Raw genomic sequence first — 57671 nt, forward strand, 5'->3', positions numbered from 1 at the left:
AATCGGTAATGACTCCCTTGATCCCTCTTTTTTTCAATTCTTGAGGATCTATATTAAAAATGCTTTTAACATGTTCACTCGGCAAAAATAATTTAAGCATATTGACACCTCTATATTTTCATTAAAATTTACCGTTTCCATCATATCGAATTTTTAGCTCACTTTCAAAAAAAATTAGGAAAGAAGGGCTGACGGTAAAGAAACATCATAATGGATGTTTTCAGATATGGAAAGGCATTTTTTATTAAATAATGGGAAATTTGCTGGCAGACCATAACCAAAGAACTAATTATTCATAAAAGATTTCGACAAAAATTTCATTTGTTCAACCTGTGGATAACTTTACTAACATTTTCCATACTGATGTGCACCATTTCGTTCACCTTGTAAACAACTTAACCACAGGTTATCCACTTTCAACTGTGGATAACAGAACGATTGTTCTCCACGTTTATTTCTGATACAGTAGGGGTACATCAAGGAAGACTTATCAATATATGCAAGTAAATACCAAATTATTCCTCGCAATCCCAACTGGAGGTGAGCAGCCGTATATGGCGTTCTGATGCAAAAACTATCTGATGACCTGTTGCTTGAATCCTATTTTAAAGCACAGAATTTAAAGTTGAGTACCGATTTCATCCGCCTCATAGAAACGGAAATTCATCGAAGATCCCTAACGCATAAAATCCGATCAATATTTTAATATGGAATACATAGGCTGACATCAATTGTCAGCCTCTTATTTTCAATTGAAGTTAGACGGCCCTCATGAAACCGATCGTTTCACCTACACGGACATCTTCGGGAATGGATATGTTTCCTTCAAGTTCAAAATTTCCTTTTTCAAAAAGAAGCACCACTGTTGAACCAAAGCTGAAATAAGAAAATTCCTGCCCTTTTTCCAATTCCTGAGATTCATCAGTAATGACGATCGAATTTATGAACATGGCCCCGACTTTCACCATCGCCAAACTTCCCGCTTCATTTTGCAATTCAGTTACTGTCCGATAATTTTTTGATAAAGGCTCTTTTCCATATTTCATCCCCCATTTATTAACGGGGTACGATTTCCTTCCAAGGGTCCAGCGTTTGACTACAGAACCCTTGATTGGCGAATGGATCCTATGGTAATGACTCGGGCTTAAGTATAACACGAGATATTTGCCGCCTAAGTACTTTTCCAACCGAAGTTCATCCCCGAGCATTTCCTCCATTGAATATATCTTTCCCTTAACGACGATCTTTTTATCAGCCCGTATCTCCCCTGAATCCTCAAGAACACCGTCAACAGGACAAGCCACCGCGGAAGGAACTGCCGTAATTGGCCTGGCGTCCGCCTTTAACTGCCTTGTAAATAGTTCGTGCAGATTGGTATAAGCTTTTAACTCCTTACCAAATTCTTGTTGATTAAGGTTAAATGTTTTTACATAAAGTAAAATTAAGGGCCTGCTCCAACGAGATTGGCTAAAATGCTTTAATAATCCTGATGAATACTGACCATTCGTCAGTTCAATAAGAATGCGATATAAAGACTGAAACAAATAAAACCACTCCAAATTGTAAAATTATTCTAAAATTCCCTTGCATAAATTGTGTTAAGTAAAATATTATTATATAATAAATACTTATGTTTAATATATTTTGTTTTAATTTGTTTCATTTGAAAGGAGTGAAAAGATGTTTTTATTACACGCCCTCGATCAAACCATTAAAAAAGTGAAAGCACAAACAGCAAATATACTTACTTTAATGAATTTATCCCTTGGTGGATTTGCAATAATTGCCGTGATGCACGGCCAATTGAATTTAAGCCTGCTTTTAATCTTCCTGGCTGCCCTTGCAGATCGCTTTGACGGTATGGTTGCACGGAAGTTCAACATTGAATCGGAATTGGGTAAGCAGCTTGATTCCATGTGTGACATCATATCTTTTGGCGTCGCACCAGCTCTATTATTATACCAAGGAATATTGATAGAATTCGGAGCACCTGGCACACTCTTCACCGTTTTCTATATTGGCTGTGGCGCATTTCGTCTCGCCCGCTTCAATATAAGTGAAAGCAATGGATATTTTACAGGAGTGCCAATTACGGTTGCGGGCTGCATCGCCACTTTAAGTTATCTCGCCATCCCGTATTTCCATCCGGTCTTTTTCTTATCCCTCATGATTATATTATCATTACTTATGGTCAGTCCATTTAAACTGAAGAAAGTTTAAATAAGAAAGCGGATGTCCTAAACCGGACATCCGCCTTTTTTCGTTCATATTCAGCCTAAAACCCATCTTATGCTTTTCGGACTAATGGGTCGGTCAAACGCATGAATTCTTCAACATCCTCCATACAGGCATTGACCGCTTCTTCCCAAAAATCCCGGGTCTCCAAATCGACGCCTAAATGTTTCTCCGCCAGATCCTCGACCTTCATGGAACCTGTATCCTTTAATAGAGCGATATATTTTTCTTCGAATCCTGCAGGTTCTTTCAGGGCATTCGCGTATATGCCTAATGAGAATAAGTAACCGAATGTGTACGGAAAATTATAAAATGGTACACCTGTAATATAGAAATGGAGCTTTGAAGCCCAGAACGTTGGATTATAATCACTTAAAGCATCGCCATAAGCTTCTTTTTGAGCATCTACCATCAGTTCATTCAACCGTTCGGCACTGACATACCCTTGTTTCCTCTCGTCATAAAACCTTGTCTCGAATAAGTAGCGGGCATGGATATTCATGAGTAATGCCACGGAACGCTGAATTTTATCTTCTAAAAGCACAAGCTTTTCTTCCTCACTGGCCGCTTCCTTCACAGCCGCATCCGCTACGACCATTTCAGCAAAGGTAGAGGCTGTTTCAGCCACATTCATGGCATATGACCGATTCAATGGATGGATATCCCTCATTGCATAAGAATGGAATGCATGTCCCAATTCATGAGCCAATGTCGATACATTGGATGGGGTGCCCGAATACGTCATGAAAATCCTTGACTGCTTATTTAATGGAAAGCCGGTGCAAAAACCTCCTGGTCTCTTACCTGGTCTGTCCTCCGCTTCAATCCAGCTGTCTTCAAAAGCTTTCTGGGTGAAGCTTGCTAATTGAGAACCGAACTTCGAGAATTGCTGTATGATGAAGTCTGCACCTTCTTGATAATCCATTACTTTGGACTGTGCCGTAACAGCAAGCGGTGCATCCAAATCCGCCCAACTTAATTTATCCAGATCCAATAACTCCGCTTTTCTTTTTAAAAACCTCACAAGCGGCTCCTTATGATCGGCAATGACATTCCACATGCTTTCGAGCGTTTCTTTTTTCATCCTCCCTATTTCAAGAGGCTCTTTCAAAATATCATCCCAGCCCCTTTTTTCATTCACACTGAGACGGAATCCAGCCAAGTGGTTCAGCGTCCGGGCAAAAAGGTCACTCTTTTCCTCCCAAGCCTGTTCCCACGCGGTAAATAATTCTTTCCTGGCCCCTTCATCAGGATCAGAAAATTTATTCGCCGCTTGGCCTACAGAAAGCTTTTCACCCTTATATGGGATGGTCATTGAACCGACGATCGTATCATACATTTGGCTCCAACCTTCGAAACCGTCCATGGCCAATTGGGTGATTAATGATTCTTCCTTTACGGAAAGCTTTTCCTTGGCCTTTTCCCGGCGTTCATTCAATACGAATTTCAATTCATTCAATGGTTCTTTTTCGAGGATTTTGTTAAAAACCGCATCATCAAGCTGTATCAACTTTTCATCCAGCCTGCTTAACACCATTTTTAGTGAAGCGACTATCTTCATTTGTTTGATCCGCAGCTGACCAGCCTTTTTATCCTGCGCATTTTGAGCTTCCAGGCATCCAATGAAGGCACTGGCCTGCGTGGATTTCATATTTGTATTTTTATAAAGATCAAATGCCTCGATTAAACTGATTTCATCATTGCCTTTTGGATTGATATTGCTTACAAGTCGGTCTAATTCTTTTACCTCTTCGTTAATTTCATCTAAAAAAATCAGGAACTCCTTAGAAGAGCTTCCTCCTCTAAAAAAAATATCCAAATCCCACGTCAAAGAATATCCCATCCTGCATTGCCCCCTTTTTATCACTAATCCCATTATAGGGGTTAATTCAAAATTTTTCTAATTAAAAGGAATTTTCAGATATTTGTCAGAACATTTTTCTATATCCCAGATTAAAAGCATGTTATGATGAATATATTCTTAGGAAAGGGGTGGTTGATTCATATGAAATTCTTTATTCACATGTCTGCCATCATCCTGCTCCTTTGGACGCTGCCCATACAGTTCCATCATCATGCACAGCAGCTGACCATTGAAGAACATACCGATGTTCACCATTGGGATAAGGCCGACAAGAAACAGCCTTTCGTGCCTTCCTTCAATTCCTGGCAGTCACTTATCATTGTTCTAATTTTCGAATTTTCCATTTTGAGTTTTCTTTATTTTCACTCAAATTTACGCCTGCGGTATCTCAGCCCAGTTTTTTTTCAGGCGAATTACGTAGCCCTACGCTCTGACATTTTATAAAAAAATAAAATGGAGGAGTGATTCATATGTGGTTCCGACTAATTATGATAGGGGTCTTTTCTTTAACCGCTTCACGTCTGTTCCTTTTTCAGGGAATCGAGATTTATCATGCATTTACGGATTTGATCCGAAATAAATATTAAAAAGAAGAGTGCGGGGAAATTTTCCCCGCACTCTCTTTGACTTTATGATTCCTATCCTTTAGCTTTCTTTTCCTTCTCTTTTTCTGCTCTGTAAAATTCGTGGAACATCTTCATCAAGGCACGTTTTTCGATCCTTGATACATAACTGCGGGAAATGCCAAGCTCCTTAGCGATTTCCCTCTGGGTTTTTTCCTTTTTCAAATCCAGTCCGAACCTGCCTACAATGACTTCCTTTTCGCGTTCATCCAAAATATCAATATACTTTTTCACTTTTTCAATTTCCATATTGAGCTGAATCGTATCGATGACATCTTCCGATTCCGATTTCAGTACATCGATTAAACTGATTTCATTTCCTTCTTTATCCTGACCGATCGGATCATGCAGGGAAATATCTTTCTTCGTTTTCTTTGTCGCTCGTAAATGCATCAGGATTTCATTCTCAATGCATCGCGCCGCATATGTGGCCAGCTTCGTACCCTTCCCATCCGAATAACTCTCAATGGCCTTTATCAAACCAATTGTCCCAATCGAAATCAAATCCTCTGTATCTTCGCCCGTATTCTCGAATTTCTTGACGATATGGGCAACAAGCCTGAGATTATGCTCGATCAGGATGTTACGGGCATCACCATCACCCTCACTCATAAGCTTCAGATATTTCTTTTCATCCTGAGATGACAGAGGCTGGGGAAAAGCGTTGTTTTTCACATAGGAAACGAATAAGTAAAATTCTTTGATAATATAACCGACAACTGTAAGTATTCCGGGCATTGGTTTCATCCCCCGTTTCTTTGGTTTCCCTATTCATACCTATGCAGCAGTGGGCTTGTTCGTGTCTGTCCCACTAAAAGAAATCAGGAAAGTGTTAAATGTTCAAACCAGCCTGGAGGAATTCCCAAGCGAACGAAGGCAATTGTTCATATAATGATAGGGAATTTTTTAGGGAAAGGGGGTTTTTACAATGGGATATAACTATGGACCATACGGATGCAGCTATGGTTATCCGGCTCCTGCGCCTTGCTATGCAGGGTCCGGTTACGGCTTTGGTTATGGCCTGTTTATTGTCCTCTTGATTTTATTGCTCATTTTCGGGTTTTGGTGGTTGTCGGGATGTGGATTTGGTTATGGAGGATCAGGTCCGTGCTGCTGATTCAGGCAAAGAAAAAAACTCGGCCCGAGTGCCGAGTCTCCCCTTTTACATATTCATTTCTACGCTTGTAGTTCCGAGTTAGCGTCATAACAACATAACTTCAATTTTATCCCTTGGCTTCTTCCCCTGTACATATATAAACCATGGCGATGCACCGGCAAATCCGTTAGCCGGTATCCTTCTCCTGCCAATAGCAACGCTTCTCTCCTTTTACGTATAACAAGTTCAACATATTAACCTCCACCTTTCTTAATTTTTTATGAACGGAATACCAACCTCGTATATTTATTTTTTAGAAAAAAGGACGGTGCTTCATCGCTTTATCTAGATGTTCTTCCCGAATCTTGTGGATTCTCTCCTGCTGCAAACATTCCTCGGCAGTCATTTTTTTCATTTTAATCGTGATTGTGAAAAAAAGCATATTCAGTGTCATAATATCACCTCCTTTAAAGGGGCGGCCTACAAAAAGGCATAAAAAGACCGCAGAAAGTTACGTCCTCCTGCGGGTTCTTTTTGAAAATATAAAAAGGCCGCAGGATAAAACACTTCTCCCTGCGGCCGCTATGTCTGAATGATTAATAAAGCCAAATTGCTTTAGAAATATTCCGCTTGGCACAGGTCGAATGTTATTTGATTGTCATTTGAAACGGACCGGCTGATTGCGATTGCGACGACTCCATGTAGATACAATGTCATTTTCTTCGACCTCCTTTGGAATATTTTTTATTACTTGGTAAGTATATCCACAAATTCGATATTTGTAAACGGCTTTTGCCTATTTATTTGAAAATTTCGATCTTTTCACCCATTTTCAAGGGCTATTATTACCTAAATGGCACGAAGTATGATAAATCCGCCCTATTGGCAACAACACTAGAAAAAAAACCTGATCCTTTTAAAGGATCAGGTTTTTTTATGAGGGTTTGTAACGTCGATTTCCGCGGGCGGTCCGGGAGCCTCCTCGGAGCGCTTTTCCCGCAGGAGTCTCGCACAACCGCTCCAATCAACTTTGTTTTGAAATTTAGATAAAACCCTTTTGTCTAAACTAAGGTTTGCTTTTATTGTTTTAAAGAGTCCTGGTCATCCATTTCGGCCAAGATCTTTTTATATTTTTTGGATAATGAGAAAAATACTATGGATATGCCCAGGAACGTTATTGTCGCTCCCATATAGACATATGTGTCAATGATCGCTTTGTCGCCAGAGGGAAGGATGGTTCCTAAATAGAAGAACGAACCCACACATAACAAAGTGATCGCAAATTGTTTAAAATCGACCATTTTCGAACGCAGCATTGCCGCCGTTTGTATTTTGCGGTTTCTCATGCCATTCCACCTTCTTTCAAGCTAATAAGATATCGATATCTCATTCTACCATATTTATTCCAAATTCCAGGGTGTAAATAATGGCAGTAAGCTTGGAAGCGTTCCCTCTCAGATTATCCTTGCAGCGCCTGTTCCAAGTCTTCCAACAGGTCTTCAACATCTTCCAGGCCAACTGAAATGCGAATCAACCCATCGGTTATTCCAAGCTCAGCACGGCGCTCAGCCGGAATGGAGGCATGTGTCATCAGGGCTGGAATGGAAATTAAGCTCTCCACTGCTCCCAGACTTTCCGCAAGTGTAAAGAATCTCACTTTATTCAAAACGGATGCGGCTTTTTCGGCACTGCCGACATCAAATGAAACCATACCGCCGAATCCACGCGATTGTTTTTTGGCAATTTCATGATTCGGGTGGCTTTCAAGACCAGGGTAATAGATTTTCGAAACGTCTTTATGCCCGGATAGGAAACGGACGATTTCGGATGTGTTTTTTTCATGCTCTTCCATCCGGATACCCAGCGTTTTAATGCCTCGCATCAGCAGCCATGAATCCTGGGGCCCTAGCACGCCTCCTGTAGAGTTTTGGATGAAATGAAGGTCATTGCCAAGTTTTTCATCATTCACCACCACAAGACCCGCTACAACATCGCTGTGTCCCCCCAGGTACTTCGTGGCGCTATGAAGCACGACATCGGCTCCAAGTGCAAGTGGATTTTGCCAGTACGGCGTACTGAAGGTATTATCCACAATGGTCAGGATGCCGTTTTCTTTAGCTATTTTTGATACTTCCCCCAAATCGGTGATTTTCAATAATGGATTCGTCGGGGTTTCAATGAACAGCGCCTTCGTATTGTCCTTTATCTCTTTTTCGATCGAGTGTATGTCACTCGTATTGATGAACGTAGCCTCCACCCCGAAGCGATTAAGCACTTTAGTGATGACCCGGAAAGACCCTCCATAAACGTCATCGGTCATCAATACATGATCACCTTGATTGAACAGCATCATAACCGCGGTCATCGCTGCCATTCCTGATCCGAAGGCAAAGCCTCTTTTTCCTTCTTCGAGATCCTTGATCAACTCTTCTAGGGCATGGCGGGTTGGGTTTCCTGTGCGGGAATATTCATAGCCCCGGTGATTTCCCGGTCCATCCTGTTTATAGGTGCTCACTTGATAAATCGGCACCGAAACCGCTCCTGTTTTTTCATCACCAACAATGCCGCCATGGATCAATTGTGTTTTTTTTCTCATTTTACATACCTCCCTGATAAATTTTTTTGCTTAAGTATCGTTCACTGGAATCCGGAAATATGACGACGATATTTGACCCACGTGGAGCCTTGGCTGCTTCTTTCATGGCCGCTGCAAATGCCGCGCCCGAAGAACTGCCGACAAGGAGGCCTTCTTTAAGCGCCAATTCCTTTACCATATGGAAAGCGTCATGATCGCTTATCGTATGGATTTGGTCAAAATACGTTGCATCCATATAGGTTGGCAAAAATTCCATCCCGATGCCCTCTGTTTTATGGGGTCCTGCTTTGCCGCCGTTTAAAATCGATCCTTCTGGTTCGACGATGACCGTTTTGACAGCAGCGTTCTTTTCTTTTATATATCGCGATGTTCCCATGAATGTCCCGCCCGTCCCGGCGCCGGCAACAAACACATCTACATCGCCTTCCATCTGTTCCCATATTTCAGGTCCCAGCGTTTTATAATATGCATCAGGATTGGAAGGGTTGGCGAACTGCTGAGGACAATAAGATCCCGGAATTTCAGCCAGCAGCGCCTTAGCCTTGGCAATCGCACCTGTCATTCCTTCCTCTGTCGGGGTCTGGATCACATTCGCTCCAAGAGCACGCATCAATTCCTGTTTCTCTGCACTGAATTTCTCCGGAACGCAAAAAATCACGTCCACGCCACTGTTTATCGCAGCCAACGCCAATCCGATTCCAGTATTTCCGGCAGTCGGTTCGATGATCGTCCCGCCCTTTTTCACCTTCCCTGTCTGTAACGCTTGAGCTAACAATTCCTGACCAAGCCGATCCTTCACACTGCCTCCCGGATTAAAGTATTCCAGTTTGGCAAAGATACGGACTTCATCCGGAAGCGGGAAATGGGTGATTTCCATCATCGGTGTTTCCCCTATCAACTCATGAATGTTTTTAAAGACTTTCATATTCGGACATCCTTTCATAGTTATCCTACCAATTTAATAAGGATTATGCAATAAAGAATGATCAGCGGAAAGGCTTCCGCTGATCACTTACCATTCATTTCATTTTTTCAACCATTTTCAAAATCAGTGCCGCTGAATGAAGAGCCGCAGTTTCCAGGAATTTATCAAAGGAAATATTGGACTCCTTACCTGCGATATCCGAAAGGGAACGAATGATGACAAACGGTGTTTTGAATTGGAAGGCTACCTGTGCAATGGCTGCCGCTTCCATTTCCACCGCGTATAAATCAGAGAATTTCCCTCTGACGAATTCAACCCTGACAGGATCATTCATGAAAGAATCCCCCGTAACGATCAACCCTTTCGCCACTTGAATATCCTCGATTTCTTTTGCTGCTTCTTCTGCGATTGCGAGAAGCTTTTCATCCGGGATGAAAGCTGCCGGAAGCTGAGGGACTTGACCGTACTCATATCCAAAAATCGTCACATCTACATCATGGTGGCGAACTTCCGTGGATATGACCACATCCCCTACATTAAGTGCTGGATGATATCCGCCGGCAGAGCCAGTATTGATGACTGCATCCGGTTTGAATTTTTCTAACAGGATCGTTGTTGACATTGCCGCATTCACTTTACCGATTCCCGATTTAAGCAAAATGACCTCGACACCATTCAGTGTTCCTGTATTGAACTCGGAACCGGCAATGGTCACCCGCTCCAAACCTTCCAATTTATCACGTAAAATCGTAACTTCTTCTTCCATTGCTCCGATTATGGCTACCTTCATTAGTAAAAACCTCTTCCTATAATTTTTCCGCCTCCATAATCCAGACAAATTGATTGCAGCGCTCGAAGTTCACCTTGTATCCATTTGCTTCAAGTGCTTTTTCCAAAAAAGGAATCGTAGTATAATATTCCGTTTGCAAATCGTTCGCCAAATTATGAAAGCCTGCCTGCCTTGCATCTTGAATCGCCCGTTCATGAGCTTCCCTTGATTGATACATCGTATCCGCAAACACTATTTTACCACCAGTATTCAGTAACTTTCCATAGTTGGCTATCGCTTTTTCTTTTTCTTCATCGGTTAAATGATGAAACGCATACGTGCTCACGATCGAATCGACCTGTTCCGGCTTCGGAAAATCGATAAAATCCCCATCTGCAATTTCTGTTTTTCCACGCAGCTTGCTTACCGCTATTTCCCTCATCGCAGGTGAGGGTTCAATTCCCGATACCTTTAGGCCTTTCCTCAAAAGCCTTTCCGTCAAATTCCCGGTACCTACGCCGAACTCCAGCACATGACCATGAGCCCGGTCCGTGACGCTATCCAATATCCTATCATAATGTTTAAAAACCTCTTGATACTCAATATCGTGTCCACTAACCGTATCATCATACGATTTCGACCATTCTTCAAATAAATCGATAAATTCTCTGCCCATTTTTAATCACCTTTTTATGATAAGATAATAAAACCTATAAGCATAATATGAAATAAACACAGAAACAGTTCTTGTTTTTTAGGCAAATCCATCATTCGGTTCAGATTCGGAGAAAATGGTGTTAAACTAACAGTATCTAAATGTTGGAGGGGAACAGTCATGAGTTTTCAACTTGACTTAAACTTATTCGAAGATAAAATAGAATTTTTCGAAGCAGAAAGCATCAAGAATCTTGAAGAAAAAATCCAATCACAAATTGAAATCAATAAAGCGATCATGCTTCAGGTGGAATCCGTATCACACCAAATGTATGTAAGTGAGGAAGGCAGACGTTTTTATAGTGCTGTCGTCCACTTTAAAGCAAAAAAATGATCACGATGAAAAACCCCCGAAAGCGGAATTCCTTTCGGGGGTTTTATGTTTATGATTTGAACATTACCTTTTATCGTTTGTCTTCAGTTCTTCGACTTTTACAGGTTTCCAACCTGATCCGTCCACCCATTCAATATAAACACGGAAGGTTTTAGGATTATCTCCTTCAGAAACGGTTCCGATTGCGGTGTTTGACGAACCGCCGTTTTGCAGCCACCATAGCTTCATGCTGCCTTCATCGATTCCAGCTCCGCTTGCTATGGCTTTACTCATTTCATTCCAATCGACCGAGCCCTTATCGAAGCTTGTAGTGTGCTCCCCGGATTGCTCAGTTCCTACTGGTTTCCAGCCTTCACTCTTATAAGTGGCCGCAACATTGCCATCACCGCTGCCTTCCACTTCCACAAGGTCGGCATCCCCTGCTTTTTCTGGATCTGCACCATCTTCTACGTTCTCTTCTGAATCTTCCTCTGTTGCTTTACTATCTTCTTCTGCATCTTCCTCTGTTGTTGCTTCACTATCTCCTACTGCGTCTTCCTTCTCTGAATCCGTTTCTTCCTTTTTGCCAGCAGGCTTGTCCGCTACCTTCCCTGAATCTGTATCGGCGATTTGCTTTGGTTCAGTCGTGGCTTTTTTTGTTTCGGTGCCATCGTCACTTAAGAAAATCGTGACTGCGACAATGACGATTAAAATGGAAACGATGGTGATAGCAATATTATATATTTTATTTACTTTTCTTTTTTGATCTCTCTGATTAAAACGTGAGCCCAAGGTCCATTCCTCCCTTACCTTTTCTTACTGCCTCATTTTAACATGATTTAGCTAGAGATAGAAGGGAAGGGTTTCCTACACTTTTCGTCAATTCTCGCTATTGTCCTGGTCCTTGGAGTACAGGACTTTTACAATATCTGAAAAAAGAGGCGTCATACTGGAACTGTTTTCCTTTGTTTCAAAACTTACGGTAACAAGAGCATATTTGGGATCTTTATATGGAAAGTAGCCCGCAAACCATTTATTGAGCTCCCCTTTTTCGATATTGGTCTGAGCTGTTCCAGACTTGCCGGCGACCTCAACAGGCAAATCTCTCAAGGCAGCGCCCGTCCCCTTCTCTTCCGTCACGACCTTCCTAAGAAGATGCTGCATCTTCATCGCCGTATATGGAGACAGTGTCTCGCCGCCAATACTTTGATTGGGAAAATCGACTACGGTCGTACTGTTGTTAAATTCGACCTTTGAAACGGCTTTGACCTGTTCTTTCTTGCCGCCGCGAGCAATCGTAGCCATCATATTCGCTATAGCGAGCGGTGTCGTTTGGACATCCTGCTGGCCAATTGCCGTTTTGGCAATCATTTTCGGATCTTTTTTTAAATCGTCATCATGCCAGACCTTACCGGCTTGTTCATGATGCAACTGAGTGACTTCGGTGTGATACACGTCCCCTTGCCAGCCCGTTTCACCAACCAGCCCTAACATTTTAGCGTATTTATCCAAAAAGTCCGGATCCTTCTCAGATATTTCCTGTGACAATTCGGCAAACGTCCTGTTGCAGCTTTGGGCAAAGCTATTTTCAAAATTAAGCATGCCCAGTTCCCTCTGTTTATCCGTTTTCCCGTCTATCGTCAAATTACAATTAAATGTCCGGGTGTGACTAGCGGCTTCATAATCGATGGCAGCTGCTGCCGTGACCGTTTTAAAGACGGAGCCCGGTGTTTTTTGAGTCAGCATCATATTGACGGCGCCTTCGCCATTCGGATCTTTTATATTAAGCGCCGGACGTGATACCATTGCGACGATTTCACTTTTTTCAATATCGATCAGTACAAGACCGCCTTTTTTTATCCCGCGTTCATCGACGAGCTTCTCCGCTTTTTCCTGAATTTCTTTATCGATCGTCGTCACGACCTTCACCGGGTAAAGCGGATTTGCAGGTTCCACATATTTAACATCGACACCGAACATTGGTCCTCCGCTGGCGTCCACGTGAAAAACGAGCTTCGATTCCCCAGCGGAAAGCAAGAACTCATCGAAGGTCCTTTGCAGCCCCGTATTGCCTATTTTCGTTTCAGGAGATAAATTCATGTCCGGATAACGTTTTTTCTTTTCCACATCTGATATATTCGTCGTGCCGATCAATTGCGCTGCAGGAGTTTGATCATGATATAATTTCTCGTTCACGGCAAAGACCCCGGGAATCTTCAGTTCATTGATTGCCTTCGATTGGCTGGATGACAACTCTATCGGTTCATCCCCGCCAAATACGAATGGTTCTTCCGCTTGTTCTATCGCACGTTTTAACTCCGCTTCCGATTTGCCTATTATCGAGGCCACTTCATCTATAGGCCATGTCATTTTTTTCAAAAATGGAAATAGGACGAGCGTCGGGATTTCTTCATGTGCAAGCGGTTCTCCATTTCTGTCATAAAACTTTCCGCGTCCATCATCAATCTTTAATATCTGTGAACGCTGATTCACGCTTGCCTCTAACAGGTTCACATTATGCTTTGAAAAAGATTCTGTCGATACAAGTTGAATGTAGGCAAGCCTGCCTATGAGCATCAGCATGAAAGCGGTCAAAAAAAGAGCCAGCAACCTCATTCGTTTCTTTTTCATAAAATACACCTCGTAACCATTGTTGACGAGGTGCGAATTTTTAAACAATTTCGAACAAATTTACGGGGCATTTTTCCATAAAAAAGAGGATGCCCAATGGACATCCTTTTGCATTTAATTAGTCGATGGAAACAATCTTGACGCTCATTTCGCCGCCAGGTGTCATGATTGATACCTTGTCACCGACCCTTTTCCCTATCAGGCTTTTCGCGATCGGGGAATCATTGGAGATTTTCCCTTCGAATGGATCCGCTTCAACGCTTCCTACGATGGAATATGTTTCTTCGTCACCATTTGGAAGTTCAACGAATGTTACCGACTTTCCAAGTGAAACTGTATCTGTATTCGAATCATTGCCTTCAATGATTTTTGCATTACGGATCATGTTTTCGATAGTTGTAATACGTCCTTCAACGAAAGCCTGCTCTTCTTTTGCGGAATCGTACTCTGAGTTCTCGGAAAGGTCTCCAAAACTGCGGGCGATTTTGATTCTTTCCACCACTTCTTTACGTTTAACCGTTTTTAACTGTTCCAGTTCCTGTTCAAGCTTTAACTTACCTTCAATAGTCATTGGATATTCTTTTTCAATTGCCAAAACCCTTCACTCCTTCAAATTCTTTACAGCAAGCATTCGCTGTGACAAGTTTATGTACTATATAGTGCTTAACCCAGAAATCGAGTCAGAATATATAATTGCGCGACTTAAAAAGTACGCGCTTCGATACTAAGAAACATCCGTTCCTTAGTATATAAACCGACTGCGGTGTGCAGCCGGTTCGTTCTGTATCAAGAATAGAGTATTGCGTTTTCCAACATTTGTCCAGTCTTTCCCAATAAATAGTTGGGATTATTTAAATAAACGGAGGAAAATGGCACCTATCATTATTTATGCTATGTTATTACAAAAAAGACTTTTGTTCAAGGATTGTTTGAATTTTTGTCACCATGAGGTCAATTGCCACATGGTTTTGACCGCCTTCCGGAATGATGATGTCGGCATAACGCTTCGTCGGTTCTATGAATTGATTATGCATCGGCCGAACGACACTGATGTATTGTTCGATGACGGAATCTATGGAACGGCCGCGTTCTTTAATATCACGGGTCATCCGACGAAGGATCCGCAAGTCTGCATCCGTATCAACATATAGCTTCATATCCATCAGGTCCCGGAGGCGCTCGTCCTCCAGCACAAGAATCCCTTCAAGGATGATGACATCCTGGGGCTCAACTGTGATGACTTCTTCCGAACGCGTATGGATCGAATAATCATAAACCGGTTTTTCTATCGTTTCATAGCGCAGCAATGCGTTAATGTGATCGATTAGCAAATCATTATCAAAGGCAAGCGGATGATCATAGTTCGTTTTCAAGCGCTCTTCAAAAGGCAGATGACTTTGATCTTTATAGTAATAATCTTGTTCGATCATCAGGATGGAATGTCCTTGAAAGAATTCAAAAATGGAACGGGTAACACTTGTTTTACCTGATCCAGACCCTCCGGTAACTCCGATGACCACTGGTTTCTTTCTTGTCATGTCAATTCTCCTTCCGCATCATATTGTTCACATAAACTCTATTATCTACTTGAATGCGGACAATTTGAAGCGGATGGCGGGCTGCCTCCAGCTCCTTACCTGACTCATCCCAGATCGTACCGATTTTTTGAGTGAAGTTTTCGATTTCCGGTCCAAAAAACTCCACTTCATCTCCAGGCTTGAAGAAGTTACGTTGCTGCATGGTAACGATTTTAGTTTCCTCGTCGTAATCAAGCACCAACCCTGCGAAGTCGAAGCGAGTCTTTACGGTATGATTCCCGAACATTTGCTGTTTATACCCAGGAATTTCACCTTCCATGAACGATGATGCCGTCTCACGATTCGCACACTTATCAAGCTCTTCCAGCCATTCTTGTTCAATCTTGAAATTGTCCGGATCGGCACAATACGCATCAATCACTTTACGATAGACGCTGACAACTGTTGCTATATAATGAATGGACTTCATTCTTCCTTCGACTTTTAAGCTGTCTATGCCAATTTCAATCATGCCTGGCAGTGATTCAATCAGCTTCAAGTCTTTTGGACTCATTGCGAATGGAGCATCTTCTTTATCGAATAAAGCCTTCTCCCCGTCTTGATCCAACTCATATAAATCATAATCCCAACGGCAAGACTGACAGCAGCCGCCGCGATTCGAATCACGCGCCGTCATATGGTTCGAAAGGGTGCATCGTCCAGAATAGGCAATGCACATGGCTCCATGAACGAAAGCCTCGATTTCGATATCGACCTTCTCCTTCATTTCACGGATTTCATCAGCACTCGTCTCACGTGCCAAAACCACCCGCTCCAAGCCTTCCTCTTTCCAATACTGAACAGCCTTCCAGTTCGATAGCGATTGCTGTGTGCTTAAATGGATCTCGACGTTCGGAGCGACACGTTTACAGGTTTCGATGATTAATGGATCGGCTACGATGATACCATGAACCCCAGCCTCCTGAAGTCCTTCCAGGTAATCATCCAGGCCATCGATATTTTCATTATGGGCGAAGATATTTGTCGTTACATATACTTTAGCGCCATACTTTTTAGCGAATTCGACGCCTTCCTTCATTTCCTCAAACGTGAAGTTGCCGGCATTGGAACGAAGACCATATTCCTGACCACCAATGAACACGGCATCCGCGCCGTAATGGACGGCAATTTTTAATTTTTCAAGGTTGCCGGCCGGAGCCAGCAATTCCGGTTTTTTTACAATGACTCTCTTTCCATCAACGATCTTGGAAATTTTATCAGCAATAGCATTCAAGGCTATTCCTCCTCTTTCTCTTACCCTTTTCTTTAATAAACCGATTCTTTAAAGAAGAACCCGGTATCCAACTCGCGGTTATCCGGCTGCACCGCTTTGACCTTTTCAAAGAGCTCAGATTTCATATCATCATAACGGTCAGGGTCTTCAGCACATACGTCAATCGCTTCCCGATATAGCTTTGTCATTTCAATGATATACTCCGGTGTTTGCAATACCCCTTCGATTTTCAATGAATCGATTTCCGCTTCAATCAATTCCTGAAGTTCATCAATCATGCACATATCATTCGGACTCATGATATGTGTGCCATTTTCATCTTCATAAATCGGATATTTATTTTCACGTTCCTTATCATGCAAGAACATACTTCTATTTTCCTTCCGATTTTCCACTTCCATTGCCTTGCCTTGGTATTCAAAGTAATTACCTAGAAGCGTACGCTTCGATTGGAACATGCATGTCATGCCGTGCACTTGCACTTCAATCTCCACTTCGGCATTTTCCTTCATTTCCACTATCTCGTCCAGACTTATCTCACGGGCAGCCACGGCACGGACTGCACCGCGTTTCCCCCAGTAATTACATGTGTACCAGTTCGTTACCGTCATCTCTGTATTCCAGTGCAGGGGCATATCAGGTGCCACTGCACGGACAGCCATCAAGACTGCGGGATCACCGAATATGATCCGGTCGGCACCAGCTTCTTTAAGGAAAGTGACATACCCTTCAAGCTCGTCCACTTTTTCATTATGAAATATGGCGTTCATGGATACATACACTTTCTTGCCCGCGGCATGTGCAAGCTCAATCGCCTTCTCGACATCTTCACGTTTGAACTCTCCTGCCAGCCTTAGTGCATAGCGTTGTTCGCCAATGACGAAGGCGTCAGCGCCTGCACCGATGAGTTCTGTTATATGATCGACACTTGTCGGAGTTACGAGTAATTCAGGCTTTTTCATTTTTGTCACCTCTATGTTTACTTATGGCCACACCATCACCAATCGGCAAAATTACGGTATCGAAATTGGGATGGTCTTGTAACCAGATGTTAAAGTCTCTGATTTTTTTGATGAGAGCTCGCTTTCTTCTCGTCATTTCCATTTCTTCAATGTTTTCGGCAACCAGGCCTTTGAATAAAACATTATCAGTAATGATTATGCCAGCACCAGCCAGGAACGGTTCAAACAGCTCAAAGAATCGTTTGTACTGCCCTTTAGCTGCATCAACGAAGATGATATCAAACGGACCATGTTCCATGACTTTCGGTCCAGCTTCAAGGGCATCCCCTTCAATGAGGGTGATCCTTTCCGACAGTCCCGCCTTCTTGAAGTTAGCTCTTGCCTGCTCAATACGGGCTTCATTCCGTTCAAGTGTGACGATTCGAGCTTCCGGAAGGGTCTCAGCCATCCTTATTGCCGAATAGCCAATCGCCGAACCAACCTCCAATATCGCCTTAGGCTGATGAAGCCTTAAAATCTGAAGCAGCACCTCAATGCCTTCGGGCTCCATAATCGGCACATTATTTTCCATCGCAAAATCTTCCAACTCCTTAAGCAAACCCGTACGCTCCGGAATTAAGGAATGAAGATATTGTTCTATTTTTCCGTTCAAAACGTTTCCTCCAATTATAAGGAAAACAAAAGCGCTTGGTCAGTATCATGAAGAAATTGATAGGTCAATTTCCTCACAAGGAGCAGCTGAAACAAGTATGCTTGACGATCTACATTTCCTTATCTTTCAAAATAAAACCCGGCATTCGCCGAGTTACGTCACCGATAGGAATCGGATCTAAAATTCACTTGTACTATTCTATCATAAAAACAAGGGGAAAGTAATATCTCTCCCCCCTCAGTCTCATTGCATTTTTTTATTTATTTATTGGAAATATGCTCTGCCTTTTTGACATTGTGGTCATCCAAGGTCTTCGAGTAAAGGACTTCCCCTTCAGGTGTTGCCAAAAAGTATAGGTAATCCGTTTTCTCAGGCTTCAGTACCGCATCGATCGATGTCGTTCCGGCATTTGCAATCGGCCCTGGAGGCAGCCCTTTATTCTTATACGTATTATAAGGCGATTTCACCTCAAGGTCTTTATAATACACCCTGCTCTTATGTGAACCTTTTGCATACAAAACGGTCGGATCCGTTTGAAGCGGCATATCTTCCTCGATACGATTGTAAAAGACGGAAGCTATTTTTCCGCGATCGACCTGTGCCGTCGCCTCTTCTTCAACAAGCGAAGCGAAGGTCAGCATCTCATGTACGGAATAATCGTTTTTGTCCATCTGGGTCTCGTATGCCTGCAACGTCTCTTCGGTTTTCTTCAGCATCTCGATGACGATCGATTCCAGTGTCGGCTTTTCCTCATAAAAGTCATAAGTAGCTGGGAAAAGGTATCCTTCAAGCGGATATAAAACCTTTTCATTTTCAATTTCCGAGGTCAAGAGCTGCGGAAATTTCTCTTGCATGGAATTAACGAATTTCTTATCATTCAATTTCTTAAAGACCTTTTTCGGATCTTCACCCGTCTTCACTGCGATGATATCGGCAATTTGAACAAGCTGCTTTCCTTCAGGAATCGTTATCTTCATTGCAGCTTCCTTCATGAGTTTTCCGGTTTTGATGCTTGTGACGATATCTTCAATTGGCATGGAAGGTGATAATTTATACTCTCCTGCCTGAAAACCGGATTCATTGCGGAATTTAATATAATATTTGAAAACGCGTGCGTCCTTGATTATCCCCTGCTCTTCAAGCAGTGTTGAAATTCCGTTAACGGAAGAACCGATTGGGATTTTCACTTTCTTGATGGTGTCATCATCCGGATCGACTGGTTTCATGGCTGAGTTGATATATAAAAAGCCCACAAGACCAACTATCCCAATTAGTACAATAAGCGAAGCAATCGTAATCATGATGATTTTACGAACCAGCTTGGCTTCTCCTTGCTGTTCTAACAATTTCATTCGGATATGTTCCTTTTTAGATAAATTTTTATCTTTTTCATCCATGTTCATTCCCCCTGCAAACTCACACCAACTACAGAATGGTTTCTAGATGATGCTTTCTCTAATTAATCTTTGCTTCGAACATTATACTAAAATCAACAAATAATTACATGTTTTTTGCAAAACTACATTCATCAATACTCTATTTATGGCAAAAACGCACTAGTTTTGTCAATATACAGGTGTGATTTAATAGGAAAATAGTGATATCTTTGTCTAAAGTTTTTTTGAGGGTATATTGATTTTCGCTCCAGGCACTCGCTTTCCGCGGGCGGTCCGGGAGCCTCCTCGGCTTACGCCTGCGGGGTCTCCCCTAGACGCGCTTTTCCCGCAGGAGTCTCGCACCTACTCTACAATCAACTTTGTTTTAATTATTTACTCAGCTTAAAAATTTGTTTCCTGCATGTGTCAGGCATTTCAGGCAAGGGCAGGAATATTCATATAGGAATGCCATAAAAATTTGAAGAAAAAGAAAGGTGTGAAGGAGTTGGATAATTCTTATTTTGTAGGTTGGGGGACATTGGCACTCATAAACGCCGGACTTGCTCAAGGTAAAAATAGAACGGCGTTGAATTGGTTCTTGCTATCATTATTTTTAGGTCCGTTCGCCACTTTTATGCTTTTATTCGCAGAGAAAAGATAAGGTGTTACTGGTACATAAATGAAAAAAAACGACCTTCATGTCCACAGTTTATTACAGGTTTATTGAACGTTTATTTGTTTTCAGGCACTCGCTCCAATCGATTCAGATAGTAACCCTTTTGCCTAAAAAAGTAGCTCAGAATGGTCACAACCGAACCATGAAATGTTATTTGGTGGTGGACTTAAATTTCCACTCCAGGCACTCGCTTTCCGCGGGCGGTCTCGGGAGCCTCCTCGGCTTCCGCCTGCGGGGTCTCCTTAGACACGCTTTCCCCGCAGGAGTCTCGCACCTTCCGTTCCAATCGACTTTGTATTAAAATTTCAGATTGAAACCCTTTTGCCTAAAAAAGTGGCTCGGAATGGTCACAACCGAACCATGAAATGTTATTTGGTGGCGGACTTAAATTTCCACTCCAGGTACTCGCTTTCCGCGGGCGGTCTCGGGAGCCTCCTCGGCTTCCGCCTGCGGGGTCTCCTTAGACACGCTTTTCCAGCAGGAGTCTCGCATCTTCCGTTCCAATCGACTTTGTATTAAAAATTCAGATTGAAACCCTTTTGCCTAAAAAAGTGGCTCGGAATGTCACAACCGAACCATGAAATGTTATTTGGTGGTGGACTTGAATTTCCACTCCAGGTACACGCTTTTCCCGCAGGAGTCTCGCACCTTTCGTTCCAAATCTTCCTCTTTTCAAAAAAAAAACCGACCTTTAAGGGCCGGTTTTTTCTCTTATTCTTCTTCCGCTTCTTCTTGGTCAAGGAATGTATTTAACATTTCTTCGACAAGATCCCACTCTTCTTCTGTTTCGATCGGTGTAAGTTCACCATCTTTATTATCTTCGCTCGGTACGAATGATGAAGCGTGGATTTCGATTTCTTCCTCATCATCTTCTGCAGACATCGGATAGTAAAGTACATAAGATTTGTTGAATTTATCTGAGTCGAATGTGAAAAGGATTTCGCAAAGCTGCTCGTTTCCGTTTTCATCTACTACTGTAATGTTGTTTTCGCCGTGTTCCATTTGTATTCACCTCATATTGAATTTGTTTGTCTGTCCAAGAATCCTTGCAGAATCATGACAGCCGCCATTTTATCAATGACTTTCTTGCGTTTGCTTCGGCTCACGTCCGCCTCAAGAAGGACACGTTCAGCCGCCATAGTTGTCAACCGTTCATCCCAGAGAAACACCGGCAGCTTGAATTTGTTTTCTAATCGTTTAGCGAAATCTTGGCTGATCTCGCCTCGCGGTCCAACGGTACCATTCATGTTTTTAGGTAAACCGAGGACAATTTTAGAAACATCATGCTCTTTTATGATTTCATTGAGGCGTTTAAAGCCGAAGTCATTTCCAGCTTCGTTAATTTTGATCGTTTCCAATCCTTGTGCAGTCCAACCCATCGCGTCACTCAGGGCAACGCCGATGGTTTTTGAACCTAAATCAAGTCCCATTGTGCGCATTAGTATTCCTCTCGATGGTTCTTAAGATACGACTTAACCAATTCTTCGATGATTTCATCGCGTTCAAGCTTACGAATAATGTTTCGAGCATCCATATGGCGCGGGATGTAGGCCGGGTCACCAGATAATAGATAACCGACAATCTGGTTTATCGGATTATAACCTTTTTCCTGAAGTGCAACATAAACTTGAGACAATACTTCTTGTACATCTCTTTCGAATGGTTCTTCGGGAAAATTAAATTTCATCGTTTTATCAAAGGAACTCATAAACATGCACCTCTCCTCAGCGTCCAGAATCCACTATTACCTACATTGTACAACACTTTCCATTGATTATGAAATCGATAAGACCCATTCTTCAACAAAATTAAGCGCTGCATCCAATTTTTCCGGGTCTTTTCCGCCGGCTTGGGCCATATCTGGACGTCCGCCACCGCCGCCGCCGCAACGGGAAGCAACTTCTTTGACCAATTTACCAGCATGGAAGCCGCGGTCGATGTAATCCTTAGTCACCCCGGCAATCAAATTGACTTTATCACCTTGGGCCGAACCTAATACGATAATGACAGAATCGAGCTTTTGTTTCAAATCATCCGCCATGGCACGCAGATTATTCATGTCGGTAGCTTGAACCTTCGCCACCAATACTTGAACGCCATTTACGTCTTTTACGTTAGAAACAAGGCTGCTTGCTTCAATATTACTTAATTTTGCAGTAAGGCTTTCATTTTCACGATGAAGATCCTTCACTTCAGCTAGTACCGTTTCAATTCTTGAAGGTACATCTTTCAAGTTCGTTTTCAATTTGGCAGCCGCGTCTTTCAAGACACCGATTTGATCAGTCATCAATTTGTATGCCCCTGCACCCGTTACCGCTTCAATACGGCGAGTACCTGCACCGATGCCGCTTTCAGATACGATTTTGAACAAGCCGATTACCGCTGTATTCGGAACGTGGACACCCCCGCAAAGCTCAAGGCTGTAATCGCCGATTTGAACGACACGGACAATCTTGCCGTATTTTTCGCCGAACAACGCCATTGCGCCCATAGCCTTAGCTTCCTCGACGTTTTTATAGTCTGTATTCACTTGTAAGCTTTGCCAAATCTTTTCATTTACAATCGTTTCGATTTGTTCAATCTCTTCAGCCGTTATCTGGCCAAAATGAGAGAAGTCGAAGCGAAGGCGTTCAGCCTGTACGAGTGAACCTGCTTGATTGACATGTGTACCAAGCACATCTTTCAACGCCTGATGAAGAAGATGCGTCGCTGTATGATTTTTCGTGATATGGATCCGATTTTCTTGATTTACCGTAGCAACGATATCGGAATCTGCTGTTAAAGTGCCGGCAGTAACTGTTACACGGTGCAGATTTTGGCCATTAGGAGCCTTTTGGACATCATGGACATCAACCTTCACTGATTCACTGGCCATCGTTCCTATATCGGCTATTTGTCCGCCGCTTTCCGCATAGAAAGGAGTTTTGTTCAGTATCACTTGAACTTCTTCACCTTCTTGTGCCTCCGTTACAAGCTCGCCATTTTTTACTATGGCAGCAACTTTGGCTTCGACAGCGACTTGATCATAGCCGACAAATTCACTTTCAACTTTAATATCTCCCAATACCCCGCCTTGGATTTGCATGGAATCCACATCTTGACGCGCTGAACGGGCACGTTCACGCTGTGCATCCATTTCCTTTTCAAATCCAGCATGATCGACCGTCATGCCTTCTTCTTCTGCATATTCTTCCGTTAACTCAATCGGGAAGCCATATGTGTCATATAAACGGAATGCATCACTGCCAGGAATGGTTGTACCGCCTTTTTCCTTTTCCTTTTTAATGACTTCAGAAAGGATGGCGAGTCCATCATTTAGAGTTTCATGGAAGCGTTCCTCTTCATTCTTGATTACTTTTGCAATGAACTCTTTATTCTTAAGGACTTCAGGGTAGAAGTCTTTCATGATTTCGCCGACAACCGTCACAAGCTCGAACATGAATGGTCGATTGATGTTGATTTGCTTAGCATACCGAACCGCTCTGCGGAGTAAACGGCGCAATACATAACCGCGGCCTTCGTTGGATGGAAGAGCCCCGTCACCTACTGCAAAGGCTACCGTACGAATATGGTCTGCAATGACCTTGAATGCAACATCTTTTTCTGAATCAACACCATACTTCACATCGGAAATCTCTTCGACTGCCCGGATGATCGGCATGAATAAATCTGTATCATAGTTCGTCGCCACATCTTGAACGACGGAAGCCATACGTTCAAGGCCCATGCCTGTATCGATATTTTTCTTTGGAAGCGGTGTGTAAGAACCGTCCGGATTATGGTTGAATTGGGAAAACACAAGATTCCAGACTTCTAGATGCCTTTCATTTTCCCCGCCTGGATATAATTCCGGATCATTCGGATCATCGCCATATGCTGGTCCGCGGTCATAGAAAATCTCTGTGTTCGGGCCGCTTGGACCTTCACCGATATCCCAGAAGTTCTCCTCCAGGCGAATGATCCTTTCAGCAGGAACACCGATTTTCTTATTCCAGAGTTCGAATGCTTCATCATCTTCAGGATGGATCGTCACAGCCAATTTGTCTTTGTCGAACCCAATCCATTTTTCATCGGTCAAAAATTCCCATGCCCATGTGATGGCTTCTTCTTTGAAATATTCACCAATGGAGAAGTTTCCGAGCATTTCGAAGAACGTATGATGACGTGCCGTTTTCCCTACGTTTTCAATATCGTTTGTACGGATGGCCTTTTGAGCATTTGTAATCCTTGGATTTTCAGGAATCACCCGTCCATCAAAATATTTCTTTAACGTCGCCACCCCGGAATTGATCCAAAGCAATGATGGATCTTCATGAGGAACCAATGACGCACTTGGTTCGATGTTATGGCCTTTTTCACTAAAAAAATCTAAATACATTTGGCGGATTTGAGCACCAGTTAAATACTTCATATATATATCCTCCTTTAAAAATTATGTAATTTTGAGCACACAAAAAACCCCCATCCCAAAAACAGGGACGAGAGTTGACTCGCGGTACCACCCTGATTATGGACGCAGGAATTCATCCCAGGACCATCACCTTCATAAAAGCCTTAACGCGGCATGACGGCAGGTATTAGCTGCTCTCAGGACTAGCTTTCTGCTGCTCTTCACCTTACAGCCCCTTTCAGCCTGGGGGACCACTCTCTTTTAGATGGACTTCAGCATACTTCATCCTTCAACGAATTATCTTATGTAATGGATTATATTCACAAGACTTTTATTTGTCAATAAGGGGCGGCTTCTTTCTAAAGTGAACGCGGGCATGAAGTACAAAAACTTTCAATACTGCCAATATAGGAATTGAAAGGACCATGCCCATGATACCTCCTATTTCACCCCCGGCCAATAATGCGAGCATGATGAACAGTGGATGCATATGGAGGCTTTTACCGACTATAAGCGGCGAAAGGATATTTCCCTCAAGAAATTGAAGTACAAGCACGATGACCGCGATGATTAACACCATCTTAACCGACATTGTCGCGGCGATGACCAGTGCAGGAATCGCCCCAATAATCGGTCCGAAATAAGGAATGACATTCGTTATCCCGATTATCGCCCCCAATAGAAGCGGATATTGCATTCCGACTATCCAGAAGAGCAGCGAGGAAATCAAACCGATCACGACACAGACGATGATTTGTCCGCGGATATAGCCGCCAAGCGACGCATCCACATCACGAATGAATGCCCGTCCCTGCTTGCGCCATTTTTTCGGCGTCATATACCATGCCATTTTTTTTAAAACAGTGAAATCTTTCAGGATATAAAATGCGATGAATGGAATCAATGCAATCAGGACGATGAAATCAATCATCTTCATTGCATACTCCATCGCCTTTTCAGGTATACGCTTCAGCCAATCTTCGAAAAGGGTGACACCTTCTTCGAACCTTTCATGAATTCCGAACGGCCAGGCCGCCGTTTGATGATTGAGTTTATCGATGCTGCCCCGGTACTGTTCAACCAGTTCCGGCACGCTTTCCGACAGCTCGCGGACCTGGCTGACGATCACTGGAATGCCTTTATAAACAGCAAAGCCGATCCCTCCGAAAAACAATAAATAGATGATCGTAATCGAAAGCCAGCGACGCATCCCCTTCTCATTTAAATATTCCACTACAGGGTGGAGCAAGTAACTGATGAACGCGCCAATCAAAAAAGGCAGCAGTACCGTCACACATACAGCAACGACAGGTCCCCACATGGGCTTAAGTTTCATAAAAATATAGATAACGAAAAATAAGAGCAATAAAAAACCCAGGCGATAAAACCACTTTAGACGAATACTCACAATAAACACCTCCCGCTCATTTATTCTTCGAAAGGCGGGAGGTTTTCATACATAAAAAAGAGTGCCCTCATTATCAGGACACCCATTCCTGCTATAATAATGATTTTAATCTTTTGCGTATTTTCTTCATGTTCCGTTTAAACATCTTCGAGTTCATCAAGTCCGAACCCATATTCATTAGAGTATTGCGTGAACGTCTAGCCATTGCAAACACCTCTTCCGTTATTTACATACCGAAGCGGCGGTCATTTTCCTCAAACAAATCGTCCAATGAGCTTAAACTTCCATCTTCCTCGACTTGGTGCGTATTTATGAGCCCTTCGGATAGAGTCATTTCAATAAAGCAATTCCAACAATAATATTGATTTACGCCAATCTTCCCAACATCTTTACTGCGGCAATTCGGACATTTAATTTCCAAAATGGACACCTCACTGTTCATAAACTGAAACAATGATGGTATCCTTCCCTAATGCAGGCGGCTGTTTTGATTCTATCACTGTCGACTCCGAGAAAAACCCATCCGTTGTTTCATACGCTATAATCGTGCCCATTTTTTCCTTGAAATATACATCCTGCAGTAAACCAAGCTCTTCGCCCATTTCTGAAAAAAGCATGCGTCCCAATAATTCGTCCTTCGAGAGGCAAATGGAATCCGCAGGCACCTTCCTTAAGGTTGAATCCTGTTGCATGATGACGATCCCATCTGGACCGAATGAAGAAATATCGTCGAGTTTCAAATGAAAAGCTCTTTTGAACAATGCATGTTGATGAACGACCAAGCCTGTTACCTGCCCCATTTCAGAAATTGATAAATCGTGGACCGTACCGATTCTTTCTCCTTTGATTGTAAAAACCGGCATCCCTTTCAATAAAGAAAACGTCCGCAAGGTCATCCCGCCTTTCCGAACATTTTTATTATCTCTTTACTATTGTAAATAGATGTGCTGAAAGGTTTTCCATTGTTGGTCCCTCTTCCGGTAAAACAGAAACCAGGCCATAAAAAAAGACCGGTTTCCCGGTCTAATACACTTACTTTACCATCCTCTGCTGGCACCTCCGCCACCGGAACTTCCGCCGCCGCCGCCCCGTGGACCGCCGCTGCCGCCTCCACGGCCGCCGCCACCTCCGCGACTGATGATTATCAAAAGGATATTGATTAGCGTTTGAAGGAAAAATCCTTTAAAGAACTTGGCATCGAGGATTACTACGATGATGACTAAGATGATAATGAGGAAAATCTGTAAACCTGATGGCTGAAAGGTTTCTGACTCGGGCTGAACGGAGAGATCTTGATAAAACTCGTCACCTAGGTCGTATTCTTTCGTGACATCGTTATATACAGCCTTATAGGTCTCCGTCAGGGCAACATCATATTTACCCTCTTTCAGCGCAGGGATAGCCACATCATCCAAAATCTGTCCAGATCTTATATCGGTAATGGCCCCTTCCAAACCGTACCCCACTTCAATGCGGATTTTCTGTTCTTCCATGGCCAGCACAATGAGGACTCCATTGTTCAGCTCGGCATCACCAAGCTTGAATGATCTAAATGCCTCGACCGAGTACTCCTCGATTTCGGATCCTTCCATCGAATCAACCGTCAAAACGGAAATTTGTGCTTTTGTGGCATCATCCAATCGTTTCCCAAGTTCGATGAGTTCGGATTTTTCCTGATCATCCAGGACTCCAGCAAAGTCCTGAACATATATATCCCCAACTGGTTCAGGGATGTTAGGTTGTGCTGCGGCTACGTTTGCTAAACCGAACGTGAGAATGAAGAATAGCGCAAACACAGCGAGTCTTTTCATTATTTATCGCTCCCGAAATCAACCTTTGGCGTTTCTTTTTCTTGATCGGTCACTTCAAAATATGGTTTGGCATCGAACCCGAACACTCCTGCCATCATATTCTTCGGAAAGCGTTTAATCATTTTATTATAGTTGGTAACTTCATCATTATAGTCTTTTCGTGCTACCGTCAGCCGATTTTCCGTTCCTTCCAAACTATCCATGAGACCCTTAAAGTTCTCATTGGCCTTTAAATCCGGATAGTTTTCGACAACCACCAAAAGTCGGCTCAAGGCCCCACTCAATTCTTGATCGGCATCAATCGCATCTTCAGTGGAATTGGCACCGGCCAGCTTCGAGCGTGCATCACTCACCGCTTTAATGGCTTCCGTTTCATGCGAAGCATAACCCTTCACCGTTTCGACAAGATTTGGAATCAAATCCGCTCTTCGTTTTAATTGATTATCCACTTGCGACCATTTATTGTCGACGTCTTCACTGGCACTTACAAGGCCGTTGTATGAAGATGCCCCATAAATGACAAGTAAAACGACAATGACTATTCCTATTATCCAACCTTTTTTCATCAAATCCCCCCTACTCTTTCACATATTAGTTATAATTCCACCAAAACTATGAATTTTAAACAAAATGCATCCAAAAGAACCCGCTACATAAAATCATAAGGCGTGACATTCTCCATCCCGATCATCGGGTCAGCATGCATGAGAATATCAAGATAACTCGATTGTTGCGGTACTTCTCCCTTTTCCGCCGGCATTTCTTCTTCGCTCAAAATCTCCCGCAGCTTTTCACGCAAAGTCGTTTTGCGGCGCATCTCATCATTACGCTCGATCCCTAAACGGAATGCATCTTCTTCACCACAAAGGATCAAGAAATTTTTACTGCGCGTAATCGCCGTATACAATAAATTACGTCGGAGCATCCGATAATAGCTTTTCACTACAGGTAAAATGACAATGGGGAATTCGCTTCCCTGCGACTTATGGATGGAGCAGCAATATGCATGTGTGATCTGGTTCAAGTCCTGCTTCGTGTATGTCACCTCGATGCCTTCGAACGATATGATTACTTTATCGACATGATCGGTATTTTCTTTAGCGAACAATATGGACACGATTTCTCCCATATCGCCATTAAAGACACCCTCCTCTGGCTGGTTCACCAGTTGAAGCACCTTATCTCCCGTTCTGTATATTACGTCTCCGAATTTTATTTCCCGCCGCTTTTCATCCGCATTGCTATTGAACACTTCCTGAAGCATTTTATTCAGTGCATCAATCCCGGCAGGCCCTCTATACATGGGAGCCAGCACCTGTATATCCTTGGCCGTGAAGCCTTTCGTCCTGGCATTGGCAACGACTTTCTCGATTACTTGGGCGATTTGACCGGTTTGGCAGCGAATGAACGATCGGTCTTCTTGCTGTTTCGTGACATCAGCCGGAAGCCTTCCCTTTTTGATTTCATGGGCCAATTCAATGATCGACGAGCCATCGGCTTGACGATAAATATGTTCCAGACTGACAGTCGGTACACAATTCGATGCAAGCAAATCCTTTAAAACCTGCCCAGGGCCAACAGATGGCAGCTGATCTTCATCACCAACCAATATCACTTGGACATTTTCCGGCAGAGCTTTAAACAATTGATGGGCCAGCCACGTATCCACCATGGAAACCTCATCGATGATTACAATACGGCCATCCAGCTGATTATCCTCATCATGGGAAAAGCCTTCACTCCCGTTCCACCCGAGCAAACGGTGGATCGTAACAGCGGGAAGCCCAGTCGATTCGGCCATGCGTTTCGCTGCACGGCCAGTAGGAGCCGCAAGTACGAATGGAAATGGATCGCTTCCTTCTTTTTTATAATCGTTAATGTCCATTGATACGCCATGCAGCTCTGCATATAGCTCAACGATTCCTTTAATGACTGTCGTTTTACCGGTACCCGGTCCGCCCGTCAAGATTAACATGGGTGATTGCAGGGCCGTTTGGATCGCTTCCTTTTGGGCCGGGGCATAAGAAACATCCAGACGCTCTTCCAGCTCCCCAAGTGCAAGCAAGAACTCCGATTCGGGGAACTGGTCCTCATACTCGGTTTGAGCAAGCAGCCTCTTGATGTTCATTACGATTCCCTTTTCCGAATAGAATAGCGAAGGCGGATAAATTCGTTGATCCTCGACAACTATTTTCCCCTCTTGCGTCAATTCGATTATTTCCGAGGAAATGTTCGTGAATTCAATGCGATCCCGTTTATTTTCCTCCAGCAGCCGTTTGACTGCTTCCAAAAGCTGCTCGGCTTCTATGTAGATATTTCCGTCCTGCAGGCATTGTGATTCAAGCGTATATAAGCATGCAGCCTTGATTCGGTCGGGATGGCTGCCGGAAATGCCCAGCTGATGCCCAAGCTCATCCGCCCGTCCAAAACCAATCCCTTCAATATCCTCTACGAGCTTATACGGATTCCCCTGAACCATCGTGATCGTATCCTGTTTATACATTTGATATATCTTCATCGACAACTGCGGACCGAAGCCATATTGATTCAGGGCGATCATCACCTGCTCCAGACCTTGATGCTCGACCAATGTATCATAGAGGCCCTTTGCCTTTTCACCGGATAGCTTCGGGATATCATCAAGCAGCGAGGGCTGAGCCAGAATTTTTGAAATTGCCTTTTCACCCAGTGTCTCAACAATGCTTTCAGCTGTTTTCTTCCCAATGCCCTTGAAAAGGTCACCTGATAAATAACTGACGATGCCTTCCTTGGATTGAGGCAAATCCTTGCGAAAATGCTCTACATGAAATTGAAGGCCAAAACGCGGATGTTCCTTCATGGCCCCATAAAAAATATAGATCTCATCCTCATGCATCCTTGGAAAATAACCAGTTACGACCGCTTCCTTCTCTTCATAATTCAGATTCGTTTCATGCACACGAATTCTTACAACCGAGTACATATTTTCTTCATTATGAAAGATCGTCACTAAATGACTTCCCTTCATGAACATTTTCTCTTCTGAAAACAAATCCAACGAGTCTTGCTGGCTCAACGCTTCTCCCCACCTTTCCATGCATATGCTTTTTATTTACTCTGCATTCATTTCTTCCAACAGTTTCTTACCGTGTGCAGCAAGCATATGGTCTGGCTGTGCTTCCAAAGCCTTGTCAAAATAAGCCATCGCTGCTTGAGCATCCTCACGATACCCTGCAAACGCAACACCTAAATTATAATAAGCATCCGCATGTCCCGGATCCTGTTCCACAACTAAATTCAGCTGGTTGATCAATTCATCATATAATTCCGCATTAGCAAGACATAACGCATATTGGAATCTTGCATCAACGTCCTCAGGGCTCAGCTCCACCGTTCTCTGTAAATAAGGCATCGCCAATTTCGGCTGATCCAATGCCATCATTGTCAATCCAAGCATGAAGTAAGCATCGCTGTTATCCAGTCCCAATCGGATTGCCTTTTCGAACATATCCTTCGCTTCGCCTAGTTTAGAATCTGATTCATAATATAAGTTTCCTAATGAATAGTAAGCCGCTGCCGCATTTTCATCCAGCTCGATCGCCTTTTTGTAAAACTTGACCGCTTTTTCCGTTTCACCAACGGCAGTCAATACATTCCCAAAGTTTATGTAGGCAACTGGCTCATTCGGATTTTCCTCGATCGCCTCATTAAAAACCTTCGCCGCTTCTTCGTATTTCCCTTGCTGCATAAATTCAATTCCTTGTTGATTCTTATCCATATCCATTCACACTCCATTTTTATATTAAAAAGTATAGCATAAGCCAGTGGCCGAATTCAGGCGGTATACCCGCAATCCAAAAGAAGTCCCCAACCGCAAACACAGCTGGGGACATGCTTATTTTACCCTACGTAAGTCAGTTTTTCACCTTTTTTAAATACTTCATCAATCGTACCGCCGCCAAGGCATACTTCACCTTCATAGAATACGACTGCTTGTCCAGGTGTGATCGCGCGGACTGGCTCGTCAAAGATGACTTCGACGTCACCATTGTCCAAGACCTTCACCTTAACACCGCTATCCTCTTGACGGTACCTGAACTTTGCCGTACATGTAAATTCACCCGCAGGTATATGTTCCGCTACCCAGCTGACATTAACTGCACGAAGGGAATTGGAATACAGTACATCATTATCAAAGCCTTGACACACATATAAAACATTGCGCTTCAAGTCTTTTCCCGCAACAAACCAAGGTTCGCCGCTGCCGCCGATCCCTAGACCGTGACGCTGACCGATGGTGTAATACATCAATCCGTCATGCTTGCCCATGACCTTGCCATCCATCGTGACCATATCACCGGGCTGAGCTGGGAGGTAATTGCTTAAAAACTCTTTGAAATTGCGTTCACCGATAAAACAGATGCCTGTAGAATCTTTTTTCGTTGCCGTGGCAAGACCCGCTTCTTTCGCAATTTCACGGACTTCCTTCTTATCAATGTGTCCAAGCGGAAACATGACTTTTTCCAACTGTTCTTGAGTAAGCTGGTTCAAGAAGTACGTTTGATCTTTATTATTATCGACACCGCGAAGCATTTTGTATTCGCCATCCCGGTATTCAACCTGTGCGTAATGACCTGTAGCCACATAATCGGCACCAAGGCTTACGGCATGTTCAAGAAATGCCTTGAACTTGATTTCCTTATTGCACATTACATCCGGATTCGGGGTACGGCCCGCTTTATACTCATCCAAGAAATATGTGAAAACTTTATCCCAATACTGCTTTTCAAAATTGACCGCATAATAAGGGATGCCGATTTGATTACAAACGGCAATTACATCATTGTAATCTTCCGTTGCCGTACAGACTCCGTTTTCATCTGTATCATCCCAGTTCTTCATGAAAATCCCGACCACATCATAGCCTTGATTCTTCAATAGCAGGGCTGACACAGAAGAATCCACGCCTCCTGACATACCCACGACGACGCGGGTGTCCTGTGGTGCTTTTCTCATTCTGTCACCTCATTTATTTAAAGTGAGAATTATCTTCTCACTAATCTATTAACGATTTTAACGGTGGTTTCAGCCGCTTGCCTTACTTCCTCTTCCGTGTTGTTCAGACCGAAGCTGTAACGAATCGAATTCTTCGTCCGCTCCGAATCTTTCCCGAACATCGACACAAGCACATGCGACGGATCGATTGACCCAGCAGTACAAGCGGATCCGCTCGATACAGCAACACCTGCCAAGTCCATATTAACGAGCATCGATTCCACATTCGTACCAGGAAAACTAACATTCAGCAAATGCGGCAGCGACTGTTCCATAGATCCGTTAATTTCATATTGTACATCCGCCTCATCCAAGACGGCAAGCAATACGTCTTTAAAACGCTTGTATTGCTCCTTTTTCTTTTCCATCGTGCTTTGTGCAATTAAAACAGCTTCTGCAAAACCGGCAATTGCAGGCACGCTCTCCGTACCAGCACGGCGCTTGCGTTCTTGTTCCCCGCCATATAAATGAGGATTCAGCTTCAAGCCTTCACGTATATAAAGAAAGCCGATTCCTTTTGGACCGTTGATTTTATGTGCGGATACGCTAAGCAAATCCACACCCAACTCACGGACGTCGATAGAGATCAAACCATATGCCTGAACCGCATCCGTATGGAAAATGGCTTGATGCCCGTTGAGCAGCTGCCCAATTTCAGCAATCGGCTGGACCGTTCCAACCTCATTATTGCCGAACATGACCGAAACCAAAATCGTGTCATCCCGCAATGCGGCCTTTAAATCGGCAATTGAAATAAGCCCCGCTTCATTCACAGGTAAATATGTGACCTCAAAGCCAGACTTCTCAAGGTATTGGCATGTATGCAATACCGCATGATGCTCAATCTCCGTAGTAATGATGTGCTTTCCTTGTTCTTTATAAGCATTCGCAACACCAATGATCGCCGTATTATCCGCCTCGGTTCCGCCGCTCGTGAAAATGATTTCATTCCGCCCCGCACCGATGCTCGCTGCAATACTCGAACGCGCTTCATCCAAAACATGGCGCGCCTCCCGCCCGAACGCATGAATGCTCGACGGATTCCCGAAGTCATTGCTCATGACCGTCATCATCCTATCGATCACATTCGGATGCATCGGTGAAGTCGCAGCATGATCTAAATATATTCTGTCCACTTTTTTGTCGCCTCCATTAAAAAACGCAAGCGCCTACATAATAGGCGCATTGCTAATCACTTAAATATAGTACATATAAGAATCGATTTCACCCGTATCCTTGTAGCTCGCCAAATCCATAAGCGTCGTATTATCCAATACATCCTTCACAGCATCGCGAATCCGGATCCAAAGCTGGCGCTTCACCGGCTCCTCATCCTCAATTCCTTCAACAGGGGTAATCGGCCCTTCCAATACACGAATCACATCACCCGAAGTAATCTCCTGAGGATCCTTAGACAGGACATACCCGCCATACGCACCGCGCACACTCTTCACCAATCCCGCATTACGAAGCGGCGCAATCAACTGCTCCAAATAATGCTCCGACAGATTATGCGTCTGGGCAATCGATTTCAAACTCTTCGGGCCTTCTCCATAATGTTTTGCAAGCTCGATCATAATCGTCAAACCATAACGGCCTTTAGTAGATATCTTCATACATATACACCTCAAATTATTTATCCGTTTCTAAATTCTTTTGAAATTATAGCATATTCCCGCCGGAAATGCATTCACCCGCCCTTCATTTGTCAAATTATCCTAATTGGAGAGGTAGGAAAAGATATAAAAAGGTTGGGTTAGGACGGATTTTTTGCCTGGACGGTCGGATTTTTGCGGGGATAGGTCGAATCTTTCGCTCGGACGGCAGGATTATTGTGTGCTAGAACGAATTTTTCGCTTGGAAGCTGGATTATTTACGCTAGGTCGGATTTTTCGCCCGGACGGCAGGATTATTGGGTGCTAGAACGAATTTTTCGCTTGGAAGCTGGATTATTTGCGCCAGGTCGGATTTTTCGCTCGAACGGTCGGATTATTGCAGAGATAGGTCGAATTAATACAAAAGTCCATCCATGCCACATTTAATTTCACTAAAATACAGGAAATCACTTTATTAACCGAGAATACTTCACTTAAATCTATAAGGAGTGGTTATCATGATCATTAAAAACTGCAAGAGGCCTTTAAAAATAGACATGCTCGAAGCTCTGATGAGACGCTTACCTCCTGGGCATGCGAAGCACCCGGCAATTATTGAAGATATTAAAAAAATCAAGGCTGGATACAACGGTGAAAACAGAGTCTTTCAATCTCTTAAATCCCTTCCTGAAAAAGAGTATCTACCCTTTCATGACCTCCGACTTATTGGATCACCTTTCCCCTTCCAAATGGACATCCTCATTCTCACATCCTCTTTCCTTTTAATCCTTGAAGTCAAAAACATGGCTGGTGAAATTTTTTTCGATAATGCATTCAATCAACTTATCCGTACAAATCCAGATGGAAAAACCGAAGCTTTTGATGATCCCATATTGCAAGTGAGCCGGCAGCGTCAGCACTTGTTAGACTGGTTAAAAACAAAAAGAACGAACAACCTTCCAGTTGAAACTCTCGTAGTCAGTGCCAATTCTTCAACGATCATTCGGGCCGGGAATACGGATATTAATAGAATAGTGACACGTAAGGATCGGATTCTACTTAAAATTGAGGAATTAAAAAACAAGTATAACGAAGCGGTCCTTTCTACTAGAGCAATGAAACGATTATCGAATTTATTGCTTGATAGTCACATCCCTTATTTTCCTAAACCGCTCGAGAATTATAGAATTCCGATTACCGCCCTCCAAACCGGAGCATTCTGCGATAAGTGTCATGCATTTTCGATGGAGCGGAAATCAAGAAAATGGATTTACCGTACCTGTTTGGATGTTTCCCTCGATGCACATATTTCGGCACTATATGATTATCTATACCTCGTCAAACCTACCATTACCAACAGGGAATTTCGAAACTTCCTACAACTCCAATCCCCATCCAGTGCAAAAAAACTATTACTTTCACTAAAACTGAATCATTCCGGCCATACTAGAGGCAGAGTTTATCTATTAAATTCTCTCATAGAAGGAGAGGTCGGATTATTACGTCGGTAGGTCGGATTAGTCCTCTGGTAGGTCGGATTTTTCCGCCGGTAGGTCGAATTAGTCACCTGCTAGGTCGGATTTTCCGCCGGTAGGTTGAATAAGTTCCCCGCTAGGTCGGATTTTCCCGCCGGTAGGTCGAATTCGTCCACTGCTAGATCGAATTATCGATCTCACAGCACAAATCAAATCCCGAAACGAACTACTATAATAGGAATTCACCCTCTTTTACAGCATAATCAGCGCATTTCCCCCATCAGTTGTGATACCTTATATAAAAAGGAGAGGTGCGCAATGAATATTAAACCGCTTGCTTTCCGGATGCGGCCTCGGTCGATAGATGAGATCATCGGGCAGGAGCATCTGGTCGGTGAAGGGAAAATTATCGCAAGGATGGTGAAAGCCAAGCAGCTTTCTTCCATGATACTGTATGGTCCGCCGGGAATTGGCAAGACTTCGATTGCAAGTGCGATTGCCGGAAGCACGAAGTTTGCTTTCAGGACACTGAACGCGGTGACCAATAATAAAAAGGATATGGAAATCGTGGCAGCAGAGGCTAAGATGTCCGGAAAAGTGATTCTGCTGCTTGATGAGGTTCACCGGCTCGATAAGGCGAAGCAGGATTTCCTTTTGCCTTATCTTGAAAACGGGATGATCACCTTGATCGGTGCAACGACCAGCAATCCCTATCATGCAATCAATCCGGCCATTCGAAGCAGGTGCCAGATTTTCGAGCTCAAATCATTGGAAACCAATGATATTACCAAAGCTCTGGAACGGGCACTTCATGATGAAGAGCGCGGGCTTGGTGCGTATATAACGGATGTCAGCCTTGATGCCCTTACCCATTTCGCGACGGCTTCGAACGGAGATGTCCGCAGTGCGCTTAACGCTCTTGAGCTCGCCGTCATTTCCACCGAACCCGATGAGTCCGGAACGATACATATAGATCTGCAAATTGCCGAGGAATGCATGCAGAAAAAAAGCTTCTCACATGACAAGGATGGAGATGCCCATTATGATGTTCTGTCGGCTTTCCAAAAATCTATTCGCGGCAGTGATGTGAATGCAGCCCTTCATTATTTGGGGCGCTTGGTCGAAGCCGGCGATCTTGTCAGCATTGCCCGCCGCATGGTGGTCATTGCCTACGAAGACATTGGTCTCGCCAATCCGCAGGCTGGTCCCAGGGCCCTCGCTGCAGTCGAAGCCGCTGAACGGCTCGGGTTTCCCGAAGCCCGGATTCCACTTGCCAACTCCGTGATCGAGTTATGCCTATCACCTAAATCGAATACCGCCATTACCGCAATTGATGCGGCTCTTTCCGATATTCGCAGCGGCCATAGTGGAGATGTACCGGATCATCTTAAGGATGCCCATTACAAAGGGGCCACTGAACTCGGACGCGGCATCGGCTACCTTTATCCGCATGACTACGAGAATGGCTGGGTGAAGCAGCAATACTTACCCGACAAACTGCACAGAAAAAAATACTACAAACCGAAAAAGAGCGGGAAATTCGAACAAGCCCTTGCCTCGGTCTATGAAAATATCGAGAAAAAGAAATAACTCCGGATCGCTTCAGACCCGGAGTTTCTTTATTGTGGGAAATGAAAACTTTTAACATGCCTCATGTTGACAAAAATCGCCTCCCCTTGAGCATTCACCATCTCAATGATGCCATCTTTCACTGCACTGATCATCCCGATATTCTGCGGATGCATCCCCAAGTCGAGCACCACCAGTTTATTGGTTAACTTTTTTACCTGTTCCTCCAATGTCCTGGCCCAGCTTAAAGATGAAACCTGTGCCAATTGTTCCCCTTTATTCAAACCGTATGGACCCTTTTCATCATTACAAACCGAAAGCCACTTTAAATGATCCATCGAAATGAACATCGTTTTAAATACTGGCGAATAAAAGACGAAATAGTTATTCATGATGCCCACGATATAACCATGAACCGAGTTTTTTTTCGTGAGCAGGATTTCAACAAACATCCCCTTCGCATTCATCAGTAATTTTCGGAACGAGGTCTCGTCAATCTCCGGCTCTCCTCCCGAACCAATCTCCTCATCGATTATAGGAAAGGAAAAATTCTTAATGTGCCGGAATGGAACGTAACGGTAGGCTTTTCCAGTATACAAAACGATGATGTCAGAACTTACTTCAATTAAAATCCCCGCTTCATGTATATTCCCTGAGAGCTCCAGTTCCATATACTGGCCTATATTTTTTGCTAACAAGCGACGCTTCCCCCTTTATATTAAGATCAACCAAACAAAATGGTTGCTTGGCCATTTTAAAAGCATTTGAACATAAACTTTTGCAAATGAAAAAATAAATCAAAGGTGTATTGAATCCCAATGAATCCATCTTTGGCAATAACGGCATGTCCACCTTCCATAAGAAGGCACAACAACTCGATTTTGGTTGCTGTACCTGTTTGGTATTTCTTTACCGGATATTTTGATTTGAAGCTTTGATTAAGTTCTCAATCCAAATTTGCTTGAATGCATTTGCACGAGGACTTCTGCGTCTTCCTGATCTTTCATCTGAGCTTGAGCTTGAGCTTGAAGAGCTTTCATATGAGCTTGAGCTTGAAGAGCTTTCATATGAAGAACTGCTCTCTTCTAATGAACTGCTTTCATCCTTTCTACTTCCGTTTGCTGAATTTCCATTTGCTGAATTCGCGTTTGATGCACCTCCGTCCGACGAACCTCCATCTTCGGAATTTTCATCTGTCTCCTCTTCAGCTTCTTCCTCTACCTTCACAGTTAAGGCAACGAATTGGACATGATCAGTTGGCACATAAAATAATTCTTCTTTATGCACAACGATAAGGTACGTATCAGCCACTTTCATCAGGATGCCCTCAACCCTCTCAGGTCCACCAGCGAAAACGGATACCCAGTTGTGGACTAAGCGAGTCAGAAGGCCATTAAGTGTATCGGTTCCGTTATAAACAAATTCAGGCAATAATTGTTCGTCTGATTCTTCGATCACTGTTACACTTTTAATATGGGAAATCGGGTATAAAACAAGCCCATCCTTCTCCGTGGATAAAACTAAAAATTCATCTTTCACATCTACAACCCGGCCAACTTTAGATCCCGGACCGCCGCCATTCACTTGAATGCAGCTAGTTTGAAGTGTTGACAGCACTCCTAAAAAACTGGTCGGAAATACTGTTTCTTCTTCCTCGGCCAATAAATCGACTTGTGACTTTTTCGCATTCGCGACAACTATTTTCAAATGATCCCTTGCGTAATACACAAGTTGAGTTTGTTCATCTTTCCCTGTTTGTAAAACGATATAATCGCTTAATACTCCTATAAGCCTGCCTTCTCTAGAATCAGGCCCGCCTTTAAACACCCTCACCGATTTTCCTGTTAAAGCATCAAGGTACGGTAAACCAACAGTCTCTGCCATTTTTCCTTTAGCCTCCAATAGTTATTTATACTTTAATGATATCCGTACTGCATATATATGCGCCTGCTTTCCAATACGGACTCTGCTTATCACCCATTTTGTAGGAAATCGTCGTACGCCTAGAAATTCCCTTTTGAAAAATCACTTTTTCCATTCTATTCAACTTTTAAAAAAGGGCCTTACTTTTTAATAAAAAAACTCGGGAATTTTTTCCGGAGTTACATCAACATATTTCTATATAGAATGAAATGGCTACACAGGAGCTTTACTTTGTCCGGATTTTGTCACGGTTCATGCAGCTTGCCAAACTATAACTTCGTTTACATCACAGAATAACTGGTGATTTTTTTCTGATTCTGTATATAGCTCCACATACTGCTCAGCTGAAACATTTTGCGGAGCTGCCTCGATCAGCGGCGGATACCGTCCTTCCCCTTTGTTTGTCACCGGGAATTGCAAAGGCAGCTTGGAAGCACCCCTTTTAAATACTGCCTTCCCCTTGAAAAACCCCACGACTATTTACCTAGATGAAATCCAGACTTTTATATAGCCGTGCTGCTACAATGTCATAGCTTTAAACCCTTGCTATATCAGCATTCAATTCAAAAAAATTCAAACCAATTATAAAAACCTATTAAACTTTCATGTCATAACAAAAACCTTTTATTGGCTTCCAAATATGTCAAAGGTATTATAAAGTAGCAAAATATACTATTCTTTTATTATGAAATTAAATATAATAGATGAAGTGGTTACAAAAAGAGGAAGGAAGTAAAATATGAGACATGAAAAAAAGAAGAAAAAGAAACGGACATGGCTGAAGGTAGTCGGGGTAATTGTCCTGCTATTCATATTAGCTGGGGGAGCCTTTGCCTATTCCGTATGGAATTCACTGACAAAAACCGTTGACACGATGCATACACCAATAGACCGTACCACCGATAAACGAACTAAGGACCTTGCACTATCCGATCAGGAGCCATTCTCGATGCTCATGCTCGGTGTCGATGAACGTGATGGCGACAAAGGCCGCTCAGATACAATGATCGTCTTGACAGTCAATCCGCAAAAGAAATCGGTCAAAATGCTAAGCATTCCGCGTGATACACGGACCGAAATCGTCGGTCATGGAACACAGGATAAAATCAACCATGCATTTGCCTTCGGCGGCGCAAAAATGTCCATGGATACAGTTGAAAACTTCCTTGATATCCCAATCGACTATTATATGAAGATCAATATGGAAGGCTTTAAGGATATCGTTGACGCAGTCGGCGGTGTGACCGTACAAAACGATCTGGATTTCACATCCGATGGCATTCATTTTGCAAAAGGTACGCATACTCTTAACGGGAAAGAAGCCCTTGCTTATTCAAGAATGAGACATGATGATCCTAGTGGTGATTTCGGCCGTCAATCCAGACAACGTGCCATCATCGAGGCTGTAATCAAGGAAGGCGCTAGCCTTTCATCATTGACGAAATACGATGAAGTCTTCGCTGCACTCGGTAATAATATCCAGACGAATTTGACGTTTGATGACATGATGGACATCCAAAAGAACTACAGGGACGCAAGCAAAAGCATTACCCAATCATCTATAAATGGTAACGGTACTAAAATCGACGGAATCTACTATTATATTGTGTCGGATGAAGAAAAGGAAAAGGTTCAATCCGAATTAAAAGAACAATTATCCATCAAATAAGAAAAAATGAAAGAGCTGTCCGGACCCGCATCCTGACAGCTTTTTCATTTTCCCCGTCCAATAATCTGACAAAAAACGAACACCAATTGTAGAGATTTGTTGGAATTTTTGTTGTTTATTAGGCACTAAAAGACGGTATAATCTAATATGAGCTGACAATTCCATCTTCCCCTTGCCCCTATAATCACTTGACACTATCATTCACTGGACCCGGAATTCCATCAACCGTCATTCATCAACTATAATAAATAATCCTAAACCAAAGGAGTGGATTTGTATGAAAATCAAAGCAGGCAGCTGGGCTATGCTAAGCAAACAGGACAAAATGTTTATTCTGAAAGCCATCAGTGATCGATCAAGAATGAAATATGTTTCATGAGAAGTAGCTCTTTTCGGCAATACATGAGAGCATTACCTCTCCCTTTTCAATAAAACGAACTCGAGCCTGAAAAAGGAGAGGAACCTATTTAAACCGAATATTCCCATAACAAACAGCTTTCGCCTTTTTCTGTGAAAACATAGCTATCTTGTTCAAGATAAACACCACAATGCGAGAATTGAAGACCTGTGTAACTGGAATTTCATAGGCCGTTTTATGCTGCCCTCCAACCTTATCCAGAATCCAGTTCTTCACATTCTTAAGTATCGGCCTGCAAATCATATTGAAAGGACTTCACATTCATATGCTGTAAAAATACATGTGACCGATTTTGCACATAATCTGCACGATTCGGAAATCGAAGCTTTATTTTAGAACTTAACAAATCCCAGGAGTTCCCGAACTCCGCCTCACTTTCATCACGCGCTTTTTGAACCGATCGAAAAAAAAGAATGATACAAACTCCTGCAGCTAACACCCCGAGAATAGCCGTCAATTCTCCTCATACTCATCACCCTCACAGGTTATCATTCATTTATAAATAAATGAAAACGATAAAAAAGAAGCATGTTTTAAACATGCTCCTTTAGTATATGTAACGGAAATGATTTCTAAAATTCATTGACGCTTTCTTCTTCGATACCAGAAAAGAGAAAAGAAGATTCCCAGCAAACCGCCAAACGTGTCCAGCATGACATCTTGCAACAAGGGAGTTCGGCCACCGGTTAGTTTTTGATGCAAATCATCTGCACTAAAAAGGATACATATAAGAGCCCCTGAAAACGATAGAATAACATTCTATACAAAACTGCACCAAACAACACCCAACGTCAATAAGCCCGGGAAGAAGTATCTACGAATCATATACTATCAGGATGTTCAATGATCCCGCTTAATTTCTCCTTAATCTCTTCCACAAGTTCATTTACAGAAACATCTTGTCCAGACTCACCCTTGGCAAAAGTGTCTTTTAAAATATCAAAAAAATCCATGCGAAATTTCCACTCCAATATATAATTGAGCCACCATTTCATACTGTTGTCCTAATCCTTTTTTCAAAAATAAGGAATATAGCTCATTTATTTGATAATCACATATAAACCGAGAATTGGCAAGCAGAAACTAGTTTGAAAACCAAAAATTTACCCAATTTTAACATTTCTGAAATATCCCTTTTGAATGAATACTAGTAAGTTTTAGGTAAATAGTGTGGATATAAAAAAACAAAAAAGGACCGATTGCTCAGCCCCTTCGATAACCCCACATTATGATTGTCCCATAAAATATGTCATTAATGAAATCAAAACTAATGTAATGGTAATATAAGTCCCAATAAAAATTTTCTTGCTTCTCTGTTTCTTTTCATAAACTTCCTCGAACGTAATGAACTTGTTTTTTGTCATCAAATAATCTCCTTCTATTTTGATGGCAGCTATCTGACATCGCCTTTGCGAAGTCCCTTTGCTTGATCTCTATAGTGTAGTATCGGCACATAACGAAAAATATTTAAGTATTATTCACTATTTTTTTGCTATATTTCGTATATCTGGAGAAGGGTAAGACAACTTAAAACACATTATGTATTTAAGTTAAATTCCATTATCAATATATTAAATCCTTCTTTATTCATTTAATAATCTGATTTAATAAGGGTTTTATTCTAAAACATTCAATATTATTTTTATCCAACCGCAAAATGATAACCATAGCGGTACACTGAATAAAGTTCCCCACATTAAACCCTTAAAAAAGGCAATAGGTACATCCATAATAAAAATCCCCCTCAATTAGGTCGCATTTTTATTATCATCGCCATGTTCCTTATTCTGGATACCTTTTACGGTAATTTCCGGTAATGAAAATAAAAAAGAAGACTGTATAACAGCCTTCCCTAAGGTACATATAGCTTATCCCATGATGTAAGATTTTTCTCTTGATCCATTTTCTACGATAAAATCATTCACATCTTTAATGGACAAGCCTGAATTTTTCGCTTCTAACATTAAATAAATCCATTCTTCCAATTCATTGTTTTCTTCCATGACAAATTCCGCCTATTTGTGGTAACACAGCCGTCTTAGCAAAGCCTTAGACCTGTAATTTTGCGTCCCTATTTTTCAATAGGTTTGCTTTTCTCAAGAATATTTAACATTATGATGATTTTCCAATTAAATTTCATGCGCAAAATATGTAAGTCTAACTTTTATGAAGTCGACATACCCATATATTCATGTTAATTATACTTAATAAATCTGATAATTAACTAAAATACTTTTCGTTAATTTCCGCCATCATTCTACAATATTCTTCAATAAAACAACTAGGTATTGGTAATTTTTGATTCATCATAAAAAGCTTAACGCACAATAATATTTTACTTTAACTTTCTTCGACGTTTATTAAATACTTTCATAAAAATACTTCCTTCTTCTGTTTTAAAAAACTTAACCCCAACTAATTTTAAAGGTGTCCATATTTCTCTCATTTGGTATAAAGGCATTAAAATCATCCTTTCTTATATAATTTATTAATGGATCCTTTGCTTTTAATAAAAATGACAGGTTTATATTAAATAGTAAAATCTATTATTTTTTTTTACTTATTTTTTTATCTTTCGATAGAATTAACAGTTTACACCATCACCCTTAACGAACAAACTGTTCTTTATAAAGAATAACCAAATTGAACTTACCATCTTTACATTATTATGTCAATTGGTTTAATTCTATTTGCATATCTTGTAATTTGTTTCCCTCATTACAGGAATAATAAACATCGCCTGTATGTCTAATCCTTAACTGGCTAGCTGTTCCCCAAACTTCCATATCTTAAGGAAATTTAGGGTAGTGGGTACAGGATTTATCCATTGGCCAAAGGCCACAAATCTCTTATAAGAGCATGATGTGTTCGGTCTTTCAACTGTTCTCCAGAAGTATTTATTAGTCGATTAAACATTACCTAATCGAGCTTATAAATTGGTATATTATGGTTAATTTTGTACTTAATTGTCTATTTTTGTCTGTTTTAAAGAACTAACTATACTTTATTGAGAACAAGTGCTATATTATAAAAAAACGGTTTATATGGAGGAGGATATGACTAGATATGAGGAATTCGACTCATTAAGGGGTTTAGCCGCTCTCATAGTGTTAATCGGGCATTATTTGATGGTTTACCCTTCATATGCTGATTATCAGTATGGTTCAAGCAGCAGCTCCAACATGATTTATTTGTTTAAGGAAACTCCTTTACGCCTTTTTTTCAGCAGTGGAAATGAGTCTGTCATTCTATTCTTTGTATTAAGTGGTTTTGTTTTGTATTTATCAGTTAATAGTGCTAAATTCCACTATTCTACATACTTAATAAAACGAGTGTTTCGAATTTATATACCATATCTAGTAGCAATAGGCATGGCTATATTGGCTAAAATGCTTTTAAGCCAAATTGATTTGCCCTATATCACTGACTGGTTTAATAAATCTTGGACAGGCCCGGATACTCCTTCCTTATTAATAGAACATCTTTTGTTTATAGGGCAATACAATACAGACGCCTATAACAATGTTATATGGTCCCTTGTCCACGAAATGAGAATTTCGATTATATTTCCTGTTCTGATTTTTTTATTTGTGCGAAAAAAGCTTAAATACTCTTTATTATGGCTTTTTGTTTTAATTTTTTCGTCGACTATTTTTTTGTATTTGTTTGGTTCTGGTGGCGATATAACAAGCATTTTTCTAAGTTTCCACTACAGTACCCTTTTTTTGATGGGAGCAATAATAGCGAAATATCGACACGGACTTTTTTCCTATACCTTGAAAAAGAAAAAACCTGTAAAGATTGCATTGTTGTTGGGGGCAATTACCTGTTTTATGTACGAAGGCATCATTGGTGAAGTGGATTTTTTAAACAATTATATTTTTAGGGATTATGTTGTCTCATTCGGTGTTTGCATTTTTATCTCCATGAGCGTATGTTCCCAAAAAATTTCGACTGTCTTAAGGTCTAGATTGCTAACTCTTCTCGGGAAGATTTCATATAGTTTGTATTTGTACCATCTTATATCCTTATTCTCATTGATGTACCTATTCTATAACAAGCTGCCTACCGGTTTAATATTGATATTTTCCTTTTTCTTATCTTTTTTACTCTCTTCAGCGTCCTATCTACTTGTGGAAAAACCATGCATGAGGCTCGGATCGTACTTCACAAGAAACAAACAAGAAAAAGTAATTTCCAAAGACCACATAGCTTTAAAACGCAAAATAGGATAATTTCTACTATTATATAAAAATTCTTTGCAAGTTGTGAACGTATTCTTACTATCTCTAAAAAAGTGGTGAAATCGATGAATGAAAAAGTAAAAATTAAAGATTTTATACGAATCTTAAAAAAGCGAATATTTATCATTATTCTATCTACCCTTTGTATTACTGGTTTTATTATTTTTTCGTCCATGTACCTTATGAAACCAACCTATCAGTATTCCACTCAAGTTCTGGCAGGATCATTAAGCATGGATGAAAAGGAAGCCTCGATAAACAAGGTTCAAGAGAACAGACAGCTTGCTCTTTCATATATGGACATCATTAAAAGTCCGCAGATCATGATAGGAGTTAAAGAGGAATTGAATCTTAAGACTTCTAGCTATGACTTACTTAAGCAAGTTTCCATTACTAATCGAGATAATTCACAAATCATCACGATTACCGTCAAGGATTCAAATCCTGAATCCGCTAAGGACATCGCCCAAACTGTCGCGAGGCATTCGATATCTAATTTTAAAGACATTACAAACGTTAAACAGATTAGTATTCTAAATGATAATGAAATGGGACAAGCAGAACTGCTTTTCCCAAAGCCGAAATTCATCATAGCCATTTCGATCATAATAGGCTTTTTTGCTGGAATAGGCTTAGCACTTCTTAGAGAGCACTTTGATGATTCAACCTACTCCGATAGGGAGCTTGAACTTCTTGGAATTCCATTATTAGGGAGGCTGGATTTGAATACCAAAAGAATAAACAGAAAACGTAAAACAACATATAAAACCTTACCTTCCACAAAACGGGGTGAATATAGTGAGTATTAAATTCACAAGGAAACAATCCTTTTACCTAAATGAAATCAATAAAGAGCAATTTTATTCGATATGTAACAATATCGAGTCCAACCTTCATAAAGACGATTCAATATTAATGATTACATCTCTTTCACAAACACAGAATATTGTAAATGCATCAGCGTACTTAGCACTTGCCTTTTCTGAGCAGCGTAAACGAGTCCTTGTAGTGGATGCTAATCTGCGCCAGCCTTCGCTGCATCAAGTGTTTAATATCGATAATTCATTCGGTTTGACCAACTTGCTTTTAAACGAGAAGTCCAATATTAACGAACATGCTATACATATAAAGGGTCATCTATTTTGTATACCTACAAGCGAAGCCATTTATGAGCCAGCAACTTTATTAACATTAGAAACCCTTCCAACTCTGATTGAAGAATGGAAGAAGGATTTTGACATCATTTTATTCCATACATCAGACAGTTTAAATAAACCTGATGCAAATATCATTGCTAAATATTGTGATGGCATAATATTAGCGATACAAGAAGGCAGAGACAAGTTAGAGAAAATTGCCGGTGTGAAAATGCAATTCGAAAGGGCAAATCTTGAAATTTCAGGATCAATGATCATTTCTTAATTCAGGGAGGATAATCAGTGGATTCGAAAGTCAGAGTCGATAGGCAGGAAGAAATCCTGATAAAACCACTATCGACATCATCTAATTTTAATATAAAGCGCGCTATGGATATAATCATCTCGTTTTTTATGCTGATAATTACAGCACCTATTTTACTTTTATTCTGCATTCTTATCCCTATTGATTCAACTGGCTCCCCTTTTTTTTATCAGCAAAGACTAGGTCTGGATGGGAAGCCTTTCAATATGATTAAGCTACGTTCAATGGGGATTGATGCCGAAAAAAATGGACCTAGGTGGGCAAGTGCAAATGATTCCAGGGTGACTAGAATAGGAGCCTTTATACGAAAAACACGGATTGATGAAATCCCTCAGCTTATTAATGTTTTAAAAGGAGATATGTCACTCATCGGGCCAAGACCTGAAAGGGAATATTTCTATAAAGAATTCGAAAAGTTTTTGCCTGGCTTTAAAAACCGTTTATATGTGAAACCAGGAATAACAGGGTGGGCACAAGTAAATGGGGGGTATGTTTTAACACCAAAAGAAAAGCTGCATTACGACCTATATTATATTCAACACCGCTCAGTTGCTATGGAAGTCAAAATTTTGTTCCGAACATTGACCATAGTCTTTACTGGTAATGGAGCTAGATAACAAAAAAGGGGGAATGAAATATGAATAAAGTACTAGTAACTGGGGGCTTTGGATTTATTGGCTCTCATATAGTTGATACATTAATCCGTAATAATTATGAAGTGGCTATATATGATAACCTCTCCACCGGATCCATCGGAAATGTCCAGGCCAAAGTCACTCCCTTCTTTGGAAATGTTGAAGATGAGGTCCTACTTGAAAATGCGATGGAGACATTTAGGCCTGACTATGTCATTCATCAGGCTGCACAAGTTAGTGTCCAACAATCCATTTCGGATATTACGAATGATGCAAGGATCAATATCATGGGAACGATAAACATCGCTAAGCTTTCTCACAAGTATGCTGTTAAAAAAATCGTGTTTGCGTCATCTGCGGCTGTATATGGAGATGCTGATGTCATGCCAATCACATTATCACATCTTACCTCTCCATTATCACCCTATGGTGCATCAAAAAAAACGGCAGAGGATTATCTAAAGCTCGCTAAAGAATTATACGATTTAAATTATGTGAATCTTCGATACAGCAATGTATATGGACCAAGACAAACAGCTAGCGGCGAAGGCGGTGTTATATCGATCTTCACTAATCTTGTCATAAAAAATGAGCGGCCCGTCATTTATGGAGACGGCACTCAAACAAGGGATTTCATCTATGTAAAGGATGTAGCCGATGCCAATCTGAAAGCGTTGGAATATGAAGAAAGCGGCACCTTCAATGTCTCATCAACCACCAGTACAAGCATCAATCAATTATTCTCGATTATTCAATCCTTTGGCAGCCATGATTTATCTCCTATTTATCAGCCAGCGAAAAATGGGGATATCAAAGAAAGCATACTCTGTAATAAAACGACACTTCAAAAATTGGCTTGGCACCCCGCTCATTCACTTGAACAAGGTCTTACGAGCACATATGAATATTATTTAAACCAAAATCAGCCTTCTTTAACCAGCAAGGCAATTCATTCACCTGCACCTCTACTCAAGCCAACGACTTTATCGTCATAAAATCGGGAGCGAATAAAGTGAATACTAAGAAGAACTCTATTTTAAAAAATATTGTCCATTTATTTTACAGTACCATTCTATCCAATGTTCTTAATGCGGCCACGCTCATTCTATTAGCAAATTATTTTAACTCAAATAACTACGGGATTTTCAGTGTGGCATTGGCTCTTGCCATGGTCATGAACTTTTTCACGGACCTCGGGACAAGTAATACTTTTCTAAGGGAAGGATCAAAAAAGGAAAACTTAGGAAGAACGTTTTCTTCCTATATTAAGATTCGGATTGTTTGCTCCCTTTTGACCTTTTTTGTTTTTTTTGCCGGCATTCACATTCTTTATCAAGAACAACAAATTCTTTATATGATCTATAGCTTAATGATCCCTATGGTCATTGGCCTGGCGATGCAAAGTATTGGAATAACCTATTTTCAATTAACTGAAAGGATGCAATTCATCGCGTCGATAAAAATCTTCTCTTCTTTTGCGTTAATACTTTCAACCACGGTTAGTATGGGCTTAAAAGTGGATGTTCATCTGGCAGCCTTTTTATATGGATTCTCGTATTTAGCCGGTGGATTTTACAGCCTTTATTTACTGCTGAAAAAAGCGGAAATAAAATGGAAATCTCCTTTTGAAAAACAATTATTAATGAATCTTAGTCCGTTTTTAATCAGTGGGTTATTTATTATGCTAACGCCACAATTGGGTCCATTGGTGCTGGAAAAAACACTGCCTTTAGCGCTTGTCGGCCTCTTTGCAGTAGCCTATCGGATTCCTTCTGCTTTATACCAAATTCCAGGAGTAATCGCAGGTGCTTTTTTTCCACTTTTATTTAAGCGATACAACCAAGGGGAGCTTGCAGAACACACAAGATTGAATATCCTGCAAATGAAAATCATGTCCTATATCGGCATGTGCATGACTATAACCTTATTCTACTTGGCCACTTATCTCGTTACCATTTTATTTGGACCCGAGTGGGGATCTGCGGTTCAGCCTTTAAAAATATTGGCTTTTATAATCGTTCTGCAAGGCTTTAACATTGCCATTGCTGACGGTCTCACAACAAGGGGATTACAGAACCGGCGTACAATTGTCCAGTTCATAACCATCACCGTTGGTTTGGTTTCCTTCTATTTTATGAGCGTTAACTATTCAGTGGCTGGCTCAGCTTTTGCCGTCCTTACCATGGAAATCGTCTCATTCATTGGCTATGTCGCTGCCAACCCGGAAAAAAGAACGGTATTCTTCAGGGTCATACTGCCGTATGGTACCTTCTTTTTCATTAGTTTCATCCTGATGCAAAACTTATTATCCAAGCATCCTTTTATAGCCATGATTTCAACCATCATTTTCGTCACTGCTCTAATTTTGCTGCTCGATAAGAGCATCAAGCAATTAATCGTTGGCTTTATTAAAAAGAAACCTGCTACCGAACATTTACAAGATGGGAGACAAAAAGAGAATGGAAAGATTGCTAATTAATAAAAACACCTCTATATGGTCAGTCTTTCTCTTGTTATTTTTTATTACGCTCAGTAAATATAATATCTCCATCGGTTTTTCTTTAAAAATTTACATGATTTTTCTAGCTATTTTCTTTTGCATTCATTTTCGGGATTTTTATTTCCATACCCTTTATCATTATGAAATTTTATTGCTCTTATTTTATTTCACCTATTGTCTGAGCGGCGCTTTTTCTCAGTATCCTGAATCGAGCATTCGGGTCATTCTAGGAGTGATACTCGTACTTGGCTGTTATTTCATCATGAGATATGTATTGGAGCTAACTTCGTTAAGTGCGATTGAGAAATCGATTGCAAATGTCGGAATCATCTTTAACGTTATAAGCCTATTATTATACATCATAGGTATACAGGTGACAGGAAGATTTCCGACAGGTGTTGAGATTACCTCTTATGGATTATTATTGGACCGGGATTATCCAAGATTAATCGGTTTGCTGGATGACCCCAACATCTTCATTTTTTTTAACACAATCTTTTTTTCCTTTTATTTAACTAATTTAAAGGGATTCAAGCATTCAATTGGATTCCTCCTATGTATGATTACTTCCCTTCTTACTTTTTCTAGAGGTGGTATTTTATCGCTTGTACTGGTGGTCTTTTTGTACATGCTGTTAGCTAATTTCTCAAAAAAAATCAAAATGTTAGCTGTTTCCTTATTATTTCTATCGGTAATATATTTTGCTGGATCTCTTATCAAAATAGATTTTAATGAAATCCTCAGGAGCCGCATTACTGACTTTTCAACTGATGGGGGCAGCGGCAGGTTTGAATTATGGGGGCAGGCGATTAACTACTTTATGGCAAATCCCCTTTTTGGCATTGGCGCTTTTAACTTTTCCGATTATTACGCATTTGATTATAATGAAAAGCTATATGTTCACAATACGTATCTAGAAGTCTTAGTAGAGTCAGGAATCATTGGTTTTCTTTTTTACCTTTCCTTTATATCGATGCTCGTTATCACCTTATTCAAGACTAAATTACATAAGGAAAAACCCTTCATTGTGCTTACACTTTTTGCTTTCTTAATACAAATGATGTCCCTTTCTCTCATGATTAATGAAGCATTTTTTTCCTTTTTAGCACTAACTCTAAAATATATATCCGTATATGAGAGAAAAGAGGGGGAATATAATGACCTACAGCAAAAAGGATGACCGACTTTTAGTTTCCGTGATAACTCCTTCGTATAATAGCACGTCTTTTATTACAGAAACGATAAAAACTGTCCAAAATCAAACCTACTATAACTGGGAGATGATCATTGTTGATGATCAATCAAAGGATGACTCGGTTTCTGTCATTAAATCCTATGCAGAGAACGATTCACGGATAAGGCTTATCCCTTTATCCAAGAATGTCGGAGCTGCCAGGGCAAGGAATATAGCCATTAAAGAAGCACATGGAGATTATATCGCGTTCCTTGATAGTGATGATTTGTGGCTTCCAACTAAATTGGAGGAACAAGTCGCATTCATGCAACAGGGAAATCTCGCTTTCTCTTTCACCTCTTATTCTTTAATAGATGAAGAAGGAAATTCTCTTGATGTTGAAGTAAAGGCACCTAAAGCTGTGGATTATAAGCATCTGATTGGAAATACAACGATTGGCTGTTTAACAGTGATGCTGGATAGGCTGCAAATCAAGCATATCGAAATGCCCGATATTCAGCCTGAAGATACTGCATTATGGCTGTTACTGTTACGACAAGGATATATAGCACACGGCTTACCGAAAGTCTTATCCAAGTATCGGATTGTAAGTAACTCTACCTCAAGAAATAAATTTAAGGCTGCTTACCGATATTGGAAGCTGTTACGAAGCCAGGAAAAATTAAGCTTTGTAAAAGCTAACTTCTATTTTAGCAAATACGCCTATAATGCATACAACAAAAACAGAGGTTCACAGCCTGCCTCTTTACTAAATGGAGGGAAATAAGGTATATGAACAATGTCCTGCTACTTACAGATAAACTCATAACAGGCGGAGCTGAAATGTATTTTTGCAAATTGGAAAACCATCTCCAGGATGAAAACATGACGTTTTACTCTGCTGCTGCGACGGGGGAATTGTACAAGCAAATTCATAACAAACAACAATTCATCCCTTTAAGCTTAAAGAATCACCTTGCCAATCTTAAAATACTGACTAAACAAGTCAGCTTAAAACACATCGATGTCATTCATGCCAATAGTTTACGAATGCTGCTATACTCGATCACCATCAAGAAACTGACCAGAAGAAATATCAAGCTCGTGTATACCAAGCATAATGTAACCATCCTAGAAAAAAAGATGCCCTTTATATTTAAAAGAGTGCTGAATCAGCATGTGGAAGAAATTATTGCAATTAGTAATTTTGAACGGGATAACTTACTTCATCTTGGTGTTAGGAAGGAGCTTATTCGGACGATTTACAATGGCGTAGATGTGGAGCACTTTTCTTTTAAACAATTACAGCCTAAAGAAACCTTCAATGTAGGAATCTTAGCCCGCTTATCAAAAGAGAAAAATCATGAACTTTTCTTGAAAATCGTTAATGAGTTAAAGGATGTTCCTAATGTGATGTTTTATATTGCTGGTGATGGACCGGAGCGGGAATTTGTAGAAAAAATGATTAAAGACTTAAAGTTACGCCATAAAGTGATGCTCTTAGGCAATGCCTCCAATCCATATGAATTTATATGCAATATGGACGTACTTCTTTTAACATCACTTAGAGAAGTTTTTCCGATGGTCGTCCTGGAAGCAATGGCAGCCGGAACACCAATTATGTCAGTCGATGTAGGCGGCATTAAAGAGGCGGTTGTGGACCATGAAACCGGGATTCTCATCTCCCAACATTCAGAACAGGAATTTGCCAAACAAATTAAAACGCTTCAAGATAATGTGGATTTAAGACAACGCTTGGGAAGCAAAGCAAGACAAAAAGTAGAAGAATCCTTCTCCCTCTCAAATATGATTCATTCTACACTGAAAACCTATCAATGAACAAAAAACAAACGATGACCTCGTTTGTTTTTGTTTTTTATACCTATACATACTTTTTGGACAAGCATATGCTATATAACATCACCATAAAAGGAGTGTTATATATGGCAGACCCACTCAACCTCCCTGAGGATTGCCAGAACAGAGATATTGCTAATATTGATTGTTTTGGCGCCGATCCGAATCTAGCGGATAATTCTCCAGCCATTCAAGCAGCGATTGATTATTGTGTAGATAATAACTACTCTAAAGTTGTCATTACAGGGAAGAAACAATATACCCTCTCCTCCCCCATTATCATTAAGCAAAATGTCCATCTAGAAATTGATCCGACGATAACATTAATAGTTAAAGGTAATTTCCAGGTTTTTGAGCTACAAAAGGATGCTTCCCTCTCCGGCGGGACGATTGAAGTAGTCGATACTAGCTTCAATTCATCCGTCATTTTCCTTTCCGGGGCGCAGCAAATAGAAATCCATAATCATACAGCTATATCCAATATCAATATAATTAACCGTACAACAACATATCAAGGTATAGCTATCCATCTATACTGCAACAAAGCTTGGGATTTCATCAGTTTCTTTAAAGCAAGCTCCCTCCAAATCACAAACTTCCATACAGCACTCTATTTAAAAACCGAAAAACTAGTAAATGTAGATACCCCATGCTGGATTAATGCCAACTCCTTCGAGTCCATCTTTATAGACGGCTGCCAGTACGGAATCGAGATTGTCGGAAGCAGTGATTTACCTTACGAAATTTCCGGCAACACCTTTACTGGAATTCAAGTTCAAAGCCGAAAACAAACGAAAAAAGTCATTCGATGCTCAGGTGCTTATAATATATTTGAAGGCATCATATGGGATACCTACCGTATGGATGATCCTCCGCTCGTCATTGAATTCTCCTCCGAATCCCATCACAACTACCTAAGCTCGAATCAGGTATCCACATCCATCCTTGATCGAGGCCAATATAATCGATGCACATCTCCCCATGAAGAATTTCTCCAAGTATATCCACCTCTTGCCTTAGGAAAAGCACACCTGGTCGGAAATCAAGACGATGTCCTAGTAAATGCAAACGTCCGCTATGCTGTACGTCAGCTTTCTGGAAAGGCTCCTTATGGAGGAAATATCAATAACTGCTTCAATTTACTCGATGAGCAAAGTGTAAATTACCTCGATGTCCCTAGTTCCCAGCCGGTTGTGATTGAATTGGATTTTACCAAACAGCCTATTAAAATGCTAAATTGCTTTGGTATTTATTTTGGATGGAATGAAAGTCCCAGCCGAGTATTAATTGAATATCAACAAAGTTTAAATGGACCATGGATTGCAGCTAAGAATCTCCCATTTAATGCCGGTAACACTGTAATCTCAGAAGCAAGAGCAGAAACACTGTATAAAATTAGACTGACGTTAAGCGGGTATACACAAGATCACAAACGATTCCGAATCAACCGGATCTTCGCAAGATCATCGTTACAGCAAGGTGCAGCTTGGTTGCCAACTACAGGCGGAACATTATATGGAGATTTAGAACTTCAAAAAGGGAAAGCTGTGACAATGGCTTCACCAAACGGAACAAAGTGGAAAGTGACTATTAATGACCAAGGCCAAATTATCACTACAAAGCTATGACTATTAAATTTAAAAAAACTGGACTATATTCTCTTTATCCAAAAAGGAAAGGATTATTCCCCATGGATAAGGATCAATAGTACCAGTTAATTAATCGTCATAAATGTTATCTCCAATTTATATTACAGGGTGTGTGCCTATCTATTAGCTAATCACCCTTTTCACTTTTATTATTGATTCAAGATATTGGCCTGACCTCTATCAGCGATTCGACTTATTGGCAAAGATGGGATATCAATGATAGTGCCCATACTATTATCCTTAAGTTCAATAACATCGTTTTGAAGGGTGATTTTGTCCAAATCCCAAGCCATTCCCTCAAACTTATTGTATTGCCCATTTACCTTCAAAATGCTCTTTGTTTTGCCTGAAGGCTGTATCTGTAAATTGGTAAATTGATTACCACTAACTTCATTCGGTACGGTAGAGTTACTATCTATGTAAATCATATTTACACAATCTTCCAATGATAAATTCAAAAAACGATTAGCATTGATCCAGGTCTTACCAGAAAACGGTTCTTCAGCTATTAGCTTTACTCCAGTCTCCATTCCTGCAACCTTGACATTTTCAAAGTTCACGAAGGAAATCTCATGTTCCTTACCGCCTGCATATAAAGATAACCCTGTACCCTGATTACTCTCAGACCAATTAATAATATTTACATCCTTCACTTGCGTTTTGTTCCAGGTATTATAATATTTATACTTACCATCTAAGTAAATGACCTCTGAATTAAATTCAGCATCATTTATCACTACATAAGCACCTTCAATGGAAGCATTCTGCTCAAGCTCAAGCACCCTGAAGTTCCCCTCTACAATGAACTTCGTTCCGTATCCAAATAGCAGCTTAACGCCTTTCTTAACGATGATCGGTGATGAAATCGTATACTCCTTATCATCCAGCATTACCGTTTTTAATTTATTGGCCTTTGCATGATCAATGGCAGCCTGAATCTTCGCAGAATCATTGGCCCCTTTAAAATCTTCAGCGAATATCTTTTCTTTATGATTAGATAGAGAATGTCTCTGTTGAAAAATGAAGAAAACAATCAGCAAAAAACATATGAAAAGACCAATAATTTTTCTCATAAAATACTTCCTTATTTCGTTATTTTTGTTTTTCTACTTGTTAATGCTCTATTATCAATGTATCCTTTCTGCATACAATCATGACTTTCACCTATAGGAGATAAGATCAAGATGTCCCATTACATTTTCGAGCATTATCAGTATTAGCGAAACGGATCGTTTACGTTAACAAGGCCAACATAATCTAAGAAATCACAAAACAATATTGAATTAGGACTATTTGTTTCAGCAATTCCAGTTCTTATACAAACTCTATACTACAATACGCTTTTTCTATCAATACATAAATACTTTTTGAAAATAAAAAAGCAACATATTGTGTTACTTAAAAAATGACTGAGACTTTTTTTGTACATCAATAATAGAATTATTTTACCAGAAGAGAGCCAGTTACTTACAAGTGTAGAGGATAATACCCGAGGTATGTATATAATAATAGAAAAACCCTTCACGGCCATGAAATTCGACTTTCTAAAATGTTCTTTAATAGGAAGGTTTGACTGAATATTTCGCTTATTAAAATTTAGTAGCAAAGGCTCAAAAAGTACGCATTTCCGGGAAAGGAACAATGTGACGCATTAAACATGCCAAGTTTTATCGAACTACTTTAAAAGAAAATATGATGCCCTGTTTTAATGTCACATCCCACTCTATTTAAAACAACTCATTTGTTTAATTTTATTAACTGGAATGTTAAATATTTCATATCATTTCGGTTGTTTTTTCAAACAATGGTCCTGCAACATTTCAAAAAAATGCCAGATTAGTTTTTTTGGTGTTAAAACTAACATCCTTTCAACCCTTCAATTAAAACCTGAAGTGCTAATGTTATTCCAAAATGAAAAATCATATTGATAACCCACCAAATATACATTAGACATCGTAAATCTACCTTCATGGTTTAAGCCCAAAACAATTAAAAAGTCGGAGTTCAGACTTGAATAGTAAAAAAAACGTTTTGATTATTTTAGATAATGTTAGATCAAGATTACATACTTTTAGATAAGTTTTGATTTTAGAGGAAGCGTCTTTAATTATTTGTTCTAAAAAATCGATTATACGACTTCTCATGTCTTTATCATTCAACGCAAGATCAATCGTAGTTTTCACGAACCCTAACTTTTCTCAAACATCATATCTTTCCCCTTCGAATTCATAGGCAAAAACGTGATGTATTGCTTTTAATTTTTTGTATAACATCTGTCTGCTGAATCTCTCCCCCTGCCCCTGGTTCTAGATTTTCTAAAACCTAAATATTTCTGGCGTCAAAATTCAAGTCCCATAATCGCTAAGTTGGATGGTATCATTCCATTTTATGGATTTGCGCAAAATTGTTTACCTAATAACGCCATATTGATCAAATAGGTTTAATAATTCCGTAACGGTGTGCTTCACTTTCTGGAACTGTTTAAACTCCTGTGACAAAGATTTCGTTTTATCAATAAGAATTAGGCCATTTTGTCATAAAAAAACTACACATCCAATTGTTAGATGATGTCTAGCAATTGGGGTGCAGTTCATTGATAGTCTTCTTCTCAGTTAT

At 41.0% G+C, this 57671-nt stretch carries 60 protein-coding genes and 1 riboswitch (1 of these 61 running past the window's edge); of the genes, 19 read left to right on the top strand and 41 right to left on the bottom strand.

Translation table 11 applies throughout. The annotated features are described in order from the left end of the window. A protein-coding gene (locus LQ188_RS13555) for a YqeG family HAD IIIA-type phosphatase (RefSeq protein WP_101222627.1) crosses the window boundary here: on the bottom strand, positions 1-100 show its 5' portion. The gene continues 422 nt to the left of window position 1, outside the view; only the first 100 of its 522 coding nucleotides appear in the window; its start codon is at positions 98-100; its stop codon lies beyond the left edge, outside the window. A gap of 465 nt (positions 101-565) precedes the next feature. Between LQ188_RS13555 and LQ188_RS13560 the strand changes: the two genes are divergently transcribed. Then, the gene (locus tag LQ188_RS13560) at positions 566-706 is read left to right on the top strand and encodes a sporulation histidine kinase inhibitor Sda (protein ID WP_034311351.1); all 141 of its coding nucleotides are present in this window, start codon (positions 566-568) and stop codon (positions 704-706) included. A 52-nt stretch (positions 707-758) separates the two neighbouring features. On the opposite strand, the gene LQ188_RS13565 is transcribed toward LQ188_RS13560, so the two are convergent. Then, entirely contained in the window at positions 759-1544 is a 786-nt protein-coding gene (locus LQ188_RS13565; RefSeq protein WP_230177041.1) for a phosphatidylserine decarboxylase, read from the bottom strand. A 136-nt stretch (positions 1545-1680) separates the two neighbouring features. On the opposite strand from LQ188_RS13565, the gene pssA reads away from it, so the two are divergent. Next, positions 1681-2220, top strand: a complete 540-nt coding sequence (gene pssA / locus LQ188_RS13570; protein ID WP_207437093.1) for a CDP-diacylglycerol--serine O-phosphatidyltransferase — start codon at positions 1681-1683, stop codon at positions 2218-2220. A gap of 67 nt (positions 2221-2287) precedes the next feature. Here the strand turns inward: pssA and LQ188_RS13575 are convergent, their stop codons facing one another. Beyond that, complete coding sequence (locus tag LQ188_RS13575; RefSeq protein WP_230177042.1) at positions 2288-4078, bottom strand: M3 family oligoendopeptidase; 1791 nt, start codon at positions 4076-4078, stop codon at positions 2288-2290. Between the two features lie 162 nt (positions 4079-4240). Here LQ188_RS13575 and LQ188_RS13580 point away from each other — a divergent pair, with 162 nt between their 5' ends. Continuing rightward, positions 4241-4543 carry a hypothetical protein gene (locus LQ188_RS13580; RefSeq protein WP_101222631.1) on the top strand — a complete coding sequence of 101 codons (303 nt, stop codon included), beginning with the start codon at positions 4241-4243 and terminating at the stop codon, positions 4541-4543. 194 nt (positions 4544-4737) lie between these two features. Here LQ188_RS13580 and sigK read toward each other — a convergent pair whose 3' ends face one another. Beyond that, positions 4738-5460: an RNA polymerase sporulation sigma factor SigK gene (sigK, locus tag LQ188_RS13585; protein WP_034308596.1), complete on the bottom strand. Its 723-nt coding sequence runs from the start codon at positions 5458-5460 to the stop codon at positions 4738-4740. Between the two features lie 190 nt (positions 5461-5650). Here sigK and LQ188_RS13590 point away from each other — a divergent pair, with 190 nt between their 5' ends. Next, complete coding sequence (locus tag LQ188_RS13590; protein ID WP_230177043.1) at positions 5651-5839, top strand: hypothetical protein; 189 nt, start codon at positions 5651-5653, stop codon at positions 5837-5839. 292 nt (positions 5840-6131) lie between these two features. Here the strand turns inward: LQ188_RS13590 and LQ188_RS13595 are convergent, their stop codons facing one another. The 6 genes from LQ188_RS13595 to LQ188_RS13620 all read right to left on the bottom strand — a co-directional run bounded on the left by LQ188_RS13595 (position 6132) and on the right by LQ188_RS13620 (position 10784). Beyond that, a complete protein-coding gene (locus LQ188_RS13595; protein WP_072273247.1) occupies positions 6132-6272 on the bottom strand; it encodes a YrzI family small protein in 141 nt (46 codons plus the stop codon). Positions 6273-6897: 625 nt separating this feature from the next. After that, positions 6898-7164, bottom strand: a complete 267-nt coding sequence (locus tag LQ188_RS13600) for a YrhC family protein (protein ID WP_230177044.1) — start codon at positions 7162-7164, stop codon at positions 6898-6900. Between the two features lie 113 nt (positions 7165-7277). Next, on the bottom strand, positions 7278-8414 hold the full coding sequence (locus LQ188_RS13605) for a bifunctional cystathionine gamma-lyase/homocysteine desulfhydrase (protein ID WP_230177045.1): 1137 nt from the start codon (positions 8412-8414) through the stop codon (positions 7278-7280). Between the two features lies 1 nt (position 8415). Beyond that, positions 8416-9339, bottom strand: a complete 924-nt coding sequence (locus tag LQ188_RS13610) for a cysteine synthase family protein (protein ID WP_230177046.1) — start codon at positions 9337-9339, stop codon at positions 8416-8418. 94 nt (positions 9340-9433) lie between these two features. Then, positions 9434-10129, bottom strand: coding sequence for a 5'-methylthioadenosine/S-adenosylhomocysteine nucleosidase (gene mtnN / locus LQ188_RS13615; protein ID WP_101222634.1), 696 nt, complete (start codon positions 10127-10129; stop codon positions 9434-9436). 16 nt (positions 10130-10145) lie between these two features. Continuing rightward, positions 10146-10784 (bottom strand): class I SAM-dependent methyltransferase, encoded by a 639-nt coding sequence (locus LQ188_RS13620; protein WP_230177047.1) that lies wholly within the window; start codon positions 10782-10784, stop codon positions 10146-10148. A 159-nt stretch (positions 10785-10943) separates the two neighbouring features. On the opposite strand from LQ188_RS13620, the gene LQ188_RS13625 reads away from it, so the two are divergent. Then, complete coding sequence (locus LQ188_RS13625; RefSeq protein ID WP_048682770.1) at positions 10944-11156, top strand: DUF2536 family protein; 213 nt, start codon at positions 10944-10946, stop codon at positions 11154-11156. 63 nt (positions 11157-11219) lie between these two features. Here the strand turns inward: LQ188_RS13625 and LQ188_RS13630 are convergent, their stop codons facing one another. From LQ188_RS13630 to mltG, 8 genes are all read right to left on the bottom strand, one after another. Next, positions 11220-11927 carry a YrrS family protein gene (locus LQ188_RS13630; protein ID WP_101222636.1) on the bottom strand — a complete coding sequence of 236 codons (708 nt, stop codon included), beginning with the start codon at positions 11925-11927 and terminating at the stop codon, positions 11220-11222. 87 nt (positions 11928-12014) lie between these two features. Further along, positions 12015-13766: a penicillin-binding transpeptidase domain-containing protein gene (locus tag LQ188_RS13635; RefSeq protein WP_101222637.1), complete on the bottom strand. Its 1752-nt coding sequence runs from the start codon at positions 13764-13766 to the stop codon at positions 12015-12017. 118 nt (positions 13767-13884) lie between these two features. Then, positions 13885-14361 (bottom strand): transcription elongation factor GreA, encoded by a 477-nt coding sequence (greA, locus tag LQ188_RS13640; RefSeq protein WP_101222638.1) that lies wholly within the window; start codon positions 14359-14361, stop codon positions 13885-13887. Positions 14362-14665: 304 nt separating this feature from the next. Further along, a complete protein-coding gene (gene udk / locus LQ188_RS13645) occupies positions 14666-15304 on the bottom strand; it encodes a uridine kinase (protein WP_034308619.1) in 639 nt (212 codons plus the stop codon). Position 15305: 1 nt separating this feature from the next. Next, positions 15306-16577 (bottom strand): U32 family peptidase, encoded by a 1272-nt coding sequence (locus LQ188_RS13650; RefSeq protein ID WP_230177048.1) that lies wholly within the window; start codon positions 16575-16577, stop codon positions 15306-15308. Between the two features lie 32 nt (positions 16578-16609). Beyond that, positions 16610-17539: a peptidase U32 family protein gene (locus LQ188_RS13655; RefSeq protein ID WP_230177049.1), complete on the bottom strand. Its 930-nt coding sequence runs from the start codon at positions 17537-17539 to the stop codon at positions 16610-16612. Then, the gene (locus LQ188_RS13660; RefSeq protein ID WP_101222641.1) at positions 17526-18191 is read right to left on the bottom strand and encodes an O-methyltransferase; all 666 of its coding nucleotides are present in this window, start codon (positions 18189-18191) and stop codon (positions 17526-17528) included. Before LQ188_RS13660 ends, LQ188_RS13655 begins: the two co-directional genes overlap by 14 nt. 260 nt (positions 18192-18451) lie before the next feature. Next, positions 18452-19594, bottom strand: a complete 1143-nt coding sequence (mltG, locus tag LQ188_RS13665; protein WP_230177050.1) for an endolytic transglycosylase MltG — start codon at positions 19592-19594, stop codon at positions 18452-18454. 451 nt (positions 19595-20045) lie between these two features. On the opposite strand from mltG, the gene LQ188_RS13670 reads away from it, so the two are divergent. Then, positions 20046-20228: a hypothetical protein gene (locus tag LQ188_RS13670; RefSeq protein ID WP_230177103.1), complete on the top strand. Its 183-nt coding sequence runs from the start codon at positions 20046-20048 to the stop codon at positions 20226-20228. A 726-nt stretch (positions 20229-20954) separates the two neighbouring features. Here LQ188_RS13670 and LQ188_RS13675 read toward each other — a convergent pair. The 14 genes from LQ188_RS13675 to LQ188_RS13740 all read right to left on the bottom strand — a co-directional run bounded on the left by LQ188_RS13675 (position 20955) and on the right by LQ188_RS13740 (position 34502). Beyond that, positions 20955-21245, bottom strand: coding sequence for a DUF1292 domain-containing protein (locus LQ188_RS13675; protein ID WP_063232962.1), 291 nt, complete (start codon positions 21243-21245; stop codon positions 20955-20957). A gap of 11 nt (positions 21246-21256) precedes the next feature. After that, entirely contained in the window at positions 21257-21682 is a 426-nt protein-coding gene (gene ruvX / locus LQ188_RS13680) for a Holliday junction resolvase RuvX (protein WP_034308633.1), read from the bottom strand. Beyond that, positions 21682-21951, bottom strand: coding sequence for an IreB family regulatory phosphoprotein (locus LQ188_RS13685; protein WP_034311358.1), 270 nt, complete (start codon positions 21949-21951; stop codon positions 21682-21684). The genes ruvX and LQ188_RS13685 overlap by 1 nt, the downstream gene beginning before the upstream one ends. 66 nt (positions 21952-22017) lie before the next feature. Beyond that, positions 22018-24654, bottom strand: a complete 2637-nt coding sequence (gene alaS, locus LQ188_RS13690) for an alanine--tRNA ligase (RefSeq protein ID WP_230177051.1) — start codon at positions 24652-24654, stop codon at positions 22018-22020. Positions 24655-24964: 310 nt separating this feature from the next. Further along, positions 24965-26041, bottom strand: a complete 1077-nt coding sequence (locus tag LQ188_RS13695; protein WP_230177052.1) for an AI-2E family transporter — start codon at positions 26039-26041, stop codon at positions 24965-24967. Between the two features lie 226 nt (positions 26042-26267). Then, positions 26268-26483, bottom strand: coding sequence for a hypothetical protein (locus tag LQ188_RS13700; protein ID WP_034311361.1), 216 nt, complete (start codon positions 26481-26483; stop codon positions 26268-26270). Next, on the bottom strand, positions 26473-26931 hold the full coding sequence (locus tag LQ188_RS13705) for a PRC-barrel domain-containing protein (protein WP_230177053.1): 459 nt from the start codon (positions 26929-26931) through the stop codon (positions 26473-26475). The genes LQ188_RS13700 and LQ188_RS13705 overlap by 11 nt, the downstream gene beginning before the upstream one ends. 147 nt (positions 26932-27078) lie before the next feature. Then, positions 27079-27852: a TPM domain-containing protein gene (locus LQ188_RS13710; RefSeq protein ID WP_230177054.1), complete on the bottom strand. Its 774-nt coding sequence runs from the start codon at positions 27850-27852 to the stop codon at positions 27079-27081. Continuing rightward, positions 27852-28418 carry a LemA family protein gene (locus LQ188_RS13715; protein ID WP_101222647.1) on the bottom strand — a complete coding sequence of 189 codons (567 nt, stop codon included), beginning with the start codon at positions 28416-28418 and terminating at the stop codon, positions 27852-27854. Before LQ188_RS13715 ends, LQ188_RS13710 begins: the two co-directional genes overlap by 1 nt. Before the next feature lie 83 nt (positions 28419-28501). Beyond that, positions 28502-30907, bottom strand: coding sequence for an ATP-dependent RecD-like DNA helicase (locus tag LQ188_RS13720; protein ID WP_101222648.1), 2406 nt, complete (start codon positions 30905-30907; stop codon positions 28502-28504). Positions 30908-30943: 36 nt separating this feature from the next. Beyond that, complete coding sequence (locus tag LQ188_RS13725; RefSeq protein ID WP_230177055.1) at positions 30944-31609, bottom strand: tetratricopeptide repeat protein; 666 nt, start codon at positions 31607-31609, stop codon at positions 30944-30946. A gap of 122 nt (positions 31610-31731) precedes the next feature. Continuing rightward, positions 31732-32847, bottom strand: coding sequence for a tRNA 2-thiouridine(34) synthase MnmA (mnmA, locus tag LQ188_RS13730; protein WP_101222649.1), 1116 nt, complete (start codon positions 32845-32847; stop codon positions 31732-31734). 29 nt (positions 32848-32876) lie between these two features. Next, positions 32877-34022, bottom strand: a complete 1146-nt coding sequence (locus tag LQ188_RS13735; RefSeq protein WP_230177056.1) for a cysteine desulfurase family protein — start codon at positions 34020-34022, stop codon at positions 32877-32879. Between the two features lie 60 nt (positions 34023-34082). Then, complete coding sequence (locus LQ188_RS13740; RefSeq protein WP_034308657.1) at positions 34083-34502, bottom strand: Rrf2 family transcriptional regulator; 420 nt, start codon at positions 34500-34502, stop codon at positions 34083-34085. A gap of 497 nt (positions 34503-34999) precedes the next feature. On the opposite strand from LQ188_RS13740, the gene LQ188_RS13745 reads away from it, so the two are divergent. After that, the gene (locus LQ188_RS13745) at positions 35000-35992 is read left to right on the top strand and encodes a nuclease-related domain-containing protein (protein WP_230177057.1); all 993 of its coding nucleotides are present in this window, start codon (positions 35000-35002) and stop codon (positions 35990-35992) included. Positions 35993-36274: 282 nt separating this feature from the next. Continuing rightward, positions 36275-37546, top strand: coding sequence for a replication-associated recombination protein A (locus tag LQ188_RS13750; protein WP_230177058.1), 1272 nt, complete (start codon positions 36275-36277; stop codon positions 37544-37546). Positions 37547-37575: 29 nt separating this feature from the next. Here LQ188_RS13750 and LQ188_RS13755 read toward each other — a convergent pair whose 3' ends face one another. From LQ188_RS13755 to LQ188_RS13765, 3 genes are all read right to left on the bottom strand, one after another. Next, on the bottom strand, positions 37576-38223 hold the full coding sequence (locus tag LQ188_RS13755) for a DUF2642 domain-containing protein (protein ID WP_230177059.1): 648 nt from the start codon (positions 38221-38223) through the stop codon (positions 37576-37578). Positions 38224-38434: 211 nt separating this feature from the next. Next, positions 38435-39409 (bottom strand): hypothetical protein, encoded by a 975-nt coding sequence (locus LQ188_RS13760; RefSeq protein ID WP_101222706.1) that lies wholly within the window; start codon positions 39407-39409, stop codon positions 38435-38437. Positions 39410-39700: 291 nt separating this feature from the next. Then, positions 39701-39922, bottom strand: coding sequence for a hypothetical protein (locus LQ188_RS13765; RefSeq protein WP_230177060.1), 222 nt, complete (start codon positions 39920-39922; stop codon positions 39701-39703). Positions 39923-40187: 265 nt separating this feature from the next. On the opposite strand from LQ188_RS13765, the gene LQ188_RS13770 reads away from it, so the two are divergent. Next, entirely contained in the window at positions 40188-41117 is a 930-nt protein-coding gene (locus tag LQ188_RS13770) for a LytR family transcriptional regulator (protein ID WP_230177061.1), read from the top strand. A 638-nt stretch (positions 41118-41755) separates the two neighbouring features. Here the strand turns inward: LQ188_RS13770 and LQ188_RS13775 are convergent. The 5 genes from LQ188_RS13775 to sinI all read right to left on the bottom strand — a co-directional run bounded on the left by LQ188_RS13775 (position 41756) and on the right by sinI (position 43538). After that, on the bottom strand, positions 41756-41992 hold the full coding sequence (locus LQ188_RS13775; protein ID WP_230177062.1) for a hypothetical protein: 237 nt from the start codon (positions 41990-41992) through the stop codon (positions 41756-41758). Positions 41993-42114: 122 nt separating this feature from the next. After that, positions 42115-42288 (bottom strand): VanZ family protein, encoded by a 174-nt coding sequence (locus LQ188_RS27005; RefSeq protein ID WP_363320592.1) that lies wholly within the window; start codon positions 42286-42288, stop codon positions 42115-42117. 68 nt (positions 42289-42356) lie between these two features. Beyond that, entirely contained in the window at positions 42357-42488 is a 132-nt protein-coding gene (locus tag LQ188_RS26835) for a hypothetical protein (RefSeq protein WP_260358157.1), read from the bottom strand. Positions 42489-42761: 273 nt separating this feature from the next. Continuing rightward, positions 42762-42899, bottom strand: a complete 138-nt coding sequence (locus LQ188_RS13780) for a hypothetical protein (protein ID WP_153246104.1) — start codon at positions 42897-42899, stop codon at positions 42762-42764. Positions 42900-43403: 504 nt separating this feature from the next. Further along, the gene (sinI, locus tag LQ188_RS13785) at positions 43404-43538 is read right to left on the bottom strand and encodes a DNA-binding anti-repressor SinI (RefSeq protein ID WP_230177063.1); all 135 of its coding nucleotides are present in this window, start codon (positions 43536-43538) and stop codon (positions 43404-43406) included. 17 nt (positions 43539-43555) lie between these two features. After that, positions 43556-43637: riboswitch (cyclic di-GMP riboswitch) on the bottom strand. A 954-nt stretch (positions 43638-44591) separates the two neighbouring features. On the opposite strand from sinI, the gene LQ188_RS13790 reads away from it, so the two are divergent. The 10 genes from LQ188_RS13790 to LQ188_RS13835 all read left to right on the top strand — a co-directional run bounded on the left by LQ188_RS13790 (position 44592) and on the right by LQ188_RS13835 (position 55034). Beyond that, a complete protein-coding gene (locus LQ188_RS13790) occupies positions 44592-45770 on the top strand; it encodes an acyltransferase (RefSeq protein WP_230177064.1) in 1179 nt (392 codons plus the stop codon). Positions 45771-45844: 74 nt separating this feature from the next. Continuing rightward, positions 45845-46588 carry a Wzz/FepE/Etk N-terminal domain-containing protein gene (locus LQ188_RS13795; protein WP_230177065.1) on the top strand — a complete coding sequence of 248 codons (744 nt, stop codon included), beginning with the start codon at positions 45845-45847 and terminating at the stop codon, positions 46586-46588. Beyond that, positions 46578-47201 carry a CpsD/CapB family tyrosine-protein kinase gene (locus tag LQ188_RS13800; protein ID WP_230177066.1) on the top strand — a complete coding sequence of 208 codons (624 nt, stop codon included), beginning with the start codon at positions 46578-46580 and terminating at the stop codon, positions 47199-47201. The genes LQ188_RS13795 and LQ188_RS13800 overlap by 11 nt, the downstream gene beginning before the upstream one ends. A gap of 17 nt (positions 47202-47218) precedes the next feature. Next, positions 47219-47857: a sugar transferase gene (locus LQ188_RS13805; protein ID WP_230177067.1), complete on the top strand. Its 639-nt coding sequence runs from the start codon at positions 47219-47221 to the stop codon at positions 47855-47857. Between the two features lie 20 nt (positions 47858-47877). Beyond that, positions 47878-48870: an NAD-dependent epimerase/dehydratase family protein gene (locus LQ188_RS13810; protein ID WP_230177068.1), complete on the top strand. Its 993-nt coding sequence runs from the start codon at positions 47878-47880 to the stop codon at positions 48868-48870. A 17-nt stretch (positions 48871-48887) separates the two neighbouring features. Beyond that, positions 48888-50354, top strand: coding sequence for an oligosaccharide flippase family protein (locus tag LQ188_RS13815; protein ID WP_230177069.1), 1467 nt, complete (start codon positions 48888-48890; stop codon positions 50352-50354). After that, positions 50335-51555: an O-antigen ligase family protein gene (locus LQ188_RS13820; RefSeq protein WP_230177070.1), complete on the top strand. Its 1221-nt coding sequence runs from the start codon at positions 50335-50337 to the stop codon at positions 51553-51555. The genes LQ188_RS13815 and LQ188_RS13820 overlap by 20 nt, the downstream gene beginning before the upstream one ends. Beyond that, positions 51533-52336 carry a glycosyltransferase family 2 protein gene (locus LQ188_RS13825; RefSeq protein ID WP_230177071.1) on the top strand — a complete coding sequence of 268 codons (804 nt, stop codon included), beginning with the start codon at positions 51533-51535 and terminating at the stop codon, positions 52334-52336. Before LQ188_RS13820 ends, LQ188_RS13825 begins: the two co-directional genes overlap by 23 nt. 5 nt (positions 52337-52341) lie before the next feature. Next, a complete protein-coding gene (locus LQ188_RS13830) occupies positions 52342-53388 on the top strand; it encodes a glycosyltransferase family 4 protein (RefSeq protein ID WP_230177072.1) in 1047 nt (348 codons plus the stop codon). 104 nt (positions 53389-53492) lie between these two features. Further along, complete coding sequence (locus LQ188_RS13835; protein WP_230177073.1) at positions 53493-55034, top strand: glycoside hydrolase family 55 protein; 1542 nt, start codon at positions 53493-53495, stop codon at positions 55032-55034. Positions 55035-55204: 170 nt separating this feature from the next. Here the strand turns inward: LQ188_RS13835 and LQ188_RS13840 are convergent, their stop codons facing one another. Further along, a complete protein-coding gene (locus tag LQ188_RS13840) occupies positions 55205-56128 on the bottom strand; it encodes a hypothetical protein (RefSeq protein WP_230177074.1) in 924 nt (307 codons plus the stop codon). Positions 56129-57671 lie beyond the last annotated feature (1543 nt).

The organism is Peribacillus sp. Bi134, from assembly GCF_918698065.1.
Taxonomy (GTDB): Bacteria; Bacillota; Bacilli; order Bacillales; family DSM-1321; genus Peribacillus.

Bases quoted from the DNA above. Each gene is read 5' to 3' on its own strand.
- sinI (WP_230177063.1), bottom strand. From the start codon at position 43,538: ATGGAAGAAAACAATGAATTGGAAGAATGGATTTATTTAATGTTAGAA.
- LQ188_RS13715 (WP_101222647.1), bottom strand. From the start codon at position 28,418: ATGAAAAAAGGTTGGATAATAGGAATAGTCATTGTCGTTTTACTTGTC.
- alaS (WP_230177051.1), bottom strand. From the start codon at position 24,654: ATGAAGTATTTAACTGGTGCTCAAATCCGCCAAATGTATTTAGATTTT.
- LQ188_RS13620 (WP_230177047.1), bottom strand. From the start codon at position 10,784: ATGGGCAGAGAATTTATCGATTTATTTGAAGAATGGTCGAAATCGTAT.
- LQ188_RS13840 (WP_230177074.1), bottom strand. From the start codon at position 56,128: ATGAGAAAAATTATTGGTCTTTTCATATGTTTTTTGCTGATTGTTTTC.
- LQ188_RS13770 (WP_230177061.1), top strand. From the start codon at position 40,188: ATGAGACATGAAAAAAAGAAGAAAAAGAAACGGACATGGCTGAAGGTA.
- LQ188_RS13830 (WP_230177072.1), top strand. From the start codon at position 52,342: ATGAACAATGTCCTGCTACTTACAGATAAACTCATAACAGGCGGAGCT.
- LQ188_RS13635 (WP_101222637.1), bottom strand. From the start codon at position 13,766: ATGAAAAAGAAACGAATGAGGTTGCTGGCTCTTTTTTTGACCGCTTTC.
- LQ188_RS13580 (WP_101222631.1), top strand. From the start codon at position 4,241: ATGAAATTCTTTATTCACATGTCTGCCATCATCCTGCTCCTTTGGACG.
- LQ188_RS13780 (WP_153246104.1), bottom strand. From the start codon at position 42,899: ATGACAAAAAACAAGTTCATTACGTTCGAGGAAGTTTATGAAAAGAAA.
- LQ188_RS13625 (WP_048682770.1), top strand. From the start codon at position 10,944: ATGAGTTTTCAACTTGACTTAAACTTATTCGAAGATAAAATAGAATTT.
- LQ188_RS13595 (WP_072273247.1), bottom strand. From the start codon at position 6,272: ATGACACTGAATATGCTTTTTTTCACAATCACGATTAAAATGAAAAAA.
- LQ188_RS13810 (WP_230177068.1), top strand. From the start codon at position 47,878: ATGAATAAAGTACTAGTAACTGGGGGCTTTGGATTTATTGGCTCTCAT.
- LQ188_RS13605 (WP_230177045.1), bottom strand. From the start codon at position 8,414: ATGAGAAAAAAAACACAATTGATCCATGGCGGCATTGTTGGTGATGAA.
- LQ188_RS13745 (WP_230177057.1), top strand. From the start codon at position 35,000: ATGATCATTAAAAACTGCAAGAGGCCTTTAAAAATAGACATGCTCGAA.
- LQ188_RS13740 (WP_034308657.1), bottom strand. From the start codon at position 34,502: ATGAAGATATCTACTAAAGGCCGTTATGGTTTGACGATTATGATCGAG.
- udk (WP_034308619.1), bottom strand. From the start codon at position 15,304: ATGACAAGAAAGAAACCAGTGGTCATCGGAGTTACCGGAGGGTCTGGA.
- sigK (WP_034308596.1), bottom strand. From the start codon at position 5,460: ATGCCCGGAATACTTACAGTTGTCGGTTATATTATCAAAGAATTTTAC.
- LQ188_RS13790 (WP_230177064.1), top strand. From the start codon at position 44,592: ATGACTAGATATGAGGAATTCGACTCATTAAGGGGTTTAGCCGCTCTC.
- LQ188_RS13675 (WP_063232962.1), bottom strand. From the start codon at position 21,245: ATGGAACACGGCGAAAACAACATTACAGTAGTAGATGAAAACGGAAAC.
- mnmA (WP_101222649.1), bottom strand. From the start codon at position 32,847: ATGAGAAAAGCACCACAGGACACCCGCGTCGTCGTGGGTATGTCAGGA.
- LQ188_RS13575 (WP_230177042.1), bottom strand. From the start codon at position 4,078: ATGGGATATTCTTTGACGTGGGATTTGGATATTTTTTTTAGAGGAGGA.
- LQ188_RS13700 (WP_034311361.1), bottom strand. From the start codon at position 26,483: ATGAACAGTGAGGTGTCCATTTTGGAAATTAAATGTCCGAATTGCCGC.
- LQ188_RS13760 (WP_101222706.1), bottom strand. From the start codon at position 39,409: ATGGCAGAGACTGTTGGTTTACCGTACCTTGATGCTTTAACAGGAAAA.
- LQ188_RS13795 (WP_230177065.1), top strand. From the start codon at position 45,845: ATGAATGAAAAAGTAAAAATTAAAGATTTTATACGAATCTTAAAAAAG.
- LQ188_RS13825 (WP_230177071.1), top strand. From the start codon at position 51,533: ATGACCTACAGCAAAAAGGATGACCGACTTTTAGTTTCCGTGATAACT.
- LQ188_RS13685 (WP_034311358.1), bottom strand. From the start codon at position 21,951: ATGAGTTCCTTTGATAAAACGATGAAATTTAATTTTCCCGAAGAACCA.
- LQ188_RS13560 (WP_034311351.1), top strand. From the start codon at position 566: ATGCAAAAACTATCTGATGACCTGTTGCTTGAATCCTATTTTAAAGCA.
- LQ188_RS13655 (WP_230177049.1), bottom strand. From the start codon at position 17,539: ATGAAAAAGCCTGAATTACTCGTAACTCCGACAAGTGTCGATCATATA.
- mltG (WP_230177050.1), bottom strand. From the start codon at position 19,594: ATGAACATGGATGAAAAAGATAAAAATTTATCTAAAAAGGAACATATC.
- LQ188_RS13600 (WP_230177044.1), bottom strand. From the start codon at position 7,164: ATGAGAAACCGCAAAATACAAACGGCGGCAATGCTGCGTTCGAAAATG.
- ruvX (WP_034308633.1), bottom strand. From the start codon at position 21,682: ATGCGCACAATGGGACTTGATTTAGGTTCAAAAACCATCGGCGTTGCC.
- LQ188_RS13835 (WP_230177073.1), top strand. From the start codon at position 53,493: ATGGCAGACCCACTCAACCTCCCTGAGGATTGCCAGAACAGAGATATT.
- LQ188_RS13725 (WP_230177055.1), bottom strand. From the start codon at position 31,609: ATGGATAAGAATCAACAAGGAATTGAATTTATGCAGCAAGGGAAATAC.
- LQ188_RS13750 (WP_230177058.1), top strand. From the start codon at position 36,275: ATGAATATTAAACCGCTTGCTTTCCGGATGCGGCCTCGGTCGATAGAT.
- LQ188_RS13710 (WP_230177054.1), bottom strand. From the start codon at position 27,852: ATGAAAAGACTCGCTGTGTTTGCGCTATTCTTCATTCTCACGTTCGGT.
- pssA (WP_207437093.1), top strand. From the start codon at position 1,681: ATGTTTTTATTACACGCCCTCGATCAAACCATTAAAAAAGTGAAAGCA.
- LQ188_RS26835 (WP_260358157.1), bottom strand. From the start codon at position 42,488: ATGGATTTTTTTGATATTTTAAAAGACACTTTTGCCAAGGGTGAGTCT.
- mtnN (WP_101222634.1), bottom strand. From the start codon at position 10,129: ATGAAGGTAGCCATAATCGGAGCAATGGAAGAAGAAGTTACGATTTTA.
- LQ188_RS13590 (WP_230177043.1), top strand. From the start codon at position 5,651: ATGGGATATAACTATGGACCATACGGATGCAGCTATGGTTATCCGGCT.
- LQ188_RS13820 (WP_230177070.1), top strand. From the start codon at position 50,335: ATGGAAAGATTGCTAATTAATAAAAACACCTCTATATGGTCAGTCTTT.
- LQ188_RS13610 (WP_230177046.1), bottom strand. From the start codon at position 9,339: ATGAAAGTCTTTAAAAACATTCATGAGTTGATAGGGGAAACACCGATG.